Origin of the sequence: Chitinophaga sp. Ak27 (genome assembly GCF_012726295.1) — a bacterium.
Taxonomy (GTDB): Bacteria; Bacteroidota; Bacteroidia; order Chitinophagales; family Chitinophagaceae; genus Chitinophaga.
In genome coordinates, this window is record NZ_JABAOB010000009.1 from 288,357 (window position 1) to 346,027 (window position 57,671).

At 49.1% G+C, this 57,671-nt stretch carries 43 protein-coding genes (1 of these 43 only partly in view); 26 read left to right on the forward strand and 17 right to left on the reverse strand.

Features of this window, described 5'->3' with window-relative positions:
- Positions 1–203, reverse strand: the 5' portion of a protein-coding gene (locus HGH90_RS26385; protein ID WP_169192255.1) for a YciI family protein. The gene continues 139 nt to the left of window position 1, outside the view; 203 of the gene's 342 nt are visible here — the first part of the coding sequence; its start codon is at positions 201–203; its stop codon lies off the left edge, out of view.
- Positions 204–309: 106 nt separating this feature from the next.
- Entirely contained in the window at positions 310–1,203 is an 894-nt protein-coding gene (locus tag HGH90_RS26390; protein ID WP_168762744.1) for an NmrA family NAD(P)-binding protein, read from the reverse strand.
- Between the two features lie 77 nt (positions 1,204–1,280).
- On the opposite strand from HGH90_RS26390, the gene HGH90_RS26395 reads away from it, so the two are divergent.
- The gene (locus HGH90_RS26395; protein WP_145670699.1) at positions 1,281–1,691 is read left to right on the forward strand and encodes a winged helix-turn-helix transcriptional regulator; all 411 of its coding nucleotides are present in this window, start codon (positions 1,281–1,283) and stop codon (positions 1,689–1,691) included.
- A gap of 26 nt (positions 1,692–1,717) precedes the next feature.
- On the opposite strand, the gene HGH90_RS26400 is transcribed toward HGH90_RS26395, so the two are convergent.
- Positions 1,718–2,008, reverse strand: coding sequence for a DUF1905 domain-containing protein (locus tag HGH90_RS26400; RefSeq protein WP_168762745.1), 291 nt, complete (start codon positions 2,006–2,008; stop codon positions 1,718–1,720).
- A 195-nt stretch (positions 2,009–2,203) separates the two neighbouring features.
- Between HGH90_RS26400 and HGH90_RS26405 the strand changes: the two genes are divergently transcribed.
- From HGH90_RS26405 to HGH90_RS26445, 9 genes are all read left to right on the forward strand, one after another.
- Positions 2,204–4,273, forward strand: coding sequence for a carboxy terminal-processing peptidase (locus tag HGH90_RS26405; RefSeq protein ID WP_169192256.1), 2,070 nt, complete (start codon positions 2,204–2,206; stop codon positions 4,271–4,273).
- Between the two features lie 90 nt (positions 4,274–4,363).
- Positions 4,364–4,897, forward strand: coding sequence for an RNA polymerase sigma-70 factor (locus tag HGH90_RS26410; RefSeq protein WP_168762747.1), 534 nt, complete (start codon positions 4,364–4,366; stop codon positions 4,895–4,897).
- A 49-nt stretch (positions 4,898–4,946) separates the two neighbouring features.
- On the forward strand, positions 4,947–6,086 hold the full coding sequence (locus HGH90_RS26415) for a FecR family protein (RefSeq protein WP_168762748.1): 1,140 nt from the start codon (positions 4,947–4,949) through the stop codon (positions 6,084–6,086).
- Positions 6,087–6,169: 83 nt separating this feature from the next.
- Complete coding sequence (locus tag HGH90_RS26420; RefSeq protein WP_169192257.1) at positions 6,170–9,760, forward strand: SusC/RagA family TonB-linked outer membrane protein; 3,591 nt, start codon at positions 6,170–6,172, stop codon at positions 9,758–9,760.
- A 9-nt stretch (positions 9,761–9,769) separates the two neighbouring features.
- Positions 9,770–11,278, forward strand: coding sequence for a RagB/SusD family nutrient uptake outer membrane protein (locus HGH90_RS26425; RefSeq protein ID WP_168762750.1), 1,509 nt, complete (start codon positions 9,770–9,772; stop codon positions 11,276–11,278).
- 12 nt (positions 11,279–11,290) lie between these two features.
- Complete coding sequence (locus HGH90_RS26430; protein WP_168762751.1) at positions 11,291–12,169, forward strand: hypothetical protein; 879 nt, start codon at positions 11,291–11,293, stop codon at positions 12,167–12,169.
- Positions 12,170–12,397: 228 nt separating this feature from the next.
- Positions 12,398–13,825, forward strand: coding sequence for a redoxin family protein (locus HGH90_RS26435; protein WP_168762752.1), 1,428 nt, complete (start codon positions 12,398–12,400; stop codon positions 13,823–13,825).
- A 38-nt stretch (positions 13,826–13,863) separates the two neighbouring features.
- Positions 13,864–16,425, forward strand: coding sequence for a M1 family metallopeptidase (locus tag HGH90_RS26440; protein ID WP_168762753.1), 2,562 nt, complete (start codon positions 13,864–13,866; stop codon positions 16,423–16,425).
- 37 nt (positions 16,426–16,462) lie between these two features.
- Positions 16,463–17,578, forward strand: coding sequence for a TlpA disulfide reductase family protein (locus HGH90_RS26445; protein ID WP_168762754.1), 1,116 nt, complete (start codon positions 16,463–16,465; stop codon positions 17,576–17,578).
- Between the two features lie 60 nt (positions 17,579–17,638).
- Here HGH90_RS26445 and HGH90_RS26450 read toward each other — a convergent pair whose 3' ends face one another.
- From HGH90_RS26450 to HGH90_RS26460, 3 genes are all read right to left on the reverse strand, one after another.
- A complete protein-coding gene (locus tag HGH90_RS26450; protein WP_168762755.1) occupies positions 17,639–18,025 on the reverse strand; it encodes a YybH family protein in 387 nt (128 codons plus the stop codon).
- A 31-nt stretch (positions 18,026–18,056) separates the two neighbouring features.
- Positions 18,057–18,833: an isocitrate lyase/phosphoenolpyruvate mutase family protein gene (locus tag HGH90_RS26455; RefSeq protein WP_169192258.1), complete on the reverse strand. Its 777-nt coding sequence runs from the start codon at positions 18,831–18,833 to the stop codon at positions 18,057–18,059.
- A gap of 71 nt (positions 18,834–18,904) precedes the next feature.
- Positions 18,905–19,720, reverse strand: a complete 816-nt coding sequence (locus HGH90_RS26460; RefSeq protein ID WP_168762757.1) for a helix-turn-helix transcriptional regulator — start codon at positions 19,718–19,720, stop codon at positions 18,905–18,907.
- A gap of 239 nt (positions 19,721–19,959) precedes the next feature.
- Here HGH90_RS26460 and HGH90_RS26465 point away from each other — a divergent pair, with 239 nt between their 5' ends.
- Positions 19,960–20,802 carry a universal stress protein gene (locus tag HGH90_RS26465; protein ID WP_169192259.1) on the forward strand — a complete coding sequence of 281 codons (843 nt, stop codon included), beginning with the start codon at positions 19,960–19,962 and terminating at the stop codon, positions 20,800–20,802.
- Here the strand turns inward: HGH90_RS26465 and HGH90_RS26470 are convergent.
- Together HGH90_RS26470 and HGH90_RS26475 are read right to left on the reverse strand one after the other, a co-directional pair.
- Positions 20,795–21,457, reverse strand: coding sequence for a hypothetical protein (locus HGH90_RS26470; protein ID WP_169192260.1), 663 nt, complete (start codon positions 21,455–21,457; stop codon positions 20,795–20,797). The genes HGH90_RS26465 and HGH90_RS26470 overlap by 8 nt on opposite strands.
- Positions 21,438–22,943, reverse strand: coding sequence for a patatin-like phospholipase family protein (locus HGH90_RS26475; protein WP_168762760.1), 1,506 nt, complete (start codon positions 22,941–22,943; stop codon positions 21,438–21,440). The genes HGH90_RS26470 and HGH90_RS26475 overlap by 20 nt, the downstream gene beginning before the upstream one ends.
- A 127-nt stretch (positions 22,944–23,070) precedes the next feature.
- Between HGH90_RS26475 and HGH90_RS26480 the strand changes: the two genes are divergently transcribed.
- Positions 23,071–24,087: a DUF3500 domain-containing protein gene (locus HGH90_RS26480; protein WP_169192261.1), complete on the forward strand. Its 1,017-nt coding sequence runs from the start codon at positions 23,071–23,073 to the stop codon at positions 24,085–24,087.
- Positions 24,088–24,210: 123 nt separating this feature from the next.
- Here the strand turns inward: HGH90_RS26480 and HGH90_RS26485 are convergent, their stop codons facing one another.
- Positions 24,211–25,761 carry a sulfatase family protein gene (locus HGH90_RS26485; RefSeq protein WP_169192262.1) on the reverse strand — a complete coding sequence of 517 codons (1,551 nt, stop codon included), beginning with the start codon at positions 25,759–25,761 and terminating at the stop codon, positions 24,211–24,213.
- 140 nt (positions 25,762–25,901) lie between these two features.
- Between HGH90_RS26485 and HGH90_RS26490 the strand changes: the two genes are divergently transcribed.
- Positions 25,902–27,995, forward strand: coding sequence for a family 20 glycosylhydrolase (locus HGH90_RS26490; protein ID WP_169192263.1), 2,094 nt, complete (start codon positions 25,902–25,904; stop codon positions 27,993–27,995).
- Here HGH90_RS26490 and HGH90_RS26495 read toward each other — a convergent pair.
- A complete protein-coding gene (locus tag HGH90_RS26495) occupies positions 27,992–28,540 on the reverse strand; it encodes an AAA family ATPase (RefSeq protein WP_168762764.1) in 549 nt (182 codons plus the stop codon). The two genes, HGH90_RS26490 and HGH90_RS26495, sit on opposite strands and share 4 nt — an antisense overlap.
- Before the next feature lie 68 nt (positions 28,541–28,608).
- Between HGH90_RS26495 and HGH90_RS26500 the strand changes: the two genes are divergently transcribed.
- From HGH90_RS26500 to HGH90_RS26540, 9 genes are all read left to right on the forward strand, one after another.
- On the forward strand, positions 28,609–29,991 hold the full coding sequence (locus tag HGH90_RS26500; protein ID WP_169192264.1) for a sensor histidine kinase: 1,383 nt from the start codon (positions 28,609–28,611) through the stop codon (positions 29,989–29,991).
- A 50-nt stretch (positions 29,992–30,041) separates the two neighbouring features.
- Complete coding sequence (locus tag HGH90_RS26505) at positions 30,042–30,722, forward strand: response regulator transcription factor (protein ID WP_168762767.1); 681 nt, start codon at positions 30,042–30,044, stop codon at positions 30,720–30,722.
- The gene (locus HGH90_RS31865) at positions 30,719–32,092 is read left to right on the forward strand and encodes an ATP-binding protein (RefSeq protein WP_169192265.1); all 1,374 of its coding nucleotides are present in this window, start codon (positions 30,719–30,721) and stop codon (positions 32,090–32,092) included. The genes HGH90_RS26505 and HGH90_RS31865 overlap by 4 nt, the downstream gene beginning before the upstream one ends.
- A 177-nt stretch (positions 32,093–32,269) precedes the next feature.
- Positions 32,270–35,020 (forward strand): magnesium-translocating P-type ATPase, encoded by a 2,751-nt coding sequence (gene mgtA / locus HGH90_RS26515; RefSeq protein ID WP_211172689.1) that lies wholly within the window; start codon positions 32,270–32,272, stop codon positions 35,018–35,020.
- Positions 35,021–35,149: 129 nt separating this feature from the next.
- The gene (locus HGH90_RS26520; RefSeq protein WP_169192266.1) at positions 35,150–36,253 is read left to right on the forward strand and encodes an efflux RND transporter periplasmic adaptor subunit; all 1,104 of its coding nucleotides are present in this window, start codon (positions 35,150–35,152) and stop codon (positions 36,251–36,253) included.
- 26 nt (positions 36,254–36,279) lie between these two features.
- Entirely contained in the window at positions 36,280–39,363 is a 3,084-nt protein-coding gene (locus tag HGH90_RS26525) for an efflux RND transporter permease subunit (protein ID WP_169192267.1), read from the forward strand.
- 15 nt (positions 39,364–39,378) lie between these two features.
- On the forward strand, positions 39,379–40,659 hold the full coding sequence (locus HGH90_RS26530) for a TolC family protein (protein WP_168762771.1): 1,281 nt from the start codon (positions 39,379–39,381) through the stop codon (positions 40,657–40,659).
- A 25-nt stretch (positions 40,660–40,684) separates the two neighbouring features.
- Positions 40,685–41,395, forward strand: a complete 711-nt coding sequence (locus HGH90_RS26535) for an SDR family oxidoreductase (protein WP_168762772.1) — start codon at positions 40,685–40,687, stop codon at positions 41,393–41,395.
- Positions 41,396–41,492: 97 nt separating this feature from the next.
- Positions 41,493–42,608, forward strand: a complete 1,116-nt coding sequence (locus HGH90_RS26540; protein ID WP_169192268.1) for an FG-GAP repeat domain-containing protein — start codon at positions 41,493–41,495, stop codon at positions 42,606–42,608.
- On the opposite strand, the gene HGH90_RS26545 is transcribed toward HGH90_RS26540, so the two are convergent.
- A complete protein-coding gene (locus HGH90_RS26545; RefSeq protein ID WP_169192269.1) occupies positions 42,595–43,887 on the reverse strand; it encodes an OmpA family protein in 1,293 nt (430 codons plus the stop codon). The two genes, HGH90_RS26540 and HGH90_RS26545, sit on opposite strands and share 14 nt — an antisense overlap.
- Positions 43,888–43,957: 70 nt before the next feature.
- The gene (locus HGH90_RS26550) at positions 43,958–44,185 is read right to left on the reverse strand and encodes a hypothetical protein (protein WP_168762775.1); all 228 of its coding nucleotides are present in this window, start codon (positions 44,183–44,185) and stop codon (positions 43,958–43,960) included.
- 130 nt (positions 44,186–44,315) lie between these two features.
- On the opposite strand from HGH90_RS26550, the gene HGH90_RS26555 reads away from it, so the two are divergent.
- The 3 genes from HGH90_RS26555 (at position 44,316) to HGH90_RS26565 (ending at position 48,462) form a co-directional block, all read left to right on the forward strand.
- Positions 44,316–44,795: an inorganic diphosphatase gene (locus tag HGH90_RS26555; RefSeq protein ID WP_168762776.1), complete on the forward strand. Its 480-nt coding sequence runs from the start codon at positions 44,316–44,318 to the stop codon at positions 44,793–44,795.
- Positions 44,796–45,146: 351 nt separating this feature from the next.
- Positions 45,147–47,771: a PAS domain S-box protein gene (locus HGH90_RS26560; RefSeq protein ID WP_169192270.1), complete on the forward strand. Its 2,625-nt coding sequence runs from the start codon at positions 45,147–45,149 to the stop codon at positions 47,769–47,771.
- Between the two features lie 181 nt (positions 47,772–47,952).
- On the forward strand, positions 47,953–48,462 hold the full coding sequence (locus tag HGH90_RS26565) for a hypothetical protein (protein WP_169192271.1): 510 nt from the start codon (positions 47,953–47,955) through the stop codon (positions 48,460–48,462).
- 5 nt (positions 48,463–48,467) lie between these two features.
- Here the strand turns inward: HGH90_RS26565 and HGH90_RS26570 are convergent, their stop codons facing one another.
- From HGH90_RS26570 to bla, 5 genes are all read right to left on the reverse strand, one after another.
- Positions 48,468–50,816 (reverse strand): ABC transporter permease, encoded by a 2,349-nt coding sequence (locus tag HGH90_RS26570; RefSeq protein WP_169192272.1) that lies wholly within the window; start codon positions 50,814–50,816, stop codon positions 48,468–48,470.
- A gap of 19 nt (positions 50,817–50,835) precedes the next feature.
- Complete coding sequence (locus HGH90_RS26575; RefSeq protein WP_168762780.1) at positions 50,836–51,243, reverse strand: hypothetical protein; 408 nt, start codon at positions 51,241–51,243, stop codon at positions 50,836–50,838.
- A 150-nt stretch (positions 51,244–51,393) separates the two neighbouring features.
- Complete coding sequence (locus HGH90_RS26580) at positions 51,394–53,880, reverse strand: YfhO family protein (RefSeq protein ID WP_169192273.1); 2,487 nt, start codon at positions 53,878–53,880, stop codon at positions 51,394–51,396.
- A 117-nt stretch (positions 53,881–53,997) separates the two neighbouring features.
- Positions 53,998–54,594 (reverse strand): hypothetical protein, encoded by a 597-nt coding sequence (locus tag HGH90_RS26585; RefSeq protein ID WP_169192274.1) that lies wholly within the window; start codon positions 54,592–54,594, stop codon positions 53,998–54,000.
- A gap of 8 nt (positions 54,595–54,602) precedes the next feature.
- A complete protein-coding gene (gene bla / locus HGH90_RS26590; RefSeq protein ID WP_168762783.1) occupies positions 54,603–55,325 on the reverse strand; it encodes a BlaB/IND/MUS family subclass B1 metallo-beta-lactamase in 723 nt (240 codons plus the stop codon).
- A gap of 190 nt (positions 55,326–55,515) precedes the next feature.
- On the opposite strand from bla, the gene HGH90_RS26595 reads away from it, so the two are divergent.
- Complete coding sequence (locus HGH90_RS26595; RefSeq protein ID WP_248277070.1) at positions 55,516–57,567, forward strand: TonB-dependent receptor; 2,052 nt, start codon at positions 55,516–55,518, stop codon at positions 57,565–57,567.
- The last annotated feature ends 104 nt before the right edge of the window (positions 57,568–57,671 follow it).

The following is a 57,671-nucleotide window of genomic DNA, read 5'->3' on the forward strand; positions in this document are numbered from 1 at the left end:
TATGGACCATCGGTTACCAAGTTATTGGGACGGAGTACTTTACCGTTGAGGTCGAGGCGGTTGCCGCGGTCGGTCAGTTTGTTCTGGGCAGCAATGGTGCCGATCCAGTCCATCCAACGTTTGGTATTGGCCTGCATTTCTTCCGGCGATGTTTGGGGCCGGTTGCTGAAGTCTGAACGGTACACAAATAAGAAGTCTTTCATAATGCTAAGTTTTAATTGTTATTTGCCTAATAACAACCCAGTGGACCTGGTATGGACAGGATAAACGCATTTTATTTAATAATAATTATAGCGTACTGAAATTAAGTTAGTTGTTTTTATAAATCTCTCCAAATTCCCGGGCAAAATCTGCAAAGCTGGTAGGTCCGAAAGTGATTTTTTCCTGTTGACGGTAGTCGTTGAGCAGGGAGCCATCTCTTAATGCAATGCCAATTTCCACTACATATACTTTAGCCATTTGTTCAGATAAGCCGGATTCCATCAATCCTGCCATCAGGGCTTCGTCGGGGAAGTGTACCCAGGCTAGGTCGGGTTGTCCGGCTGCTGCACCCAGCAGCGTGGCTATTTCAGCGCCTGTTTTTTCGTCACTGGCCACATAGCGGATTTCCTTACCGCTGAAGTTGAGCGTATCCAATGCGGTGGCGGCTACTGCTGCAATATCTGCCGGATGTGATAGTACGACAGGCGTAGCAGCATCGAAGTTATTGCCAATGATCCGCTGGTGTTTGATCATCGGGATACTGCCCAGGAAATTGCTATAAAACATACCGGGACGAAGATGCAATACTTGTGTGCCGGTGAGCGCATTTAACTGTTGTTCGATATGATAATTAGCGCCAGCGGGACCTGCGCCATCGGGGGTATGAGCGCCAATGCTGCTGAGATTTACTACGTATTTAACGCCGGCCTGGGCGATAGCCGTGGCGTAGCGATCGCCCGCCGCTTTCATATAGGCGTGGATATCAGTAGCAGCGTAACCAGGAGGTATCATGAGGTATACAGCATCGGCACCTTCAAAGGTGCGGCGTAAAAAGGCGGCATCTTCTATGGCGCCGATAGCAGGAATAGCCTGTAATGCCTCAATAGCAGCGGCTCTTTCGGGGCGGTGACTTACCACGGTTACCCGGTGTCCTTTAGCAATCAATTGTTCCGTTAATGGTTTGCTGATGTTGCCCAGCGAGCCTGTAATAGTGATGTTCATGGTTATAAATTTTACTTGCACAAAAATAAAAGAGTACTTACTTTTGTACAAGTACTTACCCTAAAGTATGTATAAAAATGGCACGTATAAAAGAACAATCCACGATCCAGGAAAATAAGCGGTCCGCCTTTGAAGAATGCCCGGTTACCTATGTGATGGAGAAGATTGGCGGTTACTGGAAGCCTATTATTTTGTTCCAGCTACTATCCGGCAGCAAGCGATATAGTGATGTAAGAAGAGCTATTCCTGCAATTACAGAAAAGGTGCTGATTCAGCAGTTGAAACAGCTGGAGGCCGATGGGCTGGTACAGCGCAAAGCCATGCCGGTGGTGCCACCGCATGTAACCTACAGCTTAACCAAAACAGGCATGCGGTTAAAACCGGTGCTGTATGCCATGGCGGTATGGGCGGTAGATGATAGCAAAGAACACGGCGCCGTGTTTCGCCGGAATTTGAAAAATTTCCCCGGCGCTAACGATAATGCCTAAACGTTAATAAGAGCGGTATTGTCTGTCTATAGCCGCTCTTCCAGGACCACGATTACCGTGTCGCCCGCCTTCTTTTTTATCTCTTTACAGATATCAGCTTTTACCGGCAGTTTATGTGTACCATTTCCCAGCGCCATAAAAGCGCTCTGAAACGGTTGCTGGTTAATAGTGCCCTTTACTTTTACCAATCCCCGTGTACCAAAGAAAGATACCGATTCGGGCCATACCAGGTAAGTCCAGCCTCCTTTGGCGGGACTTTTTTGTAATACCGCTTTAAATTGCTGGTGTAGCGGTCCCTTTGTTGCAATGGTTGTCATGGCTGATAGTATTTGTTGTACTATAAAGGTATTTCCCGCTGCCGGATTTGAGGATGGCCGAAACTGACTTTAAACGGGTTAATTGCGACAATCCATGGCTATCCCCTTCACCCTTTTTGGGGATTGTATTGCCTTAATAGCAGCATCGTTACCAGCAGTACTGGTAATATTTACAAAAAATGTAATTATTGTAATATGACAATGGCTAAATACTGGCGCTTCCTGCCGCTGCTGGCGGTGGGGTTGACTGCTTATGCAAACAACACTCCGGAGGAGGACAAGGAAGTGAACAGGAAAAATGTGATACGCCTGGTAATGAAGCGTATCAATAATGAGCACTATGCTCCCAAAGCGGTAGACGACCAGTTTTCCCGTATCATTTGGAAGAAGTACCTACAGGCGTTGGATGCCAATAAAAACACGCTGCTGCAATCCGACATTGATGCATTGCGCAAATACGAAACGTTGATAGATGATGAGCTGACAAATCCTTCCCTGGAATATTTCAACGCTATCTATTCCGTGTCTATGCAGCGTTTGCGGGAATTGCAGGAAGTATACCGTACCATTCTGGCGCAACCGATGAATTTTAAGGTGAAGGAAACCATACAGCCCGATCGCAGCACTGCTGCGTATCCCGCCGATGAAGCTGCCCGCAGGGAAGTATGGCGTAAAAGCCTCAAGTACCAGGTATTGAAGAAGATGTTGGAGATACAACAGAAAGATAAAAATAAGACCGATGCAGTAGCCGAAAAAGAAGCAAGGAAGTCTGTGTTGATGTCTACCGATGGATTGTTTAAAAGTCTCCTGAGCAACACCGCTTCAGATGATCGTTTCAGCGCTTATATGAATACGATTACCCTGGAGATGGATCCGCATACCAACTATATGGCGCCTATAGATGCCAGCTTAAGGGAGTCGATGCTGACGCATCGATATTATGGATTGGGGCTGGAGCTCACCTCCAAAGAAGGCGACATTGTAATCAAGCGGGTGATGCCCGGAGGCACTGCCGCCCGGAGCGGCTTGCTGCACGTGGATGACCGTATCCTTAGCCTGAGCGATGAAAAAGGTGCGATGATAGATATTACCGGGATGAGCATTGTAGATGTATCGAAGATGATCAGGGGAGAGAATAATTCAACGCTGAAATTGTTGGTGCGTAAAAGCACCGGTACGGAGAAGGAGGTAACGGTAGTGCGGGGAGAAATCAAGGAAGATGGTAATGCGGCAAAAAGTGCCGTAATTTCAGACGGCGCCAGGAAGATAGGTTATATCCAGTTGCCGGAGTTTTACCTGGATCAGACAAGGCCCGATGGCGCCCATTGTGCCGTTGATGTAGCAAAGGAAGTAGAGAAATTAAAGCAGCAGCAGGTAGATGGTATCATCGTTGACCTGCGGGGTAATCCTGGTGGTTCGCTGGACCAGGTAGTAGCTATGACCGGCTTGTTTGTGAAGACAGGTCCGGTGGTGCTGGAGAAAGACCGTACGAGGATAGGGAGCTATCCTATCCAGAATGGCGATAAGCCGCTGTATGAAGGGCCGCTGGCAGTAATGGTAGATGAAGGCAGTGCTTCCGCTTCCGAAATTTTCTCCGCTGCCATACAGGATTATCGCCGGGGTATAATTATAGGAAGTCCTTCCTCTTATGGAAAAGGCACCATGCAGATTACCTTGCCAATGGGTAAGGTGGGGGATGCTGCCAAGGGAATTCCGGATATCAGTTATGGCAGCCTGGCATTGACCATCAAGAAATTTTACCGCATTAATGGGCATACGACCCAGCTGAATGGCGTAATACCCGACGTTATTTTCCCCAGCCGCCGGGCTTATGCCAGGATAAAAGAGCGTGACAATGAAAGCGCCCTGGTAGCCGATACCATTGAAAAGGCCTACTATATGCCATATCCCGGTGATGCGGAGCTGAAGAAAGTGGCTGCTGCTGCGCAGGATCGTATTAACCGCGACAGCGCATTCAACGTGGTAAAACGTGATGTAGAGTGGCTGCGGGCACATGATACACCGGTATATAGCCTGGAGAAAAATGCTTTTAAGCAACAATTAAATGAAATCCAGTCGTATAACGATGCTATTGACAAGGCCGTGAAGTTACCTGCAGATAAACAACTGACTATAAAAGGCACCTCCATAAAAGATGCAACACCGGACAACCTGGCCAAATACCAGGAATGGATGAATAACTATACGAAGGACAGGTACCTGGCCGGAACAGTAGACATCCTGGCGGATATGATAGGGAAATAGCCCGGACGCATGAGTTCTCGGGATTTTAGCCTATTTTCGCGTTGATAAATATACGGAGGGGGCCAAGGGGATATGTATCAACCAAATTCGATGGAGCCGGCTGCGTTTGAGGAGTTATTCCGCAGTCATTATTCTTTTTTATGCGCTACCGCTTATTATGTAGTAGAAGATGAAGATACAGCCAAGGATATTGTCCAGGACTTCTTTCTCTATTGCTGGGACAAGCGCTTTATGATCCAGATTACGCAAAATTTTAAAAGTTATGCCGCCCGCGCCGTACGTAATGCTTGTCTGAACTACCTGAAAAAAAAAGGTAAAGTCATTTTCAATGATCCATCCACTTTTGTGGATGATGGGCTTCCGCCCCCAGAAGATGACAAGGAACTTGAAGAAACACGAAATGCCGCCCTATGGGCGGCTATCGGCCGTTTACCTGTACAGCGCCAACGTATTTTTTTACTCAGCAACCGCGATGATCTTAAATACAAAGACATTGCCGACCAGCTGAATATTTCTGTTAATACCGTCAAAACACAAATCAAACTAGCTTACCAATACCTGAGAAAGGAGTGCGAGTGGATGATCATTTATATCTCATTTTTATTTTTTTTAGATAAATATTGATTTCCCTTCACCCTTTTTTAAAACGCGGTTGCCTTTAATACAGATCGTTATGGATACACCAGGCAAGGACATAAATTGGGACAAATTACTGGATGCATTGGAAAATGCGGATGCGGCCTCTTTGAATGAAGAGGAGCAGGCCATGTTACGGGCAGCCAGCGAGATGAGGAGCCGGGTACAATCGGCAGACAAGTTCCCAACAGAAGAAGGATGGCAGCGATTTGTCGCAGCACGTGACAGCAGGCCAATGAAAGTAAGCTGGAGAAAAAGGGTAACCATAGCGGCTGCCATAGCAGTGCTGGTAGGAGGAACAGGACTATGGTGGCAACATCACCGCTCCACCCGCCAATCTTTCGGCCTAATGGCCAAAGCGGATCTGAAACCATCTGTACGGCCACAGATCCACTTGTCTAATGGAAAGATAATGATGCTGGATAGTGCCGGCGCCGCGGTACAAAATGTGAATGGTACCGCTATCAGGGCAAATAACAACGAAGTGGTATATGAGGCGGGTAACAATGGAACCGCCCCGTCACAGCAGGATACCCTGGTTGTACCCCGGGGAAATATCATCCGGGTGGTATTGAGTGATGGCACCAAAGTTTGTGTAAATGCCGAATCAGAATTAGTATATCCTTCCGGCTTCCATGGAGCCAAGCGGGAAGTAGAGGTGACAGGAGAGGCGTTCTTTGAGGTGGCGGCTAATCCGCAACAACCTTTCATCGTACATGCAAAAGGGGTGGCCATCAATGTATTGGGTACCGCTTTCAATGTAAATACCTATACGGTGAGTGTACAAACCACCCTTACATCAGGTAAGGTCAATACTATAGCGGATGGACAAAATGTGGTGTTATCACCCGGACAGCAGTCCATTTATAACAGTCAAACGAAAATATTACAACAACAGACGGTAGATACCAGAATCTTTACAGCCTGGAAAGACGGCGATATTTATTTTGAAGAAACAAGTTTATCAACCATTTTGAACAGCCTTGGGCGTAGCTTCGATTACGAATTTAAGTTTGAAGATGCATCATTAGAAAAATTAAGTTTTACACTGGACATGCGTACGCCGGAAGATCTGCAGCAAGTGCTGGATCGTATCAGTCTCACCAACGGCGATGTTAAATTCCGGGTACATGGCAGAACCATTTATGTAAGCCGTTCCGGGCAAACAGGGAAATGAAAAAAATCGGGTAGAAACACTACAACAGGCTACTGTCATGTGTAAGGCTACACAGGGAGTTTAATCTTTAATATCAAACCAAAATGAAAAAAATGTTGGGCTTACCTTCATTCAGGAGGGTCATGCAAGGCCATGCCGTGCCACTACTGCTACTAAGCTTTTTATTGCTGGTTACCGGTATTGTACGGGCGCAGAGTAGTTATTCCGTGCTGGACAGCCGGATCACGTATCATGCCAGCGGCTTGCCTTTACCCACGGTGCTAAAAGAGATTCGCGCCATCACGAAGCTGCGGTTTACCTATAACAATGACCTGGTGCGTAAGGGACCAGCAGTAACCGTGGACCAGAAGAATGGTACGCTCCGGGAACTGTTGAAACGGGTATTGGCCAACAGCGGTCTTGAGTTTGTGGAGGACCTGGGCGGTGTAGTCATTTATGCCGAAAAGCCAACACCGGCTAGTGAAAAGATTTCCGAAAAAGAAGTGGCATTCCGCGTATTGGGGCAGGTCTATACAAATGATGGAGAGCCGCTGGCAGGAGCTACCGTGCAAATCCTGGGCTCTAGGGATGGTACTACTACCGCAACAGACGGTGTATTTTCCTTATGGATGACGGATCATCAGCAATTCCGGGTGTCTATGCTGGGTATGAAAACGGTAGTGCGTACTGTAACGAGAGCGGAGGCGGAGAAAGTATTTATGAAAATAAAGCTGGACACAGCGGCACAGGCGATCAGCGAAGTAGTAGTAAACGGGTATCAGAAAATCGATGCCCGTATGTCTACTGCTGCTGTGTATACCCTGACCGCTGCAGAAGCTTTGCAGCCTGGCGAAACTTCTATCGATAAGATGTTGCAGGGCAAAGTACCGGGCCTGATGATCCTGAATTCTTCCGGTAGTGTGAATGCCCGTCCTACCGTTCGTATGCGTGGTACCTCCACTTTTGTAGGGAATGCCAGTCCGCTCTGGGTAATCGATGATGTGGTAAGGCCTGACCCGGTTGATATTTCTGCTACCCAGTTAAATAACGTGATATCCGATGCCCAGACAGGTGACTTTTCCTTGATAGGAGGGGCTATCAGCGGCTTGAATCCCTATGATATTGAAAAAATTACTTTCCTGAAAGATGCTGCTGCTACTGCTATTTACGGTGTACGTGCTGCCAACGGAGTGATCGTAGTAACAACCAAAAGGGGGAAAGCAGGCCCCATGCAGGTATCTTACAATACCAGCCTTTCATTTCAGCAACGTCCTTCCTATAGTAATCTCAACCTGATGAATTCTCAACAGCGGGTGCAATTATCCCGGGAGCTGTATGCCGGCGGATTATTGCAAAATACCAGTAATGGCCTGGCGGAGAATATTTCATATGAAGGACTGTTGCAGGCGCTCAACTCCAGGCAGATTACAGAGCCTCAGTTTAAAACAGCAGTAGGTAAACTGCAAACTAATAATACCGACTGGTTCAAGCTGTTATTCCGGAATGCGTTTAACATGACTCATTCGGTGAGCATGGGTGGAGGCGCGGGTAAAACTACCTACTATGGTTCGCTTAGTTATACCGATGGTAAGGGAGCCGCACAGTTAGATGGCCTAAAACGATATACCGCCGATCTGGCCATCCATTCAGAGGCTACTAAAAGATTGACGCTGGATTTCAAGTTAATGGGTAACTATAGTGAGTCAAAGGGATATTACGCAGGCGTAAATCCATTGAACTATGCGTTACAAACTTCCAGGATATTGGACCCCAGTGTTATCTACCCAGTGAATATCTCAGGCAACGGTGTTTTACCCAAACCCCCTCCAATTACATTTAACATGCAGAATGAGTTGGCGCAAACAGAAAACAATAATAGCATAAGATCTATGACGGTGGGGTTGGTGATAAGTTATAAAATCGCCAATGGCCTGGTGTTCCGGAACACGTCCAGCGCAATTACCGATGCCGCCGAATCCATGCAGGCGGCTTATGAAGGCAGCAAAGCGATATCGGACAAGCGGGGCTGGAATCTGGGATTTGAACCAAATGACAAGCAGTTGGCACAATCGCCTATCCCCTATGGTGGTATTGCAACAATAGCCAATCAGAATGTACTGACACTAAATACCCGTAATATGCTGGAATATAATACAGGTCTGTTTAAAGGGCGCGACCAGTTTATTGCCTCAGCGGGGGTGGAAATTAACTCCAGCCAAATAAAAGGAGTATCTTCTACGCAACCGGGGTATTTCCCTGACCGTGGCATGGCCTTTTTCCCAAGCCCCGCGAGCATGTTTGCGATTGGCAGAACTACCCTTACCAGGGTGTTGACCAACACGCTGTCCATGTTCGGTACCGCCACCTATAGCCTTAATAGCCGGTATATTTTCAGTGCTACGGTGCGAACAGATGGTTCCAACAGGTTTGGTCAGTATTCCAATGCTAAGTTCCTACCCAACTTCGGCCTGGCAGGAAAATGGAATGTTGCCAGTGAATCGTGGTTACAAACCAGCCGGATTTTTAGCGGACTCGATTTAAGAGCCACCTTTGGTACCCAGGGAAATGTTGTGTCGGCTGTAGGCCCAGAGCTGATTGCCAGCTATCTCCCTGTTACAAAGGATAATTACAACCCGATTACAGGAGTACCATTCTTGAATATTAAAAGTTTACCTTACCCTGAGTTACGTTGGGAGAAAACGTACCAGTGGAACTTTGGCGTAGACCTGTCTTTATTCGACCGCCGTGTAAATGTAAATGCAGACTACTATATCAAGCATAGTAAAGACCTGATTGTTAGCCGGATACTGCCATTCGAATATGGAATTGCTGATATGTATAAAAACGCAGGGACACTTACCAACCAGGGGCTGGAAATTCATCTCGGCGTAGAAGCGATACGTAGCAAGAACGTTAATTTAACATTGAATTTTATTAATAGTAAGAATTTTAACCAGATTGGCACAAATGATTTCCATAACAATTATGCAGACTATCTGACTGGCCGGGCATTTGTTCCGGGGCGGCCGATCAGCGGGTTTTATTCCTATATATATACCGGGCTGAATGGAACTAATGGCCTTCCTACTTTTCACATTCCGGGCGACAAAGCAAACTTAGACGACCCCACTACCTTCCTGGTATATTCGGGTCAGCTTCAACCTGTATTTAATGGTAGTTTCTCTACATCATTCAGGTATAAAAGTTTCGCCACGACAGCAGAATTTTACTACGCACTGGGTGGGCATAAACGCCTGAATCCATTAAGCACGCAGGTGCAGTCAAACAATGGCGTGCCTACGCCTTTTACCAATGTGAGTAAGGAATTGATTGACCGTTGGCGTAAGCCAGGTGATGAAAAGGTAACTAATGTGCCAGCCATTGTTGATGTTACTACCAATACTTTCTATGGAAATTTCCCCGACGATGTATATGCTGCCTACAATCAATCAGATCTTCGCGTAGTGAATAGCAGCTTTATGCGTTGCCGGAGCTTCAGGCTTGACTACTTCTGGCCACAGCAGATGGTAAGAAGAATAGGAGTGAAAAGTATCACTACTGGGTTGTTTATTAATAACCTGTTTACCGTGGCAAGCAGCAAGCTGCATGGACAAGATCCGGAAATTGATGGCGTTGGCACCACCGCGTTGCCTATTACCCGGCAGTATGGCTTCAATATGAATGTGAACTTTTAAAACGAGCGTATGAAAAAGATAATAATCATCGCCTTAGCAGGATTAAGTATGATGTCTTGCAAGAAATTCCTGGAAGAACGGTCACAGTCAGATGTTATCCCAAAAACGACTAAAGATTTTGGAGAGATTTTGTACACCAATGGTTATCCAACTACCAGCACGCTGATGCAGCCTTACCTGGTGATGATGGATGATGATATCCAGTGTTATAATGGCCCTGCCATTGCAGACCAGCAGGCAACGATCACTGTCAATGCAGGTGCTTTTCAATGGCAACCAAATTTTATTGATGTATGTAACCGAGCTGGTAGCAGTGATGCAAAAAACTTCAATTCATGGGGTGTTTATTATCAGATGATCCTGGGCGCGAACGTTGCCCTGCAATATCTTGATAATTCTGTTGGCAGCGCCGCTGAAAAAGCCCAGTATAAAGGAGAAGCCTATACGTTGCGGGCATTCTATAATTTTATGCTGGTAAATTTATATGCGAGGCCGTATAACGATTCCGCTACTACGCCTGATAAAAGCATCGGCATTCCGCTTAAATTAGATGCCAATCTCTCTGAGGTATTGCCTAAACAGAATACGGTAAAAGAGGTATACACGCAGATTACGAAGGACCTGGACAGCGCTATTTATTTTCTCAGCCAGGATAAATCGGAGCGGAAGTTATTCCGTATTTCGCATGTGGCGGCACATCTGCTGGCCAGCCGGGTATATTTGTATATGGAGCAGTGGGATAAAGTAATTGAGCACGCCAACTATGTGATCGATTATCATCCGCAGTTGATGGATCTTAGTACCTGGGGTGATCCGGATATGACTGAAAAGCCAATTGTGGGTATTGGGAATGTAGAAACCATCTGGTATTATGGCTCAGTATCGGAGCATACCGTAACCGGCACATCCGGTGCCTATGATGTGTCAGCCGACCTGATGAGCAAGTTCGAACCGAACGATCTCCGGAATGGTATTTATTTCTTTGTTACGCCAGATGTGTTGAAAGAATATGTAACTCCTGACTTCTTACAGCAGAAGAACTTAGACAGCAACGTTCCGAATAGCCAGGGCCAGATAAATATGGGAAGCAGCTGGCGTAGTTCCGAAGCGTATCTCAACAGGGCAGAAGCATATGTACAGTTATATAAAACCAAAGGTGATGCGGGTGCAGCACAACAAGCTCTAAATAGTTTGAATACGCTTCGCGCCAAACGCTTTAATACAAATAGTTTTATTCCCTGGACGATACATCCGGCAGAGGTATTACTGCAAATGTGCCGCGACGAGCGCAGAAGGGAGTTATTTGCTGAAGGCGCCCATCGCTGGATGGATCTGAGGAGATATGGCATGCCAGCCATCACACACTATTATGCGCCGACACTGGGAGGAGGAAACCAGGTTTTTACTTTGCCCAGGCGCGATCCGCAGTATGTATTGCCTATTCCAAATGATGTATTGCTCCGGAATTTGTCTTTGATTCAAAACCCCCAACTGGGCAACTTAAGGCAACCACAATAATTATAGCTGATCATGCAAAAACGAATTTTTATGCATCGTTTCTCTCTTCGTAATATCCTTATCTTACTATTGCCATTATTGTGGTGGACAGTATCTTCCTGCAAAAAGGAAAAGGTGATGGCCGATACGGTACCTGACTTCTATACTTTACCACAGGGTAATCAGCCTTACGATGATTCTATCGTAGCATTTCACAAAAAGTATGGCTCTTATATCCTCTACAAATTTACACAGCAAGACTTAAGATACGATTACACCTGGATTATCAGAGTCATTGCTCCCCCCGGGAATCCTGCTTATATAGCTAACACACTGCAGTTCTTTAAATCGCAGTGCCTTGATTTCTACCCGGAGAGTTTTTTACAGAAAACAATGCCGGTACGGATCATGCTGGCAGCTTCTCTTGATACATTTACCCGCTTACTCCCAGATACTGCCAGATCTTATGGCGGTTTTGTCGCCACCAGCAGGATGCTCTGTATCGGATGGACAGATAGTACGTTGATGCATTTGTCGCCTGCGCGGTTTAAGGAAACAAGGGGATTCGCGCACCGGGCTTATGCCTGGCAAGCGGCACAAGCGGGATCGCTGAAAATACCTGCCGACTTTATGAAGTATATTCCGGACAGCTACCTCAGCGTTCCCTGGGATGTAAGAACCATAGGCCTCGTGGAACAGATAAACCTGATTGATGATGGAGACCGGAATGTAGCATGGGATTTTGCCGCTTTTGTAGGCATGATTACCAGGCATTCAAAGGCGGAGCTGGATACTACTTTTTTGAGCCCTTCCTATGATACCAAAGGGCTGATATTGGCTAAATACAATGTCGTTATCAGGTATTACAAAGAGCAGGGTATCGACCTGCAAGCTATTGGGAACCTTCCCTGATATTTAACCAGCCGTAATGTGCTGTCGGATAAACCAGGTTCCTGACTTTCCCTCATCACCGCAACGCTATTATTGTCCGGCTTACAAAGTAGGACACTGGCAATCTATTGCCCTGCCTAAGTGATAGGTTGTGAGCCGGTTTTGCTACACCGGCCTGAAATAAATCCGGTTTTTGCTTCACCCTTTTTTGTTAATCCCTTGCCTTTACTTAAACCAAAAATCTACAAGATGAAAACTGCGCGTTTTTTTTCTATAATGATGCTGTGCGGCCTGGGTGCCTCCGCAGCTACGCCCACAGAGAATACCACGCTTGTTGCGAAAGTTGGCATAGCGCCGTCATTTAATGGAATTATTAACCTGAACACATTAAGTGATAACTACAGTTATCAGCATGAAACTTTTTTTGTAAAAACCGATCAGCCATCCGCTACTTTTTCGCGGAAATTAGTTGCGGCAACCCAAATCATTTATTTGAACGGTTGTGCCTTGCTCACGAATGCGGGCGACCAGGTTAAGCTGGAAATTGTACCGCTATACAAAAATGGCAACCCGGTGCCCGGCAGATTCCGCCTGGCATGCAATGGGAAAGATGGCAGCCGGCAGGTATTGCCTTATAAAATAGATAGCTTGTATGGTCGTGCCGCCGCTGAACATTTTACGACGACTAAAGAAACGGATGAATTTATCAGTACTACTTCAGCACAGGTGGCTGAGTTGATCACCGCTGCCAAAGTAAACAGAGAGGATAACCTGGAGGCGCTCAAAGCTTTTGAACAATACCGTCAATTGCTGGTAAGGATAGATGTAGCCACTGCTAATAAAACACCGGATATGAAAATATGGGGCGGCTGGTGTTTAAAGGGATTCGATCTTTCTGCTTCAGGGCTAAAAGCCATAGGCGACGAAAGTACCGGTCTGCAAGTGCAAAATCTCTGGTGTATGGGAAGGAAAATGCAGGATTCCACGCTGACTGACCAACAGTTGCTGGTGGAAGTGCTTATGACCTGCAAAGCAGACAGGATAAAGGAAAGAGCTGCTCTTGCCTGGATGGTGAGAGAAGGTATGTACAAAGCCTATACACCAGATTTAAAGTTTGTGTACGAAGCTACCCAGGGAGTATTAAAGAACATGACACCCGGAAAACGTGCTATAGATTCTGTGTATAACGCATATAAACAGCTTGAGCCCGGACAACCGGCGTTCAACTTTGCCCTGAAAAATGATAAAGGTGACCTGGTTCGCCTTTCGGACTTCAAAGGCAAAATTGTCATCATCGATGTTTGGGCGATGTGGTGTCACGGTTGTGTGGCCGCTTTACCCATCTTCAAACAAATTGGAGACAGCTATAAAGACAAAAAGGATATCGTGTTCCTCACCATCGCCTGGGAAGAACCAGGAACAGCCAATGCGGAAGTGCTGAGGAAATTCTCCATAGATCATCACATCGACGGTGAGAATAATTTATTCCTTAGTTCCGACAGATCTGATCCACAGGCCAAACAATTTATTCAACGTTATGCCTTAAACGCCATCACTCGCTGGATTGCGATCGATGATAAGGGCAACATCCTGGAGGGTAACCTGGGATATCCTGTTCCCGGATTAGAAAGTGAATTTGCAAGAAGAATTGCCAATTGCTATAAAGCCAGAAACTAACCAATCGTCTTCCGCCATTCAAACCTAAACTGTCACACTTGTATTTTAAATTTTCCATATTACTGGTGGGTGTTTTTCAGCTATTTCAACCAGCTGGCGCCGCGCAATCCGGTAAGGATACCACTTACAACCCGGCGGAGGCGTTTGCCCCGCTGAATTATCCACCTGGCAACGACATCCGCACCGCCGATGGCAAGCCAGGTGGCCACTACTGGCAGAATAAAGCCGACTATCGGCTGGTGGTTACTTTCGATACCGCCACCCGGACCGTCCAGGGCACGGTAAACATTACTTACGCCAATAATAGCCCGGTAACATTGGATTACGTGTGGCTGCAGGCTACCCAGAACCGGTTCCGGAAGGATCCGCGTATGTCGATGATCACAAAGGCAGGCGTTGCCCGTTTCGACGTGGAAGAATATACGGATGGATGCCGTATCCATGCTATGCAGGCGGCCAATGATAAACAATCCCTGCGGAAAACGTCCTATGAGGAAGCCGGTAACTACATCAAAGTACAATTACCAGCGCCCTTATTACCCGGCCATAGCGCTGTTATTGCCGTGGCCTATGACTTTGTATTACCGGTAATCGGTTCCGACTATATGGGCATACTATCTACGCCTCATGGAAAAGTGTACCAGTTCTCCGGGATGTTTCCACGTGTATGCGTATACGATGCAGTACAGGGCTGGAATGTTGCTGGCAGCGGGTACTTCGTGGAACCTGGCAACCTCGATGTCAGCATTACGGTGCCCGCCGGACTCATTGTACAGGGCACCGGGCAGTTGATGAACCCGGAAGCAGTATTATCTCCCGGTGTTTTGGAACGGTATAAAAAAGCCTGGAAAAGCGACTCCGTAATACATATAAGAACGGAAACGGATCTACGTAGCTCGGTAGCTGCTAATAAACAACAGACCTGGCATTTTTATACCCCCAATGCGGGCGACGGACTATGGGGAGTTTCCGAAGCATTTTTGTGGGACGCTGTACGGGTCAACCTGCCCGATGGCCGCACTACGCTGGCCATGGCCCTCTATCCACCGGAAAGTAACCCCGACTGGCGGAAGATTACCGGGCAAATGAAAGATATCATCCGCCTGTATTCTCACAACTGGGTACCTTATCCTTATACAACGGCTGTTAATATTGCTGGTTCTATTACTGGTGTAGCCGGCCCCGCTGTATCTGTATTACATTATTCGAATTCCAGCTTCGGCAATACAGTCTGGACAAAAACCAACCATGAAATCGGGCATACCTGGTTTAATATGATGATTGCAGCCGACAGCAAACATGGCTGGATGTGTGAGGGCCTCAATACCTTCATTAACCTGGTCAATTGCGACTCGCTGAAAGGAGAACCTGCATTTGACGTGAATACTGCTATTGGCTGGTTGTCGACCCCCAAAGCACTCACCACCCTGAACACCCCTGCTTCCTCGGTAAAGCTGGAAGACATGGCTATGGTGATGTACGTGAAACCCGCAGTAGCCCTCTGGGTGCTGCGAAATGAGGTGATCGGGAAACAAAGATTCGACCAGGCTTTCCGGTGTTTTGTGAAAGACTGGGCGTTTAAACATCCTACGCCAGACGACTTTTTCCGGTCGATCGAAAACGGTACCGGAACGGATTTGAGCTGGTTCTGGCGCAGTTGGTTCCTGACCGACTGGAAATCAAATCCCGCTATCCGGCAAGTGGAATATGTAAAGGGAGATCCGGCATTGGGCATTGATGTCACCATCGAAATTAAACGCAACATGCCTATGCCGCTGACAGTAGAAATACGGGAATTCAACGGAACCGTGAACCGGCAGCACTTGCCTATCGACATCTGGCAGCAGAAAGGCACTTATACGTTCCACTATGCATCGGTATCGCCGGTAACCACGGTGATCCTGGATCCGGCCAATGCCATTCCCGACCTGGACCGCAGCAATAATACCTGGAAAGGCACTGGTCTTAAAACGCCGGTAACCACAGGTGTAACGGCAGCGCAAGTGGTAAACCGCTACCTGTCGGCGATAGGAGGAAAGGCCGCTTTACAGCAGCTGCAACAGGCTACGATCAACTATGCCAGTAATGAAAATGCACAACTGGATTTTAAAAAGCAATGGCAGCCGGGTACTACACAAACGACTATTTCATTAAACATGATCCACATGCAACTGGCTAATATCAGTACCACCGATACCAGCGTACAGTTCACGCGGCTGGGTCAGGCAGTGCCGTTGTCGGTAGCGCAACGGGCGCAGCTGAATAGCAATGCCTCCTTATTCCCCGAACTGCATTTTTTTGATAAAGGCTACCAGGCAATTCTGGATGATGCCCTGGTGAATGTGAATGGGATGAATGCCTATGTGGTACATGTAATAGCCCCGGGAGGTAGTTGCTGGGATTACTATTATGATGTTACCAGTGGCTACAAGATAAAGGAGTGTGCCCCTGTAAGTACCGCTGGTGGCTTGTTGTACGACCGGCTCGAATTTGCCGGCTACCAGCCGCAGTATGGTATACAATGGCCCGCTACTTTACTTTATAACGTGCCCGGAGAAGGAGAAAGCTTATTACAACTGAAAAAAGTTACTGTACAATAATATTTATCATCATTCTAAAATATCTAAAACGATGCGTATGAATAAAGGTATGCTTTTGGGACTAGCCCTGTGCACGGCATTTACAGCCAACGCGCAGAAAAGGCTGCAACTGGATGTAAAGATTAAAGGATTGCCTCAGGGAGATACGGTTTTTTTATGGGGGCCTTTAACTAATACTATTGATACCGCTTATGTGAAGAACGATCATTTCAGCATTGATGCGGATATGAGTGGAGGAGGATCCACCTATATTTTGCAGATAGGTACCAACGGTAAACAGGAACAGGGAACTTTTCTTTACCTGGAAGCCGGGAAAGTAAATATTACAGGTAACGGACCTTTCTTTGAAAATGCTACCTATACCGGAAGCCCATTTGTGGCAGATTGGGTAGATATCAAGAAGAATGTGCTGTCTAAAGAAACCGGGGCAGCTGAAATAGAGGCACTGCAGGCGAAGTTGGATAATGCTGCAAAACTGGGAGATCAGGATGCACAGGTACAGATCAGGACGGAAATGAACAAATTGATGCAACCTGCGTCCGAAGCAGCATTGGATTGGGTGAAAAAACACCCCAATGCAGGTGCATCGTCCTTCCTTATCAATGCCATGCTGTCGCAAACACTGGATAAAAACGACATAAAAGATCTGTTGACCAGCCTGGGGCCAGATGCGAAAAATACGTTCACTATCAAAAAAATGATGACGCAATATTTCGGTGGGAGCGCCATGGCAAATTTAATAAACAAACAAGCACCTGCCATCACCGTGAATGATACTGACGGAAAGCCAATATCCCTGGCTGATTTTAAAGGGAAATATGTGTTGCTGGATTTCTGGGCAAGCTGGTGCAAACCATGTCGCGAAGCAATCCCGGCATTGAGCGCTACCTACAATAAGTATAAAGATAAAGGATTTACTATCTTATCCGTTTCCTTGGATGACAAAAAAGACAAGTGGATGCAGGCAATTGCAGAAGAAAAAATGCCCTGGGCTCAGGGATCGGATTTGAAAGGAGGAGGAAGTCCTGTCGCCGCTAAATATGGTGTCGCCGCTATTCCTGCTGCTTTCCTGATTAGTCCGGATGGTAACATTATAGAGATTGGTGCAGTGGGTGAAAGATTAGAAAAGAAATTATCAGAAGTATTGAAATAATCTTTTGTAAAACCCTGATAGAAAGGTTGTCTCTGGAAAGAGACAACCTATTTTTTTGTGTCAACCTTGGGGTTTCATATCTTCGAGGGCGCCAAAGGCATGGTCAATCAGTATTTTCCAGGTACCGTCGGCCTGTTGCTGCATCACTTCTACTCCTTTGGAACTGATTTTTACTTCTTCTCCGTTTTTAATGCACCATTCCGATCTGCCTACGGCAATATTGCCTGTTTGCAGGCAATACACGGTATTAATTTCCATTGTCCCTTCGATGGCGAGGATAGACCGGATGGCTTCTTCAAATTTTTCCCTGCCGGATACCGGCTGATCGGGCGCCGGAACAATGATACCGTTGAAATCGTACATGTTTAATACGGTGGCTACATTGCCGGTATTGAATGCGGCAGCCAGGGTTGCATGGGCATCTTCTGCCCGTTTAGGTAAATTCATATGATGGGTGTTTTAAGCGTGAATAAGCGATTTAAGGGAAAACAGGCGCGAAGCTCTGTGTGGTCTGAATGTTGGTAGCCAGCGCCCCGATACGGTCATAAACGTTGTTGAACAAGAAGGGGCCCATGCTCACCCGTTTTACGCCCAATTCCTGCAACCGGGAAAAATCTGGGAGACCAGGGACGCACATTACATTTACGGGTAAACGGGTACCCGCCACCGCAGCGGCAATATCCGCTGTATCTGTAATACAGGGCAGGAAGATGCCATCCGCACCGGCAGCTTCGTATAGGCCCAGCCGTTGTTGCGTGGCTGCCTGCTTATCGGCAACGTTCAGCAGATAAGTATCGCAGCGAACGTTGATAAAAAGACGGGCCTGCTTTGCCGCCAGGTTGCGTTTAATAAATGCCAGGGTATCGGCAAAGGCAATGGCATCTCCTAATACCCGGGTACCGTCTTCGATCCGGGAATCTTCTATATTGATACCAGCCACACCTGCCTCCCAGAGCTGTAATACTCGGTCGCTGATAGCCTGCGGGGTATTGCCATATCCCATCTCCAGGTCGACCGACAGCGGGATTTTTACGGTAGACAATATCCGCCGGATGACAAAGTAATAATCATCGAAGGGCATGCCTTCGCCATCGGCATAACCGAGGCTGGTAGCTACCGCCGCGCTGGAGGTGGCGACTGCCGGAAATTGTTGCTGCTCAAAAAGAGCGGCGCTCCTGGCATCCCAGGCGTTGGGTAATAAGAACAGGTTACCTGTATGATGCAGCGCGTGAAAGGAAGAAAAGTTGGAAGACATATCATTGCTATTTTTATTAATAGCAAAATTAGGGCAGCGGGTAACCTGGGAATTGTATAAATCAGAACAGTTTAACTCAGTGTAGCCGCCAGCGTGATAGGAGAGCTTTCGGGAGCATAGCCGGAGGGTGTGGCCCCGGTAAACGCCCTGAATTCCCTGATAAAATGCGACTGGTCAAAGTAGCCGCAGTCATAGGCAATCGCAGTTAAGGAGCTGTCTTTTTTGGACAGGAGCTGTAAGCTGTTTTGGAAGCGATGAATCTTGCTGTATAATTTGGGCGTCAACCCGGTGTATTGCAGGAACAATTTCTGCAGGTAACGGGAGCTGATACCATAGCGCAGGGCTACATTGCTGATGTTATCGAAGAAGTCGTCTTTTCGCAATTCCTGCATGATATGGTGAACGATCGTTACATTGTTGGTTCTTTTGCCGGATAAGGAGAAGCGCCGGTACAGGTAAGCTTCCACCAGGGCAATCCGCTGCTGCCATGATCTGCAGTCTTGTAGTTGTGCATGCAACGTACGAATGGCCGGCCCGCTGATATCTCCAAAATCGCTAACCTGGTTATTAAATACGCTGATGTTGTCATCCAGGAAATAGGCGGCTGCATGCGGGAAAAAGCGAATGCCCAGCATGGTGTTTTTCCCAATAGACCTGATGGGTAAGGGCCGGGTAATTTGTCCCCATAGCTCAATAGCAGGAGTGGTGATATACTGTGCCCCTTCGGCCGTTTGCCAGGCGCCGCTTCCCAGGTTAAAGATAATTTCCAGGTTCCCGCTGGGAAATACAGTGTCATCGAAGGCAGCCTCCGTATCTGATTCGTACAGGTAATAGCACTTTACATAAGGCATTAACCGGTTGTCAGGCCTGATTTCCTGGTATCTCATATTACGTAATTTAATCAAATTCAGTGAATAAATAGAACCCCTAAAGTTAACCCGGCCGGGAATGGGGGAATTGTACAAAACGGAACAATTTCGAGGACTTCTTTTAAGAAGGAATTAGATGTTTTTTAACTGATTCAAATAGTTTGGCTTCAAACTATTACCTAACTTTAATAAGCAGGTGATATACGAAAAAGGGGCATTGATAACAGCACTGGCGCCGGTGAATTAAAAAGGTAGTTATGAAAACATTACTCGTTCCGGTAGATTTTAGCGACACGTCCGTGGCCACCATCCGTTTTGCTGCCGCCTGGGCCCAGGACTACGAATACAAGCGCATTATTTTGCTGAAAACATTTTATCAGAATGTATTCAGTGATATTGTGGTATCGGCAGAATATGGCGCGGTGAACCATGATTTTATGGAAGATCATCGCCAGGAGGCCATGACGCACCTGGAGCGTTTGTCGAACGTGATTGTAGGCATTGCCGGCGATATGAAAGTGGACATCGTTACCAGTAAAGTTCCCATTTTAAGAGCAGTGATAGCGCTTATCCGGGAAGAAAGCCCAGAGATGGTGATGCTGGGCAGCGAGCATGGGGCCGATGACAGCCTTATTTCCCGTAATGTCATTGCTATTGCGAAAGCCAGCCCGGTGCGGGTGATGGTGGTACCATCGGGGTATCGTTACCGGCCAGTAAGAAATGCCCTGGTTCCCTGCGATTTTAATGCCCTGCACTCGCTGGACAAGCTAAATAAACTGAAAGCATCTCCGCATTTATGGGAGCGCACGCATTTTATGGTATTGAATGTGGACCCGGAAGAGCATTACCTGCATCCTGACGAACAATTCCGGGAAGATGAGCGTAACCTGCACGAATACTTGAAAGATTTTCATCATGAGCTGCATTATCGCAACGATAAAGATATCCTGGGAAGCATCATCAATTTTACCGCCGCTCACGAAGCCCAGCTGATCGTGGCTTTGCCGGGTAAACACAGTTTCCTGTACTATCTCACCCATAAAAGTATTTCAGAAGCGCTTTGCCGTTCTGCCCGCGTGCCGGTAGTGATACTCAAGTAGCCGGAATTGGCGCCCTGAACGGGAGCTTTTGCAGGACCATAAATATCACTATCTCCCCAACAATAATCAAGAGGTAATGAAGGGAGGATACATCAAAATTGCCCGTTACCCAAAAGAATAACAGCGCGGAGAGCCCGCAAACGATGCCTAGCAGAGAAAATCCCCATTTGATCATTTCCAGGGCCTGGTAGGCGCGGTGTACCATTTTCGTTGACTCGCTAATGTTAGGACCTATCTTTTGCAGCAGGTAGATATTTTCTATGATATCGCACAACCAGCAAAGCAATTGCAGCCAGGCCAGGATATGAAAAAGTACCATGCCGGCAGGATTCATTTTTGACGCCACTTTCATACATACCAGGAAAATACTTCCATAGGCTGCTGGCATAAACAGGAAATCCACCCACAATTGGCCTCTCAATGCCCGTAATGTTAGTTGGCGGTTTGCCGGGGGCATGGCATAAATGCCTTTGATTAGGTTTACCATTTCCTTCTGGCAGGAGGGGAGTTCCAGGTCCATGATGCTGAACTGGCGCGGTACCACATCCATGGTGTAAAAATACCTGCTTTGCCGGCCCATAATAAAGGCGGTAAGCAGGAAAATGGCCATGCTGATGCAGAGCCAACACCAGGCATCAGTGAGCAGTATTGTCATTGGAAGGCGTTTTAACCGTGGTTAATTGTTGTTGTAAATGCCGGCGTTGATTTTTATAATCATCCCAGCTGAAGTTGGTCAGGAACTCGCAGGCCGCTTCAACGCCCAGCGCAAACATGTCGATCTTATCTTTGTCTGACAGGAAGAAGTTGAGCCAGTTGAACTGGTCGGACGATAAATCTACTTTCCCTACACCCAGCTGGTATACTTTATTCTTCAGTAGAAAGTCTTTGTCGTAGTAGTTACGGATGGTATTGAATATGCGGCCAAAATACCCTAATGCCGACCAGTTGAACGGGTTTTGGCTTTTGTCTTCCGGCTTGCTGTCGTCCAGGTCTATACCAAAGGTAGGGAGACGGGGAACTGCAATATCGTTGTTGTAGAAAATGCTGAGCGGGAAGTTGGAAAGGATACCGCCGTCTACAAACCGGGCCGTTTCTGGTGGCTGGCTGATTTCAAAGGTATCTTTCCACGCCGCGATGATGCTTGGGTCGGTGGCTGGAATACCCTTTATCATATAGGACTCGAAAAATACCGGTATAGACATGGAGGCCCGTATAAAGCCCGCTGGCTGCATGGTATTGATATCAGTACGAAACAGATGGCACATGGCGGGGAACTGTATTTTATTTTGTGTCACCAGCTCGGAGGTAATAAACGTCACGTCGCCGAACAGGTCTTTGTGGCGGGCATCATTTTCTACCCGCAATGTTAGCTTCGGGCAGGCGCCTGCTTTATCTTTTAGCTGTTGTACGGTATCTACGCCATTTTCATGCAGCCGTTGCTTAATCCAATCGTAGAAAGTATCTCCGGGATTAATACCGAAGCCGGAATTCTTTAACCGCTTCAATAAATTAACTACGTAGGAAACGCCCAAGGCGATGAGCAGGGTGCAGCAGCCGGTGAGTATAAAACTCAATCCTGCCCATACAGCTACACCTGCATAATGGCTGCTAAGTCCTACCAACACCACATCTGCGGTGATCAGCAGGGCCAGGATGCCGAGCAGCCATAGTAGCGACCTTTTGGCTTTGCCCGCAAAGTCATCTTTCGTAATAAATTTTTTAATCAGCCATCGTGCGGCCGGGTGGCCATCTACAAAGGAAAAGAAGTTTAGTTTACAAACGGCATCCAGCACTTTTTCAGACTTGGGATCCTGTTTGTTGTCAATCACGGTAACGAGCGCGGTATTGATAGCGCCGGCGCTGGTACCGGCCAGGCGCAGGAAACGGATATTCATTTGTTCCAGCACATAGGTGTAGCCTATCAGTGCAATGCCTAATACGCCGCCGCCCTTTTGTACGAGGTTAACATACTGATGTCCTGCATCGTCGAGCACATCGGACACAATAAATGGCCGGCCGCCCTTGTCAGGATTGAAGGTGAGTTGTAGCGCATCCAGTGCTTTTATTACCCTGGCATCGTTCGTAAAATCAGATATGGTAATGGTTGCCTTGGCAGCAACCTGGTCATTGTTTCGGGGCATATAGATGGTTATAAGGGATGTGTATCTCTAAAGTAATCATTTTTTTTATCTTTTTATGACCTTGCATGATCTGCTTTTTCCGATTATATTTATAGCGATTATTCTTCCACGTTATAAACCTGCACTTATGTACCGGTGTTTCCTGTTGTTGGTCGTAGGCATGCTTTTGCCCGCTATCGTACCTGCACAAAGTATGGCAGAAAGAGCCACGTATTTTATCCGCCTGTTAAGCCCGGAACAGCAATCCCAGGCGCTGTTTCCCTTTGATACCAGCGAGCGGTATCATTTCTCCTATATTCCCCGGGATGACCGGAAAGGTATTGCGGTAAAAGCCCTGAATACCGCGCAGCGGAACGCTTTGATGGCATTGCTGGGCACGGCGCTGAGTGCGGTAACAGTAAAGCAGGTAAATGATATTATGCAGCTGGAGTTGATATTAAAGGAACTGGAACATAGGACCGCCAACGATAATTATCGTGATCCGGGAAAATATTACCTCACCATTTTTGGTGTTCCCGGCGCCAATACCACCTGGGGGTGGCGATTTGAAGGGCATCATGTGGCATTTAATTTTTCGGCAGATAAGAACGAACTGGTGGCCGCAACGCCGGCATTCCTCGGCTCCAATCCCGCCGTTGTGCCGGAGGGCGCCGACAAAGGCAAAGAAATACTACGGGAAGAAACGGTGCGTGGATTTACTTTAATCCAGGCATTGACCGCTGCAGAAAGAGAAAAAGCACTTATCGCCACTGCAGCGCCTGCTGAAATTATTACAGGGGCCAGCAGGCAGGCCATGATAGCGCATCCGGCAGGTATTCATTACAGTGAGATGAGCGCTGCCAGCCAGCAGCTATTGCTAGCGCTGATCAGTATATACGTACATCGCTATACGAAATTGTTTGCCGATGAAATGCTGAAAGAAATTCAACAGGCCGGACTGGATCAACTCAGCTTTGCCTGGGCGGGAAGTACGGAACGTATTCCTGGAAAGCCTTATTACTACCGGATTCAGGGGCCTACTCTGATTATTGAATATGATAACACGCAGAATAATGCTAACCACGTACATACGGTGGTACGCGATCTGAAGCGCGATTTTGGCGGGGATGTGTTGCTGGAGCACTATCGGGATGCGCATCGTTAAAAGCAGAAGGCTTAAAGCAGAAAGCAAAAAGCTATTATAGCGAATGTCCATGGCGGTTTAAAAATTTGCCAGGATCATCCTCCATAACAGCTTTTTGCTTTCTGCTTTAAGCTTTCGGCTCTATCAGCGGCTTGCTGTCTTGATTTTAATAGCTTCCAGTTTGGCGGCCATTTCAGTCACCTTATCGGGATGCTGTGTGGCTACATTCTGTTGTTCATGGGCATCTTTGCTCAACTGGTACAGTTGAGGCGCCTGGTCATTCCCCAGTTCTATATTAACGGCCTTGTCGATTTTTGCGCCTTTGGAAGGGGTAATATATTTCCAGTCGCCTTCGATGAGCGACAGTGTGCCGGCATGTGTAACCAGGGATGGGCGGCTGTTGTGCGACTTCCCCAGCAGCTGTGCCAGCATATCAAAGCTATCGGGCGCTTCTTCGGCGTTGGTAAGGGGTTGGCCGGTTAAATGTGCCAGCGATGCAAACAAATCTATCTGGCCAATCAGTGCCGTGGAGTTGCCGCCGGCCTTTACGCCTGCGGGCCACTTCACGATGAAAGGTACCCTGGCGCCGGCTTCAAAGGCGCTGTATTTACCTCCGCGCAGAGGCCCTCCTGGATGGTGGTTGCCTACCAGTGCTGCTGCCTGGTCGAGATAACCGTCGTTGAGCACGGGGCCGTTGTCGCTGGAGAAAATGATCATGGTATTATTGGTGAGGCCAAGGCTGTCGACTGCCTTTACAATTTGCCCTACGGTCCAATCGAGTTGCAGGATGGCGTCGCCGCGCAGGCCCATACCGCTTTTTCCCCTGAACTGGCTATGTGGATAGCGGGGTACATGGATATCGCCGCTGGCGAAATAGAGGAAGAAGGGCTGTTGTTTATTGTCGGCGATAAAGTGAATGGCTTTTTCGGTAATGGTGCCGGCAATGTCGGCATCTTTCCAGCGGGCGCTGTTGCCGCCGCTCATCCAGCCAATGCGGCTGATACTATCTACGATGGTTTGATTATGTCCCTGGTGTGGATCGGGATGCATACGCAGTTTCTCCGGGTTTTCCAGGCCAGTGGGATCGTTGCCTATTTTATGGTGGTAGTTGACTGTGATAGGATCTTTTGGATCGAGGTTTACTACGTCGTGATTCTCTACAAATACGCAGGGCACCCGATCTAGTGTAGCAGGCATAATGAAGGAGTAAGTAAAACCCACTTCCAGTGGTCCCGGCGATATATGGGCGTTCCAGTCAATCCCAGCTTGAGTGCCCAGTCCCAGGTGCCATTTGCCGATAGCGGCGGTATGATACCCGGCATCTTTTAGCATTCCGGGCAAGGTGCGGTGATCGGTGGGAATAATCAGGGAGGCATCTCCAGGGGCGATACCTGTATTACGCTGGCGCCAGGGATATTTGCCGGTCAGCAGTCCAAAGCGCGAAGGCGTGCAGGTAGCCGAAGTGGCATATGCATTGGTAAAGCGAACGCCCTGTTTGGCGAGGCGGTCGATGTTGGGCGTTTTGATTTTTTTCATGCCGTAGCAGCTCACGTCTCCATAGCCCAGGTCATCGGCGTAAATGATAATGATGTTGGGCTTTTGTTGTGCGGCAACGGTTAGGCTTAATAGTCCGAAAATTAGGCTGGTCGCCACTTTCCTGGTAAAAGAAGTACGTGTCATCAGGTGCTTTTTCATTAGTTTTTCACTGTTTACTGTGGGTATAATGGCGTTGGAAGGAATACCATGATGCGGATAAAGATAGTTTTTCTGGTATTAATAAACCAGATTGAGTATTTTAATAGCCCACGCTAATGAAATACTAAACAGTGACCACAATGAAAACCTTATGCTTATCTGTATTGCTCCTCGGCCTGGCATTGGCAACCAGTGCCCAACAACCCGCTGGTAACTGGGAGCCACCGCATACCCTCGAAGAACTACAGGCAGCGCCGGTGGCATTGATCCCGTTTCCACAGCAGGTAACCTGGCAGGCAGATCGGTGGCATCCCAATACGCCGCAGGTACTATTATATGAAGAAGTGGACAAGGCACAAATCAAAAATGCCATAACCGCCCTGCAGGCGGTGCTATCTGCCGCAGGCATTAAAACGACCGTTCGTGGTATCCCCGTCGGCGCAAAAGTGCCACGCCAGGCTGTTTGGCTGAAAATAGATACGGCGTTACCACTGAAGGCAGAGGGCTATCAACTGGATGTGAGCGCCGCGGGAGTGCGCATTACCGGAAAGGACGCTGCCGGCGCATTTTACGCCATACAAACATTGAAAGAGCTCCTGCCACTGGCTGGTAAACGTATAAGCGTACTGGGCTGCCATATCACGGATGCACCGGCATTTTCCCTGCGCGGATTTATGCATGATACCGGTCGCAATTTCCGGGACATAGCTTCTCTTAAAAAAACGCTCGACCTGCTGGCCGCCTATAAGTTCAACACTTTCCACTGGCATCTGACAGATAATCCCGCCTGGCGCCCGGAAAGTAAGGTATTTCCGCAGCTGAATGATCCCAAAAACAGGAAACCTGGCCGGGATCCGGGAAAGGGCTACAGCTTTGACGAGATACGCGACCTGGTGGCGTATGCTCGTGAACGTTGTATCACCATTATCCCCGAGCTGGATATGCCCGGGCACAGCGCTTACTTTGAGCCCACCTTCGGCTTTAAAATGGGTACGCCCCAGGGGATGGAAGTGCTGGAAAAATTGATCGATGAGTTTTGTGCGGAAATCCCCGCAAGCGATTGTCCCATTATCCACCTGGGTTCCGACGAAGTACATATCCCGGATCCAAAGTTGTTTATGCAGCGGATGGCCGGCCGGGTAAAATCCCACGGCCGCCGGGTAATGGTCTGGAACCCTGGCCTGCAGGGACCTTCGGGCACCATAGAACAGCTTTGGTACGATATGGATCCATCGGAACTGCATGCCTCTGCCAACCATCCTTATGTAGACTCGTACGCAGGGTATCTAAATTCAGGCAATGCGCTCAACTTAATACAACGTTATTTCTTTCAGCAAGTATGTAACCGTCCACAGGGCGATAGCCTGGCTTTAGGCGGTATTCTTTGTTGCTGGCCGGATACCAGGGTGGTCGATAAAGAAAAAATTCCGTTGCATAACCCGGTGTGGCCGGGGGCGCTCACATATAGTGAGGCAATATGGTGCGGACGGCCGGGGTACAACGGTAGCTATATGCAGGTAATGCCGGGCAAAAATACCCTTGCCTGGCAACATTTTCATGAATTCGAGAAGCGGTTGGCTTTCCACCGCGATCACTATTTTACTGACACGCCTTTCCCTTTCGCGGCATTTAGCGAGGTAACGCTATCGTTGTCGGGGCCATTCGCCAGGACGGCAGGCGAGCCGGCCGACGCCAGTTTTGCCCCTGAAGCAGGCAGCATGGGCACTGTTTACCCCCTTACCGGCGGCGTGCAAATGTTGCCAGAGGTAATTAAATATTATCATCTGCCGGATAGTACGCTGGAAACCCTGTACCTGTCGACGGAAATATACAGCGAAACGGCCCGTCAAATTTACGCCTGGATTGGTTTTGAAACGGCGGCCCGCTCCACCCGCCTCAGTGCGGGTATACCGGCAGCCGGCCAATGGGATGCCAACGGAGGCAGTGTGTGGGTAAACGGGAAACCACTGCCGGCGCCGCAATGGCAACAGCCAGGCGCCAATCGTTACCTGACCCATACCTGGGAAAGACCGGGAAATGAGATCCCCTTTACCGATGAAGAGTTTTTTTGGTCGAGGCCACCGGCGGCCATCGCGCTGCAAAAGGGCTGGAATAGGATATTAATTCGGGTGCCCCGTAGTTATGCCGAACAAAACTGGCAATGCGCTTTTGTGCCGGTGAAGGTCGGTCCTAATGGTCGCTGGGTCGAAGACTTGTCGCTTCGCTTCCGTTAATGTTTACGGATTGCCTCCGACAGGAGAAAGGCTACCCGCGCGGCTACCGTATCCAAAGGCAGGTGTACCAGGGTGTAACCCAGCTGCTGGTACACCTGCACCATTACTTCATAAGTGGCTACTGCCTCATCGAATGATTGCTTCCGCTCTGTATCGCGGGTATAGATGTGCTTCCAGGGCGGTGTAATGAATACACGGTTGTTGCATCGATACTGGCGGGCGGCCCGGCGCATGAAGTCTGGCACGGGTAGTCCGCACAGTTCCAGGTAGCCGATAGTATCGGCAATGCCCCGGTCAAAAAATAGGGGCCGTGTCTGTGCCGATAGTTGCTCAAAGTCCTCAATGGCCTGGTCAAACATCAGCCGGGCAAAGGCCTGGCGGTCCTGCCATGGGAGCGCCACACCCCCGGTAGCTACCTGTTGCCGGATAATTTCCCGGCCACTTTCAGAAACAGTCAGGTAGCCTTGTTCTTGTAAAGCTGCTATCACAGACGTTTTTCCCATACCGGGACCGCCCGTGAGCACGAAGAAATTGTCTTTTGTCATGATGTAAAGAGAAAAAAAGTGTGGGGGAGAGGAGATAAGTAACTGCAATCTCGTGAAAAAAATCCGCAATGGGAAAAACACCCGGAAAAAGTGCGCGCATTCGGAGTATCTTTGCCGGACCTATGTTGCATGCAGTAAAGCGTTTCGTTTATCAGGGCCTGGAAAATTGCTGGGATCACGTTGTCAAGTTAGGGGTGCATCCGGCATTGCCCTTTATTGAGGCGAGGCGCACGATGCTGATGAATCTTCTGGCACTGCCCACCATACCTTTCACCCTATTTTTCTGTATACTGAATGCATGCGAGGGTCGCTACCTTCTTGCTATATTGAATTTTTTTAATACCGGCACTACGGTAGCAGTATTGTTCATGCATAAATACCGGATGTACCTTGGCGCCCGGCTGGTGTTGCTCGTCGTCAGTGTTTTAATCTATTCATTTTCGGGCTTATATTTTCATAATGGGGCGGAATATTTCCTGCTCAATATCCTCATCGTGAGTATCCTGGTATATGACAACAAATGGGTAATCGGGATTTTAAGTGTAGTAGTCACCGCTGCGTTTTTGCTGATTGTTTTTATGCCACAATCCTGGTACCTCGCCCCACCAGTGCCGTCGGAAAGGGTACGGGCCAATGTAGCCGTATCCCTTACGTTCCTGATCTCAGCCCTTTATTTTTTTAAACGTATCCAAACCGATTATCAGCTGGAAATTGAGAAGCAGCGCCAGGTGCTGCAGTCCATGAATAAAGACAAAGAAAAACTCTTTTCCATTGTAGCGCATGATATCCGGAGCCCGCTGGCTACGCTGGAAAGCTTACTGGATATGTACCTGAAGGGGCAATACTCGCGGGAAGACATGGGGGAAGCCGCCGCCGTACTGCACGAAAAAGTAGCACAACTGGGGGGGACCCTTGATAATATGCTGCGTTGGAGTACCCGGAGTATGAAGGGGATCCAGACCCGCCCACAGGATTTCCTGTTGGCGCCTGTGCTGACCGAAGTACTCAACTTTTTTGAACTGATTATCCAGCAAAAGCAAATCACCGTAGAAGTACGGGTACCGGTCAATACCTCGCTGTATGCCGATCGTGACCAGGTATCGGTGATCCTCCGCAACCTGTTCAGCAATGCCCTTAAATTCAGTTACCCTGGAGGAAAGGTGGCCATAACAGCCAGCCAGGGGCCGGAACATGTAATCATTGCCGTCACTGATCACGGAGTAGGTATGAGTGTACAGCAGCTGAAGGCGCTCTTTACTTCCCAGCCATTTCCTACCTACGGTACCGGGGGAGAAAGAGGCACTGGTCTTGGCCTGATGCTGTGCCGCGAGTTTGTAGAACATAATCGCGGAATCATTGATGTGGAAAGTGATCCTGAAAGGGGCACTACTTTTACCATACAACTCAGCAAAGGGGATATCGATATGAACGAGCCGGCCATAGCCAACTAGCGTTTTACCCTTTGTTTTTGTTTTATCTTTGGCCCCTAAACAAGGGCCTTATGAATATCCTGGTAATTGAAGATGAACAACGGGTAGCGGAAATGATTAAGAAAGGGTTGGAAGAACAGGGCTTCCGGATATCATTGGCTTATGATGGAGAGATGGGAAAGAAACTAGCCCTGTCCAATGAATACGATCTCATTATAATGGACATTATCCTGCCGGGGATCAACGGGCTGGATCTCTGCAAACAAATCCGCAGCGTACTGCCCGACTGTCCTATTATCATGCTCACCGCCCTGGGCACTACCGATGATAAGGTAGAAGGCTTTGATGCCGGCGCCAACGACTACCTCGTAAAACCCTTCGATTTCCGGGAGCTGCATGCCCGCATCCGCGCATTAACTAAGCGTAGCCAGGCCGGCAACCCCTATAGCCAGGGATTTACCCTCCGCTTTGCTGACCTGGAAATGAACCTGCAAACTAAAATTGTGAAGCGCGACCAGGTAGTGATTGATCTTACCCCGAAGGAATTCCGGTTGCTGGAGTATATGATGAAAAACCCCGAACGGGTGCTGTCCCGCACGGAAATAGCAGAGAAAGTATGGGATACCTTCGATTCCGGTACCAATTTTATTGATGTATATATTAATTACCTGAGAAAGAAGATCGATAAAAATTTTCCTACAAAACTCATCCACACCCGGTCTGGCATGGGTTTCATATTTAAAGCAGAGTGAAAATAAAAATCCGGCTCATATTATTGTTCCTGGTGCTCTTTGGCGGGCTGTTGCTCGCCTTTGCGGTATTCATATATATTTCGTCGGCGCGTACCCGCAAAGATGAATACTATGAACACCTGAAAAGGGAAGCCATCACCAAAGCCAATATGCTGCTGGATGCCAAAGTGTCGGCCGGCGTATTACAGCTCATGTATAAGAACGCCGACAATGCCCTGTTTGGCGAAGAGGTGGCACTCTATGATACCGCGTTTCACCTGTTGTACCACGATGCCGTGCAGATCGACAAGGTGAAAGAAACCAAAGCTATGATCAACGACATCCTGCAGCAATCTGAAATCAGGTTTGAACAAGGGCGCCTGCAGGTAGTAGGATTGCTCTTTGAACACAACGGCACTCACTATGTGATTACGGCAGCGGCCATCGACAAGTATGGGTTGCAACGTCTGCAGCGGTTTAAATACAGCCTGGTCTTTTCTTTTATCGGCATTATCGGTTTGACGATTATTGCCGGCTATTTCTTCGTGGGTAAAGCCCTCAAACCTGTGGCTGATATGGTAGATAAGGTAGAAGAGATTACCGCTACCAACCTCGATTTAAGAGTGCCGGTGCAAAATGAGAAAGATGAAATCGGGGAGCTGGCCACCACTTTTAATAAAATGCTAGACCGCCTGGAAAACTCTTTTGATGCGCAGAAACAGTTTGTCAGCAATATCTCCCATGAACTGCGTACCCCGCTGGCCACCATTGTAGGAGAGCTGCAGATTGCGCTCACGAAAGACAGATCAGGCCAGGAATACAAAGAGGTTATTCTCCTGGCCCTGGCCGATGCCCGGCGCCTGGTAAAGCTCTCCAACGGTTTACTCGACCTGGCCAAAGCCAACTATGATCAAACGGAAGTGAGTCGCCGGGAACTGCGGATCGACGAACTGCTGATGGATGCCCGCAGTGCGGTGATCAAAACTGCCGAAGATTATAAAGTAGACATCCGGTTTGAACAGGAAATAGAAGACGATGATTTTATTTCTGTTAACGGAAACGAATACCTGCTGAAGGTAGCTTTTATTAACCTGATGGAAAATGCCTGTAAATTTTCTGCCGATCATCAATGCACCGTGTCTATCAGTTACCACGAAAATAAGCTGGTGCTCCGGTTTATGGACCGGGGAATCGGTATTGCGGATGCTGATATTCCCTATATCTTTACCGCCTTCTTTCGCGGTGGCAATAACGATTTTACCCGGGGCAACGGGATTGGTCTTTCATTAACCCAAAAGATTATTGCCATGCACGAAGGCACCATCAGCGTGTGGTCGCGCACCGGCGAGGGAAGCATATTTACAGTGGAAATGCCTCACCTTTCTCGCTAATAAATTTCTAATAAAATTCTGTTCACCTTCTAATGGCCTTTTACATGGCACGGTCTTACTTTTGCATCGCATTAAAACATCAAACTATGGACGCTGGTCCGGAACGTTACTTTATTTTTTCATCTCCTGCCTGACCACACAGCCCTGCTGTGCCATCAGCAGGTTAAATTGAGTGCTGTGTTATACTTATCCAATACCATCAACAAACACCCGCATTTTGTTCGCAGCTATGCTTTCCGGAAGAAATCCGGCCTTCCCGAAATCCGCCGCATTTTGCCTGGTGGCAATGAAGCCGCTACTACCAGCCGGTTACAACAGGTAGCTGCCGCCGATCAGCCGGAATACCTGTCCATATTAGATAGCCAGCTGGAAGGGCTTACCCCTGCACAAGCCAGGAAGCGTTTAGCGCTTGCTGGCCTGAATGAAGTACAGCATGAAAAAGCGCCTTCCTGGTATCAGCAGCTGTTGCAGGCCTTTGTGAACCCGTTTATAGGCATCCTGCTGGCCATTGCCGCCATCTCTTTTATCACCGATGTATGGCTGGCAGCCCCCGGGGAAGGCGACTATAAAACGGTGACCATGGTAGGGATTATGGTGTTGGTAAGTTCGCTGCTGCGCTTTTTCCAGGAGTACCGCAGCAACCGCGCAGCGGAACAGCTCAAGAGTATGGTGAAAACTACCGCCACGGTATTACGCAAGCCACGGGAAAAAATAGAAACCGATATCCGGCAACTGGTGCCGGGTGACCTCATCTTTTTATCTGCCGGCGATATGATTCCCGCGGATTGCCGTATCGTACAGTCGAAAGACCTGTTCGTAAGCCAGGCTATGCTTACCGGCGAATCGCTGCCCGTAGAGAAGCGAGCTTTCCCTATACCAGATGCCGCTCATAAGTCTGTACTGGAACTGGATAACATCTGTTTTATGGGTACCAACGTGGTGAGCGGCGCTACTACGGCAGTTATCGTGCATACCGGCAATCAAACCTATTTCGGTTTTCTGAGTAAAGCTATCACCGGCAAGCGGGCGGAAACCAGCTTCGATAAAGGCGTTAACAAGGTGACCTACCTGTTGATTCGCTTCATGCTGATAATGGTACCGCTGATTTTCCTGATCAATGGCTTCGTTAAAGGCAACTGGTGGGAGGCGCTGTTGTTCGCCATCGCGGTAGCCGTAGGGTTGACCCCTGAAATGCTGCCCATGATCGTTACTGCCAACCTGGCCAGGGGAGCGGTAGATATGAGCAAACGTAAAGTGATCATCAAACGGCTGAACGCCATCCAGAACATCGGCGCCATGGATGTACTCTGTACCGATAAAACCGGCACGCTCACCATAGATAAGATTGTGCTGGAAAGACATCTCAACATATTGGGAGAGAACGACGAAGAAGTGCTGAAATGGGCCTATCTCAACAGCTACCACCAAACGGGCCTCAAAAACCTCTTGGATGTTGCCGTACTGGAACACATAGAACTGCACGACTACCTGAAGGTGGAAGAACACTACCTGAAAGTAGATGAAATCCCTTTTGATTTTCATCGCCGCCGCATGTCTGTGATCCTCAGGCAGCGCAACGGAAAACAGTTGCTCATCTGCAAGGGCGCAGTGGAAGAAATGGTGAACTTATGTACCCACGCCTTTGACCCGGGAGAGGATAAAGAACTGCATATAGAATCCGATAACGTGATTCCGATGGACGAAAAAGTACGGCAAAATATCCTTCGTATTTCCGGCAAGCTGAACGAAGAAGGGTTGAGGGTACTGCTGGTGGCCATCCGCGAGTTCGATGACCGGGCGCTGACTTACACCGTGGAAGATGAAAAAAATATGATCCTCACCGGTTTTATCGGATTCCTGGACCCGGCCAAACCATCTGCTAAAGTAGCGATTGATGCCTTGCAACAACTGGGCGTAAGGGTGAAAGTATTGACCGGCGACAATGAAATTGTAACAAAAAAGATTTGCCGCGAAGTAGGCATCCCTTTCTCCGACATCCTGTTGGGGAAAGACCTGGATAATATGACTGACGACGTATTACGGGAGAAAATAGATGAGGTATCCATTCTGGCCAAGCTTAGTCCTGTCCAAAAGTCAAGAGTGGTGAAGCTATTGCAGGCCAAAGGGCACACCGTAGGGTTTATGGGAGACGGCATTAACGATGCTGCTGCACTCCGGGATGCTGATGTAGGCATCAGCGTAGATACTGCAGTGGATATAGCCCGTGAAAGTGCAGATATTATTTTACTGGAGAAAGATCTCATGGTGTTGCGTAAAGGTGTGATTTATGGCAGAAGGACTTTTGGCAATATCATCAAATATATCAAGATGACGGCCAGCAGCAATTTCGGGAATATGTTCAGCATGATAGGCGCCAGCGCACTGCTGCCTTTCCTGCCCATGCTGCCGGTACAGATCCTGGTGCAAAACCTCCTATACGATATCTCCCAGGTTTCCATTCCCTGGGATCATATGGACAAAGATTTTATAGAACAGCCCAAGAAGTGGAATGCAGGCGATATCTCCCGGTTTATGTTATTCATAGGCCCGGTAAGCTCCCTATTCGACTACCTGACTTTTGGCGTGATGTTTTATGTATTCAAAGCAGCTACACCTGACCACCAGCGCCTGTTTCAGAGCGGGTGGTTTGTAGAAGGGCTGCTGTCGCAAACATTAATCGTACATATGATCCGTACCCGCAAAATTCCTTTCATCCAAAGTTGGGCTACGGCGCCGGTAGTAGCGTTAACTACGACCATCATGCTGATCGGGATCGCCATTCCGTTTATGCCCTTTGCGTCCGTATTAGGTCTACAGGCGCTTCCGTTGGCATATTTCCCCTGGCTGGTAGCTATTTTATTCGGTTACTGCCTGCTCACCCAGGCGATTAAAAATTGGTATATCAAGCGATTTAACCAGTGGTTATGACCTCCACAAAAAAATGGCGCATTGCCATTCTTATATTGGTCCTGTTGTTGCTGGCGATCGACTGCTGGTTGAGCAGTCATCGCCACCCGGGATAGCTGTACTGACATTACCCGTTAATCCAATAATATCATGAAGAAGAATTTGATTGCTGTCGGCATGCTGACGGTGACTGCCTGCCATCCTGTAAAACAAACGGATACCGCGGTGACGGCTGTATCTAAAGGAGATACCATTGCGCTCCCTGCCGGTGCTCCTTTACGCAACAATCTCCATACTGCTGTAGTAGAAAGTTTGCCTTACCGCCTGCAAGTGAGCACCGCCGGGATAGTAAAAGCTATTCCTACCCGGTATGCGGAGATAGCCCCACCTTTCGGAGGAAGAGTTACGAGGTCTTATCTACAGCTGGGAATGAAAACCCAGCCCGAAACGCCCTTATTCGAAATCAGCTCCCCGGCATTTTTTGCTGCCCAAAAAGTCTTCTTCCAGGAGAAGAGCCAGCTCCAACAGGCCGAGCGGGCCTGGAAGCGCCAGCAAGACCTGGTAGCTCACGGTGTGGGTACGGAGAAAGACCTGGAAGAAGCCCGTACAGCCTATGAAGTAGAAAAGAAAGAATATGAAAATGCGCTGATGGGTATCCGGCTTTTCAAAGCAAACCCCGGGCAGTTGTCGCTGGGCCAGCCATTGGTTGTACGCGCGCCGGTAGCAGGAGAGGTGATCGATAACAAAGTGGTATTAGGCCAATTCCTGAAGGATGATGCGGCCAGCGTGGCCACTATTGCCGATTTATCGGAAGTATGGATTGCCGGCCAGGTAAAGGAAAAAGATATCCGCTTTATACACCGGGACGATGATTGTGATATTACGATCGCCGCCTTACCGGGTATCGCTCTCAAAGGAAAAGTATATCATATAAATGCAGTGGTAGAAGACGATACCCGTAGTGTGCCTGTACTGGTGACAGTAGCCAATCCCTCGCATGCGCTTAAACCGGGCATGTATGCCACAGTGAATTTTATGGCTCCTTCGGTACTGGCACTGCAAATTCCCGCCACGGCATTATTGCAGGGCAGTGAAGCACCTTACGTATTTACCGTTACGCCCGATGGCAGGTATGTAAAACGTACCGTCGTTACCGGTAGTACACAGGACAGTATGCTGGTCATCACCAGTGGTTTACGGGAAGGCGACCGGATTGTTACCCGGGGAGCATCCTATCTCCCGGACATCAAATAGACTCCTATATCTATCAATGATTTTTTATGAAGCAATTAATATCTACCGCTATTAAAAAGCGTTGGCTCTTTGTCGTGCTTTTTATTCTCCTCGCACTTTTTGGTTACTATTCCTGGAAACAGTTAGCTGTAGAAGCTTACCCGGATATTGCTGATGTTACCTCCCAGGTGGTGACACAGGTACCCGGCCTGGCGGCAGAGGAAGTAGAACAACAGATTACCATCCCGGTAGAGCGGGCGCTTAATGGCATGCCCGGTATGCATGTGATGCGCAGCAAAAGCACTTTTGGGCTGTCTGTTATTACCATCGTATTTGAAGATGGGATGGAAGACTACTGGGCCCGGCAGCGCATAACAGAACGGCTTAATGACGTAAGTCTTCCTTATGGTGCCCGGCCGGGACTCGACCCACTTACATCGCCCATCGGGGAAATATATCGTTACATTATTGAAAGTAATCACCACGACCTGCAAGCGATTACCGACCTGCAAAATTGGACGATCATCCCCCGTATTAAACAGGTACCCGGCGTGGCAGACGTGACTAATTTTGGTGGCATCACTGCACAATACCAGGTAGAAATAGACCCGCAAAAGCTGGAGCAATACCATATTGCACTGGCAGATGTACAGGCGGCCATTAACAACAACAACGCCAATGCTGGTGGCAGCGTATTCAATATCGGGGAACTGGGTTATGTAGTGCGGGGTATCGGGTTAGTAAAAACGCTGGAAAGCCTGGGCAATGTAGTCGTGAAATCTATAAATGGCGTACCTGTTTTACTGAAAGACCTGGGAAGCCTGAAGTTGGGCAACCTGGAACGCAAAGGCATACTGGGTTACACTGACCGACAGGTGAATTATAGTGAAGGGGATGAGGGCATTGTGCTGCTGCTGAAAGGCCAGAACCCGTCAGTGGTACTGGAAGGCATACACGCTGCAGTAAAAGAATTAAACGAACATATTTTACCGGCCGGTGTGCGCATTCGTCCTTACCTTGATCGTGCCCAGTTGATCGACAACACCTTGCAAACGGTATCGCATACACTCCTGGAAGGTATCGGGCTGGTGATCATTGTCCTTATTATCTTCCTTGGTAACTGGCGTGGGGCGCTCATTGTGGCCATTACTATCCCGTTGGCGCTGCTGATCGCATTTATCCTGATGCACTTCACAAAGATTCCGGCTAACCTGTTGTCGCTGGGAGCGGTGGACTTTGGGATCATTGTAGATGGCGCCATTGTGATGATGGAAGCCGTGCTCAAAAAACGGGAGAATCATCCGCAAGGCTGGCTGGAGGAACAGCCAGTTGCAGCCACCGCCGTGGCAGTAGCAAGGCCTATTTTGTTTGCTACCATTATCATTATTACCGCCTATTTACCTTTGTTTTCTTTTGAAAGAGTAGAACGCAAGCTGTTTACTCCTATGGCCTTTACCGTGGGATACGCGCTGTTGGGGGCCCTGGCAGTCGCGCTACTGCTCATTCCTGGTCTGGCGTTTACGGTATACCGCAAGCCCCGCAAGTTGTATCACAACAAATGGTTGGAACAGCTCACGGCTTCGTATAGCCGTGCCCTCCAACAGATCATGAATAAGCCGAAGCGCGTATTTGTCCCGTTGGCGCTGGTGCTGGCCGGCGCCATCATCTTGTCGGTAACCGTGGGGAAGGACTTCCTGCCGCCGCTGGATGAAGGCTCTATCTGGCTACAGGTTCAGCTACCGCCGGGTATTACCCTGCAGCGTTCCAAAGAAATGAGCGATACGCTACGGCAGCGTACTATGAAATATGGAGAAGTGACCTATGTGATGGTACAGGCGGGCCGCAATGACGATGGTACCGATCCATGGACAGCCTCCCACTTCGAATGTTCTATTGGTCTGAAGCCGTATAGCCAATGGCAACATGGCAGAACTAAAGCGCAGCTGATCAATGACCTGGCGGCCGAATATGCGTCCATGCCGGGGTACACGATAGGCTTTAGTCAACCGATGATCGACGGTGTGATGGATAAAATTTCCGGCGCCCACAGTGAGCTGGTAGTAAAAATATATGGAGATGATTTCAAAGAAACCCGCCGCATTGCGGAAGAGGTAGCCACCACCCTGAAAAATATTAAAGGCGCTGCCGATGTGGCGATAGACCAGGAGCCACCGTTACCGCAGCTGCAAATTGTGGTAAACCGGGATGCCATGGCCCGTTATGGACTGAATGTAAACGATGTATCGGAGCTGATAGAAGTAGCGATCGGCGGGAAGACTATCTCACAGGTGTTTGCCGGCAATAAGGTATACGATGTGATTTGCCGGTATACTGATGAAAGCCGTAATACACCGGACAAAATAGCAGGACTAATGCTGACGGCAGCTACCGGTGCTAAAATCCCTTTGTCGCAGGTAGCTACCGTGAAAACGGCTACGGGTGAGAGTACGATCACCCGGGAGCTGAATAAACGACACCTGACGGTGAAGCTGAATCTCCGCGGTAACGATCTGACTACTTTCCTACAGGAAGCACAGCAAAAGATTGCCAGCGATATTTCGTATGACCATGAGCGCTATACGATCAAATGGGGCGGGCAATTTGAAAATCAGCACCGCGCTTATGCGCGATTGATGATCGTAGTGCCGTTGGCGTTAGCTATCATGTTTATGTTGCTCTATGGTGCTTTCGGCCGCTTCCAGCAGGCAGGCCTGATATTGAGTATTGTGCCGCTGGCCTTATTCGGGGGCATGCTGGCGCTGAATATAAGGGGAATGACCCTTAATGTATCTTCTGCAGTAGGTTTTATCGCTCTTTTTGGGGTAGCTATTCAGAATGGGGTGATATTAATTGCACAAATCAACAACCTGCGAAAACAGGGATACGACCTGCTGACCGCCGTTATTGAAGGAGCGCGCAACCGTTTCCGTCCCGTGCTGATGACGGCTGCTGTAGCCGCTCTGGGCTTGCTGCCGGCATCATTTGCCACCGGCGTCGGTTCAGATGTACAGCGCCCCCTGGCTACGGTGATCGTATATGGTCTGTTTGTGGCTACGGCCATTACACTCTTTGTTCTGCCAGCGCTGTATTACCTCATCGAACGCAAATGGAATTCCTCACCTGTTAAATGAAATAATGATCGGCTTATGTTGAAAAAATATATGATACTGGCCTGGGGGCTGCTGTTGCTATCAACAGCGGCCCTGGCCCAACTGGATACCAGCTTTCATTCAATGCCCGTGTCGCTGCCAGCGTATCTCGGGCAGGTAGGGAGGCAACACCTGGGATATGCCGCAGAAAAATATAACGTGAGCATTGCGTCGGCGGCAGTGGAAAGCGCCAAAGTATTCCCGGATCCGCAGTTGTCCGTGGAGGGTTTCGACAACCAACACCGGAAGCTGGGATTGTCTTACGGCTACAACGTGGGCCTGGGTACTACCCTGGAGCTTGGACGGAAAAGGAATGCCCGTATAGAGCTGGCCCGCGGCAGCCTTGAACAGCGGCGTGCATTGCTGGAGGATTATTTCCGCAACCTGCGCGCCGATGCGGCTGCCGCTTATTTCAACGCCCTGCAGCAACAACAGCTGTTGCAGGTACAGCAAAGTTCCTATGCCGTTATGCGACAGCTGGCCGATGCCGATGCCATCCGCTTTCAGAAAGGCGTTATAACGGAAATGGATGCACGGCAATCCAAATTGGAGGCTGACCACCTGCTCAATAGTGTATGCCAACAACAGACCGACTGGAAAACAGCCCTGGTGCAGTTGAGTGCGAACACCGGCGCCCTGCGTGCCGATACCCTGTTGTTGCCGGCAGCCGATACCCTTACCCTGGACCGCTCATTTGTGCTCATGGATTTAATCACGCAGGCACAAACATCCCGCGCTGATGCGGTGGCCGCTAATGTAGCAAGGGCGGTAGCAGATAAAAACCTGGCGCTGGTAAAAGCCAACCGGAAAATAGATCTCGGTGTAAACGTAGGGTTGGGATACAATGCCCAGGCCACCAGTGAAATAGCTCCTACACCGCGGTATATGGCCACTACTGCCGGCGTGTCCATTCCCCTGAAAATCGCTAACCACTACCGGGGCGATTTAAAAGCCGCACAGTATACCGTAAAGCAGGCGGCAGTTACTTATCACCAGGTGCTGCTGCAGATACAGGCGGAGGTAACACAAGCCTGGTATAATTACCATGCGGCCGCTCAGCAGCTCCTGCAATTTCACGAGGGGTTGCTCAACAATGCGCAGAGAATATTGGATGGCAAAATATACAGCTACCGGAGAGGGGAAACATCGCTGCTGGAAGTATTGAATGCACAACGCACCTGGAACGAGCTTCAACAAGACTTTTGCGGGGCGCAATATCACTATGCCACCACCCTGGTGGAGCTGGAACGTGCTGCCGGCATCTGGGATATAGAATAAAGCGCAAATTGACTATCTTGGAAATATGGAACAACCCAAAAAAGTATGCCTGGTAACAGGCGCCAGCAGCGGTATTGGCTATGCCATTGCCCATGCCCTGATAACAGATGGCTATATTGTAGTAGCCACCGCACGCCGGGAAGAACGGTTGCATGAACTACCTGCCGGCGACAAACTTTTACTCGCCGGCAACCTGAGCGATCCTGCTTTCCAGGACCGGTTGGAGGAGCAGGTCTTTGAAAACTATGGCAGGTGTGATTACCTGTTTAACTGTGCCGGCGCTATCACCAACGGTACCATCGAGGAAATAGATATCGATAAGGTAACGGATATGATTGAACTGAATATCACCGCTACTTTCCGGTTAACCTATAAATTCCTGAAGCGTTTCCGGAAGCAGGGATATGGGCATGTAATCAATCTCTCCAGTATACTCGGTACCAAAGTAAGGCCAACTGCCGGCGCCTACGCGGCCAGCAAATACGCTATGGAAGCCCTGTCGGAAGCATTGCGTATGGAGCTGGCCGGAAGCGATATACAGGTCACCTGTATTGAACCAGGATTGGTAATGACGGAATTGCATAAAGATTGGGACGTACATCCCAGCAAGAGTATGGGTATCCGCGAGCCCTTGCTGCCCGTGGATATTGTGGCTACCGTGAGGTTTATTATGGCGCAGCCGGCGCATGTAAGAATTCCCAAACTGATGGTATTACCCAAAGATCACCAGATTTAATGTGCATTGGTTAAAATCGTCTCCCTCTTTACAGGACGCTACAGGATAGTTTTCTGCAGGGCATCGATTATATTGTTGGAAGATGAATGCCACGCATATGAAAAATTACCTTATTCCATTCCTCTTGTTGTTGACTGTTGACACTACTGTATCCGCTCAATCGGGGCCTGTAAAATTTACTAAACAGGTGGTGTCAGCAGAAAGTTATGAATCGGTAGCTGCATTTGATGTCAACAACGATCATATTCCTGACCTGGTATCAGGCGCCTACTGGTACGAAGGGCCGGCATATTTCAGGCGCCACTACATAGGGCCGGTAAAGCAGTATGGCGAATACTGGGACGATTTTTCGACCATCCCGTTTGATGTCAACGGCGATGGTCGTATGGATTATATTACCGGCGGATGGTTTGGGAAAACGTTGGTGTGGAAAGAGAATCCGGGCAATGACCAGGAATGGAAAGAACATATCATTGCCCAGCCGGGCAATATCGAAACCACCCGTGCCTGGGATATTGACGGCGATGGGATACCGGAAATAATACCCAATACGCCGAATGAGCCGCTGATTATTTACCGGCATATAAAAGGCAGTGATCAATTTACAGCGCATAAAATCCAGGACCAGCCTTCCGGCCATGGGTTGGGATGTGGTGATATCAATGGTGATGGCAGAAAAGACCTGGTGGTACCCGGCGGTTGGCTGGAAGCGCCCGCCGCGCCGTTTACCGGCCACTGGACATTCCATCCGGAATTTAACCTGGGCACTGCCAGCGTACCTGTTATTGTAGCAGATGTAAACGGCGATGGACTGGCCGACCTGGTAGTGGGGCAGGGACATGGATATGGGTTGGATTGGTATGAGCAGCAGAAAGATGCCAAAGCGGGTAAACGCAGCTGGATCAAACATGCCATCGATCCCTACAACTCCCAGTACCATACCATGGCCTGGGTAGATATAGACGGCGACGGCGCGCCGGAGCTGGTAACAGGTAAGCGTTACCGGGCGCATAATGATCATGATCCCGGATCGGCTGATCCTTGCGGCATCTATTATTTTAAATGGAATGGCAGTTCCTTTACCAAACAGGTAATTACATACGGAGAGAAAGGGGCGGGGCTGTATTTTGATATATACGACCTTGCCGGCTCCGGCAAAAAAGATGTGATCGTAGCCGGCAAGGACGGGTTATTTATTTTCAGATCTTTATAAACTCTACGCGCCTGTTATTGGCTTTTCCTACTTCGGTGCTGTTATTGTCGACCGGTTGCGATTCGCCTTTACCATTTGTTTCCATTCTGGCCGCATCGATGCTAAAGTTGCTCACCAGGGCTGTTTTCACGGCCGCAGCGCGGCGTTTCGACAGGTCCAGGTTGGCCTGGTCGCTGCCATCGGCATCGGTATGCCCTACAATATTTACCCGTACAGCAGGGTTTTCAGCAAGTACGGCGGCAATGTCTTTCAGCGCGCCATACGACTCCGGCTGGATCGCGTCGCTGTTGGACGCGAACAGGATGCCATGGGTCGTGAACTTTCCTTCCGTGATCAGTTTATTGCGGGTATCCGGGGCGCCCACCGCCAGGCGGATATTGCCCAGGTAAAAGGTGCCTCCCTGGTTGTCGTAGTCGGGGGCGTAAGCCGCAAAAGTGAGGGCATTGAGTACTGCGCCTGCATCCAATGCGCGGGGTAAATCCAGGATTTTGGTACTGTCGAGATATACCCGTACCCGTTGTTTCTGCCGCCAGATGGATACCCTAACGGCATTTTTCTTGGGCACATTGAATACCGGCAGGGTAGTCAGGGTATTATTACCGATTAAGTTAGAGGAATATTGCAGCTGCCCATCGCCCGAGTACTTCGGGTATAACGACACTTTGAAAGAGGGGACGTCGGTAACCAGGCTATTATTGCCGTTCCGGAATTTATCTTCTGCCGTGGCGGCTTTTAGCAGCGAGATGGTAAACGCACCGATGCCCGCAATACCGTTGCTGGCCATTACATCCGCTTGCAGGGTAAAGTTATCCGGCAGGTTGCTGGTAATGTATTCAGGGAAGAAAATGCCATCCTGGGAAATGCTCAGCCATTTTCCCGGGCGATTGCTCACCGTCACGATCTCTGCGCCGGAATGGGTATTCCACTGGCCGGGAAATTCGCCGACAGGATCCTGGGCAAAATTTTCCTCTACGATGATCTTCTCTCCCGGAACAAAGTCAAAACGGGAGTAGGCGGTAATGCCGGTCGTAGTATTCGTATTGGCTTCGCCGTTAGATACAGGACTGCTGCTACCGGCACCAGCAGTTGTAGTAGTGGTGGCAGCAGGTTTATCGGTCGGAGCACTGTCCTTTTTTTTGCCTTCGGTGGCTTTGTCAATGGTCTGATCTATCTTGTCATTGACTTTCTGTTGTACTTTGTTTTTCAGACGATCCAGGAACTGTGCATGTGCACTATGCCCCAGGCTACAAACAATTACTGCGATGACTAGCTTTTTCATGAGGTTCTTTTTTTCTATAAAGACGATGCAAGATAAGCATGTTGCCTTTCGCAGTAAAATCATTTTTACGTTATTCCGACCGGTGATGGGCAAGCCAGTTTTCAATAGCGGCGCCTATATTGGCCGTTAACACGGTTTCATTATCCTTACCGTCTTCAAACCAGTGATTAGCTCCTTCGTTGTCCTGGCGCCTTTGCAGGTGAATGGTTTTCTCCGGGATCCGGACAATAAATCCATTTTCATCTTCCTGCCGCACGGATATTTCGTGGTTGTCGATTTCAACTTGAAAAGTACTCATAGCTATAAAGTTTATTTTACCGGTACAATCATTATGCCCTCTATATATTATATGCAGTAGGTTGAAGGTTTTTTTGTTTCTTCGCAGTCGAGTCCTCTTTATCCTATTTTAAGAATATCAAAAGGTGCGTATGATTATTAAAGAGTTACCTGTTGTCATTGAAACCCCGAAAGGGAGTAGTGAAAAATATGATTTTGACCCGGTCACACGTTTTTTTGTACTTAGCAAGATATTGCCCGCCGGAATGGTATTTCCCTATGATGTAGGCTTTATCCACGGAAGCAGGGGGGAAGACGGAGACCCGCTGGATGTGTTGGTGATTTCTGAATTCAAAAGTTTTCCCGGCTGCCTGATAAAATGTCGTCTGCTGGGCGCTATTAAAGCCGAGCAAAGGGAAAAGGATGGCACCGCCGTACGTAATGACCGCTACATTGCAGTGCCCGTGGTTTCCAAAGCATTTAAAGGAGTGGATGTGGTATCTACTCAAACCATCCGGGAAATAGAGGCTTTCTTTATGGCCTATCATGCGCAGGATGGTAAACAGTTTAGCCCGCTAGGCTATATTGAAGCGGCGCCGGCATATGAACAGATAAAGTTTGCGGATAAATAAACCATTAACTCAGCGATAAAACCCCCTTCAGCGCGCGATATGGATGATGCTGCCAGTCCACGTATTCCCCATTACATGTTTCGACACGATTATTGTTATTGTTATAGAAAGGGAAGCAGTGCAAACGCTGCTTCCCGGGTAAAAGGCCCTTGTAGCGCCAGGCCCGGACAGCCGCTATCGGCGTAAAACAGACCGGGAGCAACAACAGGATTTCTACCATTATCAAATGAAAAAGAGTACTGTGCTGCGTTTTCTGTGCATTTTTTTACACAATTTTTGTGTTGGATTGTGGAATTTTAATGGCAGGCGATCACAGGAAACCAACGTATTTACTATTATATTTTTTGTGCGATGATAAACGCCCCACTTACGGCAACTTTAAGAGAAGAAACAGCAGCGTATGAATTTCTCTCTGGCGGAGGTGAAACAGGTGAACTGATCCGTTCTTTCAACTGGGATGCGTCCGCCCTGGGGCCGGTTAATCAATGGCCGTCTTGTTTAAAGACCTGTATACGTATTTTGCTCACTTCCCCCCAACCCATGTTTTTATGGTGGGGCCAGGATGGTATCCATCTTTACAACGATGCCTGTAAAGCGTTGCTGGGCGACAAGCATCCGGCTGCGATGGGCCAGCCGGCAGCCATAGCCTGGAGCCGGTTGTGGGAACAACTGCAACCACGGTTCAGTAGCCTGATGAATGATGAAACCGTTACTGCCGGTACACCATTGCTGCAAATAGTACAACAGGAAGGCATATACTATCATTTCAACGGCAGCCCTATCCCGGATGAAACCGGCCATATTGCAGGCGTAATGGCCATCGGCGCTATTGCAGATAACAGTCACCCGCTACTGGCTTACACCAAAACGGATGTCAGCGGCTTTACCCGCGACCTGCTCCACCACTTCGATGATATTATTGCGCAAACCGGCTTAACGCTGGTGGTTAATTTTGATCCTGTTACCCCGGAAATATATATCGACCGCGATATGTGGGAGAAAGTGTTGTTTATCCTGCTCACTAACGCGCTCCGGTATACATTGCAGGGTGGCGTTGCCGTAAGGCTTTCCCAGGAAGAGGGAACACTGCAGCTAACGGTATCCGATTCGGGCGTTGGTATAAGCCATGCCATGCAAACTGCTATCGGGGAACGTTGCCTTCACAGCGACGCGCCTAAAACAGGCCTTGCCCTGGTGGATGAACTGGTAAAGCGGGATGGAGGCGCATTTGAGATAAGCAGCACCGTGGGAGAAGGAAGCGTTTTTCGTATTACCTTTCCCGTTGGAAAGGAGCACCTGCCCGCAGATAAGGTGATCAATGGAGATGCCGCCATCGTCTATAAATTATATCCCGATTTCACGCCGCATCAGATAGCCGCTACCAGGAAGTTGAAACAGGAAGTGGATGACCAAAGGTACCGGCGATTGCTGGAATGCTTACCGGCAGCTATTTACACCTGCGACAAAGAAGGCAGGCTATTGTTTTTCAATGAAGCGGCTGTGCAGCTTTGGGGTAGAACGCCTCAACCAGGCATAGACAAATGGTGTGGCGCCTGGAAAATTTATCAGCTGGATGGCACTACGCCCATCCGCTTCGATGCTATTCCCATGGCCCAGACCATTAAAAGCGGCCGTCCCGTAAGAGGCCAGCAGATGATAGTGGAACGGCCCGATGGCCGCCGCCGAATCGTGCAACCTTACCCCGATCCTTTGTTCGACGCCAACGGACAACTCGTGGGTGCGGTAAATATGCTGGTAGATGTTACCGACCAACGGGCCAATGAAGAATATATTTCCCGCATGGCTGCCATCGTGGAGTATTCCGATGATGCCATTATCGGGAAAACACTGGAAGGGATCGTAACCAGCTGGAACCCGGCGGCAGAGCGGCTATTTGGATACACCGCAGAAGAAATGATCGGCACCTCTATTACGCGGATCATTCCGCCCGATAAACTGATGGAAGAACCGATCATCCTGCAGCAACTGAGGGCGGGTCAGCGTATCGATCATTTTGAAACTAAGCGCGTGACCAAGGACGGCACCCTGCTCGATATTTCCCTGACCATCTCTCCTGTAAAAGACTTACAGGGAAATATTATAGGCGCCTCCAAAATAGCCCGGGATGTTACCCATCAGCGGGAACTGTTTTCCGCCCTGAAAGAAAGTGAATCCAAATATATGCAACTGGCTTTCAAGCTGGAAGCCATGGTAGAACAGCGAACCAACGAACTGGTGGAAGCCAATTTCTATCTCCGGAAATCCAACCAGGAGCTGGAACAATTTGCCTACATCACCAGCCACGACTTACAGGAACCCCTGCGTAAGATCCAAACCTTTGCGGGCATGCTGTACAACAATAGCAAAGATGTTTTGTCGGAAACCTCCCGTATTTATATCGATAAGGTGATGCTCAGCGCCAAACGGATGTCGCAGCTGATCAGCGAATTGCTCGACTATTCAAGGCTCATCCACGTGAAAGATCCTTTCGTAGAAACGGACCTCAACGATATATTGGTAAAAGTGCTCAACGATTTTGAAGTGCTGATCGGTCAGCGTGACGTACAAATCAGCATCTGCAACCTGCCCTGCCTGATGGCGAGCCCGTTGCAGATGAACCAGTTGTTTCATAACCTCCTGGGTAATGCCATCAAGTTTTCATCGCCCAATCGGAAGCCGGTGATCGAAATCTATGCGGAGCGTTTAGGCGTTGCCGATATAGCGGCCATGCCTGAGCTGGATGCCGGCAGGGAGTACCATGCCATTGTTGTAAAAGACAATGGGATCGGTTTTGACCAGATTTATTCAGAGAAAATTTTCCAGATATTCCAACGCCTGAACGACCGAACCGCCTTCGAAGGAACCGGTATCGGCCTGGCGTTATGCAGTAAAATTGCCATTAACCATAAAGGCATTATTTATGCAACCGGCGTACCCGACGAAGGCGCCTGTTTCCGGGTGATCTTGCCGGCATGAGCATGTTGTGATATTGTTAATTGTACACGTTTTGAGCAGGAAATATCCCCGGGGATTTTTCCAGGTGCTTTTCCCGCTGTAATATTGCAATTGTTACAACAAAAAAAGGAAATCGTGTGTTTTTATAGGTTATATAACACGGATAGTAACTAATATTTTCCTGCCATTAAACTACCCTGTGATGAGAGAGAAAATCAGTTGTTTATTAATTGATCCGGACCGCGACCGGCGTAACCAGTTTTACCTTGCCCTCGACCTCCTGACGATCAGCAAGGCGTGCATTGCCCAGGACAACACCAGCAAGGCATTGGATTACCTCAAAAAAAATGACTTTACCCCGAACTACATTTTCCTGGACAGTTTACACCCATCGGATGAAGGCGTGGCCTTTTTACGGGAACTACGGAAAATAAAGCGATTGAAACAGGTACCCCTGATCTGGTATGCGGCTTCTCTCGACAAAGGACAGCGCCAGGCTATCCGGGAAGCTGGTTTCGCGGCGGGAATTGTCCGTCAGGCCAATCTTCTTGACCTGAAAGCCAATCTCCAGGTACTTTTCCAAAGCGAATTAACGGAAGTAGCTATCCCGGAAGAAGTGTCAGCTACGGCACGGTTCCGGCAGAAGATGCGGGAGGTATTCCAGCAAACGCACTCTCTGCTGGAGGCGCCCGAACTGGTCCCCGTTTCCTGAGTACTTTACTCCGCCTGCAGCGCCTTTACTGGATTGGCCCTGGCTGCCCGGATACCCTGGTAGCTGATAGTGCCTACGGCAGTGACCAGCATCAGTAGCCCGGCGCCCCCAAACATCCACCATTGCAGCTCCACCCGGTAGTCAATGGAACGGAGTGCTGCGTGCATCACCCAAATGGCCAGCGGTACGGTTACCAGGAAGGCAATACCCACAGGCTTCAAAAATTCTTTCGCCAGCATCAACCAGATCGTGCCGGCACTGGCGCCCATTACCTTGCGGATGCCTATTTCCTTGGTACGCCTTTCTGCCAGGAAGGCCGATAACCCAAATAATCCCAGGCAGGAAATCAGGATAGCGAGGCTACCCGTCCAGTTGAACATAAACCCTGAAGAACGCAGGCCATTGAATTTTTGCTGGTAAGCCTCCTTGGTAAAATGAAATTCGAAAGGGAACTCGGGGCTGTTTTTCTTCACTGCCGCTTCAATCTTGGTAAGCGCCTGTTGTGGATCGGTGGCTTTGTGCAGGCGCACAAAGGTATGGCCCATGCCGCCTTTGCCCAGGTAAATTACCATGGGTGGCGGGGAACGAAAGGGATCGTTGGCCACGAAATCTTTTACCACGCCAATAATGGGGTTACTGCCCAGCAGGGTACCTACTACTGGTGGTTTAAGTCCCATTTTCTTTACAGCGGCTTCATTTACCATACATCCCAGCGAATCGGCGCCATAGTCAGCGCTGAAGTCGCGGCCGGCTGCCAGCTGAAGCCCGGCGGTTTTTACCCAGTCATATTGTACCCAGGTAACAGTAAACTCGAAATCTTGGTCCGGCGTTTTCCCCGGCCATTGTATGCCGTTGGTGCCACCGCCAAATCTTAGCAGGTCGTCGGTACCCGCCGATACGCTTTCTATTTCCGGGATGGCCAGCAGGTCGGTTTTCAGCAGCGCTTGTTTGCTGCCCATGTCGCCACGGACGGGTATTTCCAGCAGGTTATCCTGGTTATAACCTACGGGCCTGTTCTGGCCATGCTGCAATTGTTTGTAGATAACGATGGTAGTAATAATAAGGAAAGTGGAGATGATAAACTGGAAGGTGACCAAACCTTTGCGGAAAAGGCCACTGCCTTTTTGTTGGGAGACATTGCCTTTCAGCACTTTTACCGGCTGGAAACTACTCAGGAAAAAGGCAGGGTAACTGCCTGCTGCCAGACCAGTCAACAGTAAGAGAGATAGCAGTCCTGCCCATATTTTCCACTGGAGAAAATTAAAGGCAATGCTTCTGCCGGATACACGATTTAATCCCGGGATGGCCAGTTTGGCCAGCAGTATCGCCAGCACCAGGGCCAGGAAGGTAATGATCAGCGCTTCTACCAGGAATTGTAATACCAGGCTGCTTTTGCCCGCTCCCAGAGCTTTACGTACGCCCACTTCCCGGGCTCGTTGCTCAGAACGGGCGGTAGAGAGGTTCATAAAGTTGATGCAGGCAATGAGTAAAATAAAGAAGCCGATGAGCCCCAGGAGCCAGATCAACTCCACGCGGCCGCCACTGGGCTTCCCGTTTTTGAACCCGTTGTGCAGGTACCGGTCGGTCAACGGGAAACCAAACAGTTCGGCGGTTTTCTCATCAGAGGATTGTTGTACCACGGCCTTTGCCTTCTGATTAAATAACGCCAGACTGCTTCCGGGTTGCAGCATTACCCAGGTTTGAAGGCGGTTGTTGTCCCACCGGTCAATCCAGTCGGCATTCGACAAACTAAAGAGGCGGAAGGGAAGTAATATATCAAAATGGATGGAACTGTTGGGAGGCACATCGCGGATCACGGCGGCCACCTTCAGGTCGTGCTGGCCATTGTGATGCACTATTTTTCCCATTGGGTTTTCCTGGCCAAACAACCTGCTGGCGGCGCTTTCGGTGAGAACAATATTATCAGGTTCCTGTAAGGCGGCCACGGGGTTACCACTTATGGCAGGGAAGGTAAACATATCCAGGTAGTGGGCATCAACGTATATGCTTTCCTGGTATATGCTTTTGGAGCCGGTACCGATGAGTTCCTGGCCACCGAAGCCGCAACGCGCGGTATATTTTATTTCCGGAAGCTGTGCCTGCAGCCGGGCTGCCAGCGGCCCGGGCGTTACATCCCCGACAGAAATGCCATCGCCCCGTTGTACGCGCTGCATCATCAGGTAAATATGCTCCCGGTTTTTGTGAAACGTATCAAAACTGTATTCATCATTGATCCATAAGAGGATAATAATCCCGGTAGCCAGACCTATACTCAGTCCGCCTACATTAACCAGGGTAGATAACTTGTTTTTCAGGAGATTCCTCCATCCATGCCGGTAATAATTTTTGAGCATATACAATAGGGTGAGATGGTTAAAAACTGATTTCTTCTACGCTGCAATCGCCGGATATCACATGCCGGTTACTGCCTCGTGGCGTATCCATAGATACCGACAAGGATAAACTGCCTTTGCCCTTGTAGAGCTTATAACGTTCGGAGAGCATCAGGTTGCCCTGCCGGTCTTTTACGGTAATAACGTGTACGCCGGAACGGAGCAGGATGAAAAGGGTTTTCTTTTCCAGGTCGGCCTCTCCGCATTCAGGCGACCGGGGGAAGGCGGGGAGTGTACCTTTCAGGGTATCATTGATATAAAGATAATAAGGACCGCCATTTTGCCGGCTGGTCCAGAAATAGCCCCTCAAAGTGCCTCCATCCGGTCTGCACCGGCTGAGAAGTAACAGTCCGAAGGAGGCGAGGAGAAGTGTAGCTATTTTTTTCATGTACCGTTATTTAGGAAGCAATGGAAACTGTTCCAAAATAACGTCAGGGAAAGGAGGATAAAACGGAAATGTGACGGAATGAGAAGATGCTGTGACGAAATTGACAATATTGATGGGGGACTAAGTCCCCCATCAATTAAAAAAAGATGGTTATGCGTTGTGAATGCGGGAAGGCCACAGGCTCCATACAATCCCACCGGCTATCAGGACCAGCAACAGGATAGAAGAGAAGCCCGATATTTTTCTTCCGAGGAAGAAAGTCGCTGGTTCAAACTTAAATTGGATATCATGTTTGCCGGCAGGTATCTTCAGTCCACGCAGGGCATAGTTCACCCGGATGATAGGGGTTTCCTTTCCGTCGATATATGCCTTCCATCCGGCCGGATAGTAGATATCAGAAAATATGCCCAGGCCTTCTGCTGAATTTTGCGCGGTATATTGGAGCTGGTTCAATCCGTATTTGGTGAGTACAATCCGGGCGCTGCTGTCGGCTGCCGGTGTAAATGGGCCGGTAGTGGCTTTGAAGCGCTGGTCAACGATGGCGGTATCTTTCGGGTTGAAATGATCCAGTGCCTTCATTTCGCTATTGGCATCCGGCGCCCATTGAATGGCTTTTACAAACCAGGCATTGCCCAGTGCTCCGGGATTCCGCTGCGCTACGGGCTGGCCTGACTTCGGATCGGCTACAATAAAGTACCGGGTATTGAGCATATTGAGCACCGCCATATTGTTTTTAGACAGCTGATGCTCGATCAGGTCTTCGTAAATCCAGAGTTTGGCCGGACTTTGTCCGCCTACAGATTTATGAAAGTAGGAGGTGTTGGCATCCAGGAAAGGATTCGTGGTAGCATTGAGTACCCGGTAATATGGGTCTTTATCCTGCAGGATTTGTTCATCCGCCGCGGAGGGAGCTATATAATTGGCCAGTTGGGTGGGCTCAGAAAAATTATCTTCATTCATATAGGTTTTGTCGAGCTGGAACAGGTCGAACCATGTTACCGCAGCAACGATGATGACCGCATAGGTGGCTTTCAGTTTACCTTTCAGAAAATACCATAGGGCGGCAAATGCCACCAGTATCAGTGCCAGCGCCCGGAAACCATCGGCGCGCAGGATAGCGCTGCGGTCGCGCTTCAGGGCGCCGAGCAGTTGTGCAGCGGCGGCATCGCCACCTAGCATGCGGGAGTACCGCGCCAGGAAGGAAGCGTCGCCGGGGCCACTGAAGGGATAGAGCACACTGCCGCCAATGGCGAGGATAATGACCAGGCCGCCGGTTACAAACAACGCCATCTTCAGGTGCTGCTGTAAAAATGCCTTAGCGGCATCGCCATATACCAGCTCCTGTAATGCCATACAAGCCAGTATCACCATGCTTACCTGTGGAATGGCCAACGCCATGGTAGGGGCGCGGAACTTACTGTATAGGGGCAGGTGATAAAACAGGAAGTTGTTCAGTTCCGGGAAATTGGCTCCCCAGCTCAGCACCACACCGATAACGGTAGCCGCCACCAACCACCATTTATGCCAGCTGTTGACGATGAACAGTGAAAGCACAAACAGGAAACAGATAATGACGCCCACATAAGCGGGACCGGAAGTGAAGGGCTGCGCACCCCAGTATAGCTGCCAGCTGGGGCTGTTGACCGCTTCCTCCGCTTTGACTGCCGGCACGCCTATATCAGTTAACGCTTTATAGGTATAGGAAGAAGTAGACAGCTTTTCGCCGGTGGAGCCGCCTACCAGGTGAGGCAACAGTAGGGTGAACGTTTCCCCCTTACCGTAACTCCACTGGAAAGCATAGTCGATGTCGAGGCCGCCGGATTTCTTGTTGTCCTTATCTTTCTGGTTCAGCGTTAACTCCGACTGGCTGCCACGAATGGTATAATGGGTATACTCGTTCATGATCAGCAGGTTGTCCATAGCTGGCAATACTGCCAGGATACCAGCCATCACCAATACGGCGCTGGCTTTGAAGTAGACGCCTATCTGCTGCTGACGCCAGGCTTGCACCCCCGCTGCCACGGCCAGGCATATGGCCATAATCAGGGTATAGTAAGTAATTTGCGGGTGGTTATTATAGATCTGTACAGCGGCAGCCAGGGCGGTGAGTACGGCACCCGCCACATATTTCCCCCGGTAAGCCAGTATCATACCACCCAGTACAGGCGCCATATATGCCATGCTCATTACCTTGGTAATGTGACCGGCATCCATACTCACCACAGTAAAGGTGGCGAAGCCATAGGCGATAGCGCCCGCAATCCTTATCCAATATTTCACATCTATCACACAAAGGAATAGATACATGCCCATCATCAATACAAAAAACATATCTACCGGGTTAGGCAGGCCGAGGGTAAATATCTTATTGAGGTAGGCTACCTGGTTGGTAGAGGGACCAGTATAAATGACATAGGTGGGCATACCGCCAAACATGCTGTTGGTCCATAACGGCAAATCGCCGGTAGATTGATAGTAATCCGCCGCTTCTTTTTGCATGCCTTTATAGTGCATCATGTCCGACTGAAAGAGCTGTTTTCCTTCCAGTACAGGGCTGCAAAATGCAAAAGCCAGGGCGACAAATATTACCAGTGCGGCTACGTGGACAGTTAAAGCTTTTAACCAGGTATGCTTCATATTTATTTGATTATCAATTTATTTTGTGCTTTTAGGTATTGAAGAGAAATTTTAAGTGGGTTATTTAGTTAATAATTTGATTATCAACTTATTAACTTTTGTTTACTAAAGTTTGACTTAAGGAAACGTTACTTTTTGCTTCAATAAAGGAAAGGTTTCATCGGTCACATCTTCCTGCATAAAATACAGTGTATCTTTTTCACGGAAAACTCTTTTCTGCAGGTCGTCATCAGTTGGTTGGTAATCTGCGCCAGGAATCAGGAAGGGAGCAAACAGGTGTTTCCATTGGTGGTCCTGGAACGTCCAGGTGGTGAATGAATGTGTGTTCCCATTTTCAGGTGCCTGGTATACCGACAGCTCATCCCGGTGGTCGCCGTTTAAGTCGCCTTCATTTACGAGCCTTGCTTCACAACAGCCGATCGGGATCAGCGGCAGCGTAGTATCGGAAAACCGGACCGCATATTCATCGGGCACGCCATCTTCCACCGGGTTACCATGTCCCTGCTTTACCAATATTGCTTCAGCATACTCCGTGTGCCCATCCCCGTTATAGTCGCCTACCAGTCCCGCTGCCTGGAAAGCAGCAGCCCGTATAACCGTATCAGTAATAGTATGCGCTACAGGCGTACTGTCTTTCGCTGATTGTTCCCGGGCCGGCCCGGACTGATGACAGGCCGCAGCTATGCCGGCCAGCAGCAATAAATATTTCTTCATATCAGCAGTTATTTCAACAGCTCCAGCGTGTGCTGTACCTGGTTAATACCTCCCTGCCAGCCTTCGTGGCCAGGTATTAGGTAAGCGGGGTGAGGAAACTTGTCACGTAGTTTGTGAAGGGTGGCGGGGTATGCCTGCAGGTTACCATCTCCGGTAAATCCTATGTCGGTAGCATCCATACTTTTTACGAGGCATCCGCCGTACAGTACTTTCGCTTTAGGAAACCAAATCACGATGTTATCTCTTGTATGTCCTTCGCCAGGATAATAGGTTTGCAGCTCCAGTCCTTTTACACGGAAGGTGGTGTCTTTACTAAAAACATATTGGGCCTGTGGTTCCTGGTTGACCTTACAGAGCTCCTGCGTAAGTTGGGAGGTATACGTTTTAACACCCAGCTTTTTCAGGTAGTCGAGACCAGCGGTGCGGTCGGCGTGAAAGTGTGAGGCGATACAAAGAATGATTTTTTTATGATGGCGCTTTTCCAGCGTATCTGCCAGTTGTTTGGTTTGTTCTTCGCTCCAGGGCGTGTCTATCACCACAATGCCATCCGGTGTTACTACATACAAACCATTGGCCGTCATAATGCCGCCTTTATATTTCCCGTAAGAAACGTGGACATAAAAATTGCCGGTAAGGTGGCGTGTTTTTATCCTTAAGGTAGTATCTGCAGTAGAAGCCATGGCAGAAAAAGCGGTAAACAGGCAAACGATAAAAGATATGATTGTTTTCATGATATGATAAGCTAAGTATGAAAATTCAAAATTAGGGTATTGCCCGCGCCCGCAAAATTTAAATTTTGTTCGAGGACGGCTTCTTTTCGCATAAATACCCGGGCAATCCGCAGAAATATTTATATATTCAGCCGTTGTTGAAAGCGCGATTGGCAGTGCGGATACCAGAGAATTTATACCAGACATGCGAATGAAAATTATACCGGCAGGTGTTTTATGCAGCCTGCTGTTGTCGACTATGAAGTTGCAGGCACAACAGGACTCGCTGCAACAGTTGCCGGAAGTGACGGTGCAATCCTATTATTCCAATGCCTCGTTGCAGCGTGTACCCACCGCCGTGAGTATCCTGTCGCCGGCCGATTTGCAGTTGCAGCAGGGCGCTTCGCTGTTGCCGGCCCTGAATACCGTGCCGGGGCTGCGCATGGAGGAGAGATCGCCCGGCAGTTATCGTTTATCCATTCGGGGTAGTTTATTGCGGTCGCCCTTTGGTATCCGTAACATTAAGATATATATAGATGATATTCCACTCACGGATGCAGGTGGCAACACCTACCTGAACTTGCTGGACCCGGATGCCATACGCCGGGCGGAAGTGCTGAAAGGGCCCGATGGCAGCATGTTTGGCGCTAACTCTGGCGGCGTGGTAAGGCTCGGACTTGCGCCGGAAGCCGGTGATACTACCCGGCTACAGGTCAACCTGCAGGGAGGTAGCTATGGGCTGTTTCACGGTAGTATTGGCTGGCAGCAGCAATGGAAAAATTACCAGCTGCAGGTATTCCAGGGATTTCAGCGGGCCGATGGCTACCGGCAGCATACCGCTATGAAGAGATGGTATACGCAGGTGGCACAGCGCTGGGAGTATAAGCCAGGATATGTTCTGAAAATGCTGGCGTTTTATTCAGACCTGTCCTACCTCACACCAGGGGGACTCACCCTCGCGGAGAGCAAAGCCAATCCCAGGGCGGCGCGCCCGTCAACAGCGGCCATCCCGGGCGCTATTGCACAGCAGGCAGGTATCTACAACCGCACTTTCCAGGGAGGGTTGGTACATGAAGCGCAATTCACCCCCCGGCTGCAACATGTAGTATCGGTGTTTGGCGCCACTACCTATTTCCAGAATCCTTTTTTGACCAAATACGAGGTGCGCGTAGAAAATACGATTGGCTTCCGTACCTATCTGCAGTGGATCAGTAACCCGGCGCATACTACCGCCGTGCAGTGGAAATGGCTGAATGGGGTAGAGTGGCAGCAAACAAGTACAGACGATATTAATTATGGTAACCGGGGCGGGCGCCGGGATACGGTGCAAACCGCCGATAAGCTGTATACCGGGCAACATTTCTTCTTTTCCCGCTTCCAGGCTACTAAGGGTGCATTGACCCTCGAGGCTGCGGCCAGCCTGAACTATTATAGTTACCGCTATAACAGCGACGGGCATACGAGCGTGCATTTATCGCCACAGCTGATGCCCCGCGTTTCCCTATCCTATTTATTTACCCCGGGTATTACCGGAAGGGTTACTGTCAGCCGGGGATACTCGCCACCGGCAACTGCTGAAATACGTGCATCCGACGACGTTATCAATAACAACCTGCAGCCCGAAACCGGCTGGAATTATGAGGCTGGCCTGCGTATGGCTACCCGTAATGGCCGCGCATCGATGGATGCCACCGCCTTTTATTACCGCATGCAAAATGCTATTGTGCTGCGCCGCCATGCCAACAGCAACGAATACTTTGTGAATGCCGGTGGGGTACGCCAGAAGGGAATAGAATGGCAAGGTACCTGGTGGGTAATGAAGCCACGGCAACAAGGAGTACTGCGTGGCATCAGATGGCAGGAAGGCTATACTTTCAGCGATTTTCACTTTACCGACTATACCAGTGCCGGAAAAGATTATTCCGGTAACCGCCTCACCGGCGTACCGCAGCATGTGGTGATCAGCAGCATATCATGGCTGCTGCCGGCTAACGTGAGTATATACACGCAACATACCTATACCAGCCGCATTCCGCTGGACGATGGCAACAGCACCTTTGCCGGCGATTTCCACCTGTTACAGGCCAGCACCAGCTGGAAGCTGCCGCTGCATACCCGCTACAGTTTATTGTTACGGGCCGGCGCCGACAATCTCCTGGATGTAAAATACAGCCTGGGTAATGACCTCAATGCTGCAGGCGGACGTTATTACAACCCGGCTCCGGGCAGAAATTATTTTGGTGGCCTGCGCCTGGTATTATAAGGCGCCGTGGTAGAGTGGGGAATGAAATGACCGTAGTGGGAACGGCTGTCCTCAGCATAAACTGCGGCGACCAAATGCAGAAAGGCTGCATTTGTTGTATGGCG

What these genes read in the sequence shown, in the direction of transcription:
- HGH90_RS26390 (WP_168762744.1), bottom strand. Translation starts at nt 1,203, where the DNA reads ATGAACATCACTATTACAGGCTCGCTGGGCAACATCAGCAAACCATTA.
- HGH90_RS26395 (WP_145670699.1), top strand. Translation starts at nt 1,281, where the DNA reads ATGGCACGTATAAAAGAACAATCCACGATCCAGGAAAATAAGCGGTCC.
- HGH90_RS26400 (WP_168762745.1), bottom strand. Translation starts at nt 2,008, where the DNA reads ATGACAACCATTGCAACAAAGGGACCGCTACACCAGCAATTTAAAGCG.
- HGH90_RS26405 (WP_169192256.1), top strand. Translation starts at nt 2,204, where the DNA reads ATGACAATGGCTAAATACTGGCGCTTCCTGCCGCTGCTGGCGGTGGGG.
- HGH90_RS26410 (WP_168762747.1), top strand. Translation starts at nt 4,364, where the DNA reads ATGGAGCCGGCTGCGTTTGAGGAGTTATTCCGCAGTCATTATTCTTTT.
- HGH90_RS26415 (WP_168762748.1), top strand. Translation starts at nt 4,947, where the DNA reads ATGGATACACCAGGCAAGGACATAAATTGGGACAAATTACTGGATGCA.
- HGH90_RS26420 (WP_169192257.1), top strand. Translation starts at nt 6,170, where the DNA reads ATGAAAAAAATGTTGGGCTTACCTTCATTCAGGAGGGTCATGCAAGGC.
- HGH90_RS26425 (WP_168762750.1), top strand. Translation starts at nt 9,770, where the DNA reads ATGAAAAAGATAATAATCATCGCCTTAGCAGGATTAAGTATGATGTCT.
- HGH90_RS26430 (WP_168762751.1), top strand. Translation starts at nt 11,291, where the DNA reads ATGCAAAAACGAATTTTTATGCATCGTTTCTCTCTTCGTAATATCCTT.
- HGH90_RS26435 (WP_168762752.1), top strand. Translation starts at nt 12,398, where the DNA reads ATGAAAACTGCGCGTTTTTTTTCTATAATGATGCTGTGCGGCCTGGGT.
- HGH90_RS26445 (WP_168762754.1), top strand. Translation starts at nt 16,463, where the DNA reads ATGAATAAAGGTATGCTTTTGGGACTAGCCCTGTGCACGGCATTTACA.
- HGH90_RS26450 (WP_168762755.1), bottom strand. Translation starts at nt 18,025, where the DNA reads ATGAATTTACCTAAACGGGCAGAAGATGCCCATGCAACCCTGGCTGCC.
- HGH90_RS26455 (WP_169192258.1), bottom strand. Translation starts at nt 18,833, where the DNA reads ATGTCTTCCAACTTTTCTTCCTTTCACGCGCTGCATCATACAGGTAAC.
- HGH90_RS26460 (WP_168762757.1), bottom strand. Translation starts at nt 19,720, where the DNA reads ATGAGATACCAGGAAATCAGGCCTGACAACCGGTTAATGCCTTATGTA.
- HGH90_RS26465 (WP_169192259.1), top strand. Translation starts at nt 19,960, where the DNA reads ATGAAAACATTACTCGTTCCGGTAGATTTTAGCGACACGTCCGTGGCC.
- HGH90_RS26470 (WP_169192260.1), bottom strand. Translation starts at nt 21,457, where the DNA reads ATGACAATACTGCTCACTGATGCCTGGTGTTGGCTCTGCATCAGCATG.
- HGH90_RS26475 (WP_168762760.1), bottom strand. Translation starts at nt 22,943, where the DNA reads ATGCCCCGAAACAATGACCAGGTTGCTGCCAAGGCAACCATTACCATA.
- HGH90_RS26480 (WP_169192261.1), top strand. Translation starts at nt 23,071, where the DNA reads ATGTACCGGTGTTTCCTGTTGTTGGTCGTAGGCATGCTTTTGCCCGCT.
- HGH90_RS26485 (WP_169192262.1), bottom strand. Translation starts at nt 25,761, where the DNA reads ATGAAAAAGCACCTGATGACACGTACTTCTTTTACCAGGAAAGTGGCG.
- HGH90_RS26490 (WP_169192263.1), top strand. Translation starts at nt 25,902, where the DNA reads ATGAAAACCTTATGCTTATCTGTATTGCTCCTCGGCCTGGCATTGGCA.
- HGH90_RS26495 (WP_168762764.1), bottom strand. Translation starts at nt 28,540, where the DNA reads ATGACAAAAGACAATTTCTTCGTGCTCACGGGCGGTCCCGGTATGGGA.
- HGH90_RS26500 (WP_169192264.1), top strand. Translation starts at nt 28,609, where the DNA reads ATGGGAAAAACACCCGGAAAAAGTGCGCGCATTCGGAGTATCTTTGCC.
- HGH90_RS26505 (WP_168762767.1), top strand. Translation starts at nt 30,042, where the DNA reads ATGAATATCCTGGTAATTGAAGATGAACAACGGGTAGCGGAAATGATT.
- HGH90_RS26520 (WP_169192266.1), top strand. Translation starts at nt 35,150, where the DNA reads ATGAAGAAGAATTTGATTGCTGTCGGCATGCTGACGGTGACTGCCTGC.
- HGH90_RS26525 (WP_169192267.1), top strand. Translation starts at nt 36,280, where the DNA reads ATGAAGCAATTAATATCTACCGCTATTAAAAAGCGTTGGCTCTTTGTC.
- HGH90_RS26530 (WP_168762771.1), top strand. Translation starts at nt 39,379, where the DNA reads ATGTTGAAAAAATATATGATACTGGCCTGGGGGCTGCTGTTGCTATCA.
- HGH90_RS26535 (WP_168762772.1), top strand. Translation starts at nt 40,685, where the DNA reads ATGGAACAACCCAAAAAAGTATGCCTGGTAACAGGCGCCAGCAGCGGT.
- HGH90_RS26540 (WP_169192268.1), top strand. Translation starts at nt 41,493, where the DNA reads ATGAAAAATTACCTTATTCCATTCCTCTTGTTGTTGACTGTTGACACT.
- HGH90_RS26545 (WP_169192269.1), bottom strand. Translation starts at nt 43,887, where the DNA reads ATGAAAAAGCTAGTCATCGCAGTAATTGTTTGTAGCCTGGGGCATAGT.
- HGH90_RS26550 (WP_168762775.1), bottom strand. Translation starts at nt 44,185, where the DNA reads ATGAGTACTTTTCAAGTTGAAATCGACAACCACGAAATATCCGTGCGG.
- HGH90_RS26555 (WP_168762776.1), top strand. Translation starts at nt 44,316, where the DNA reads ATGATTATTAAAGAGTTACCTGTTGTCATTGAAACCCCGAAAGGGAGT.
- HGH90_RS26560 (WP_169192270.1), top strand. Translation starts at nt 45,147, where the DNA reads ATGATAAACGCCCCACTTACGGCAACTTTAAGAGAAGAAACAGCAGCG.
- HGH90_RS26565 (WP_169192271.1), top strand. Translation starts at nt 47,953, where the DNA reads ATGAGAGAGAAAATCAGTTGTTTATTAATTGATCCGGACCGCGACCGG.
- HGH90_RS26570 (WP_169192272.1), bottom strand. Translation starts at nt 50,816, where the DNA reads ATGCTCAAAAATTATTACCGGCATGGATGGAGGAATCTCCTGAAAAAC.
- HGH90_RS26575 (WP_168762780.1), bottom strand. Translation starts at nt 51,243, where the DNA reads ATGAAAAAAATAGCTACACTTCTCCTCGCCTCCTTCGGACTGTTACTT.
- HGH90_RS26580 (WP_169192273.1), bottom strand. Translation starts at nt 53,880, where the DNA reads ATGAAGCATACCTGGTTAAAAGCTTTAACTGTCCACGTAGCCGCACTG.
- HGH90_RS26585 (WP_169192274.1), bottom strand. Translation starts at nt 54,594, where the DNA reads ATGAAGAAATATTTATTGCTGCTGGCCGGCATAGCTGCGGCCTGTCAT.
- bla (WP_168762783.1), bottom strand. Translation starts at nt 55,325, where the DNA reads ATGAAAACAATCATATCTTTTATCGTTTGCCTGTTTACCGCTTTTTCT.
- HGH90_RS26595 (WP_248277070.1), top strand. Translation starts at nt 55,516, where the DNA reads ATGAAAATTATACCGGCAGGTGTTTTATGCAGCCTGCTGTTGTCGACT.